This window comes from Stackebrandtia albiflava (genome assembly GCF_007994225.1).
Classification (GTDB): Bacteria; Actinomycetota; Actinomycetes; order Mycobacteriales; family Micromonosporaceae; genus Stackebrandtia; species Stackebrandtia albiflava.
On sequence record NZ_VLLL01000005.1, the window covers coordinates 57952 to 115622 of the forward strand.

Genomic DNA, 57671 nt, shown 5'->3' on the forward strand with positions numbered 1-57671 from the left:
TGGTCATGCGTGCTCTGGTCCTGAACTGCACCCTCAAACCGTCACCCGAACCGTCGAACACCCAGGCCCTCGCCGACGAGGTCATCGCGGCGCTACGCGGCCACGGCGTGGACGTCGAGGTGGTCAGGCTCGCCGACCACCACATCCCGCCCGGCATCAAGACCGACATGGGTGAGGGCGACGAGTGGCCCCGCATCCACCGCATCCTGTCCGGCTGCCGGATCCTGATCTTCGCGACCCCCACCTGGATGGGGCAACCGTCCAGTATCGCGAAGAAGGCGCTGGAACGCATGGACGCCATGATGACCGAGACCCGCGACGACGGCACCCCCGTCGCGTACTCCAAGGTCGCCGGAGTCGTCGTCACCGGCAACGAGGACGGCGCACACCACGTCATCTCCCAGATCAGCGGGCCACTGGTCGACCTCGGCTTCACCATCCCGGGACAGTCCTGGACCTACTGGAACATGGGCCCCGGTCCCGGACCGTCCTACACCGAGACCGACCACAAACACGACTGGTCGGCCCGCACCGGCCGCACCATGGCCGCCAACCTGGTCGCCGCCGCGACCGCGCTGGAGGCACACCCGCTGCCGACCCCGGGCTGACGACGCACCGGGAACCACTCGACGGGACGGGGGAACGGGTGGACACGACACCGACGCCGCGCGGGCCGCTCAGCGAACGGCTCGTGCGGGCGTTGCACCGGGAACCCGACGGCACCCTCCTCACCGGCGCTCAACTGGCCCTGGCCGGAGACCCGGTGTACGACGAGGACCTGCAACTGTCGCTGCACCTGTGCTACGAACCCCACTTCCGGGGCTGGCCCTCGGTGGACCCCGCCTGGCAGTGGTCACCGCACCTGCTCGCGATCCGGGAACGGTTGGAGGCGATCCTGGAGGTCAGCCTGCGCCGCCGCGTCACCGTCCCGGCCGTGACCGCGCCCGGCGACCTCGACACGGCGCTACGTGACGCGACCGTCTCCGACGACCTGCGCCCGTTCGCGCGCCACCTGCAACGCCGCGCCGACCGGTACCAGTTGCGGGAGTACCTCGTCCACGAATCGGTACGGGACCTGCGTCGCACCGACGCGCCGCATCTGGGCGTCGCGGCGCTCACCGGGGCGGCCCGTGACGCGCTGACCCGCCTCGCCGGGCTCACCGACCCGCCCCGGCCCGGCCGTGCCGCGGCCCGCCGCGCCGTCGGTGCCGACTCCCCACCGGGCGTCCACATCGACATGGTCCCCGCCGTAACCCTCACCGCCGCGAACGTCGCGACACTCCTCGTCACCCACCGCAGGCTCCGCGGGGCACTCGCCGGTCAGCTCGCCGCCATGACCGCCGAGGAGAACCGGTTCGACGACCGGTACCGGGAAGGGCTGCGACGACTCACCCCCGACGCCCCGGACGAACCCGCCGGGAACCCCGGCGCCGCAGTAGAGGCCGCGCACGCCCTGTGCCGCGCCGTCGCACGTGACGCACCCGCGCTCGTGCCCGACGTCCTGTTCGGCGCCGCGCTGTGGCGCTCCCTCGGTGACGAGTTCGCGCGGTACCTGTCCACCCGGTGGCGGTTCGACGGTTCCTCGCTGTACCGGGCGGGCCTGTGAGCGGGCTCCCGGGTGGACCGGAGGCCGGCATCTCATACCCGTCATACCTGAGAGCCACCCGGCGAATCCGTTCCACGGAGTGACGACGACGAGGCCACACCGTCCATAGCCTTTGCGCCGAACCCCCGGTGCGAAAGGCAGCCATGTCCACATTCCTCAGACGCGCGCGGAGAGCGGTCACCGTGCTGGCACTGGCCGCCACCGTAGCGCTCCCCGCCGCCGTCTCCAGCGGCCCCGACGCCGTCCCCAGCCCGCCACCCGCCGCCCCCGCGTCACCCTCCGCCTTCACCGCCACCGCCCTGCGAGACCACTACGACGCCACCAGGGCCGACGTCCTCGCCGCCGCCGAGACCGCGGAGCGACACGGCCACCCCCACCGGGCCGCCGCACTACGCGAACTCGCCGCGCCCGGCCGTCACCTGCTCGCCTTCGACGGCCGCGACGGCGGACGAGTCGTGGAGGTCTACGGCGACCTCGCCACCGCCAACCGGATCGCCGTGCTCGTCCCCGGCGCCGACACCGGCGTCGACCGCTACCGGCGGCTGCGACGCGACGCCGACGCCCTCCAGACCGCGATGGGCGACACCGGCGCCGTCGTCGCCTGGCTCGGATACCGGCCGCCCGCCATGGTCAGCCTCCGGATCCTCACCGCCGACACCGCCCGCCCGGCCGCCGACGACCTCACCGGATTCCTCGACCGGCTCGCCGGGCACGTCCCCGGCGCCCGCCTCAGCCTGGTCTGCCACTCCTACGGGACGGTCGTGTGCGGGCAGGCCGCCGACACCGCCGCACGACACGTCGTGCTGTTGGGCAGCCCCGGAGCGGGCGTCGACCACGTCACCGCACTGGGTGACGCCGACGTCTGGGCGGCCCGCGGCGAGCGCGACTGGGTGGGCGGCCTACCGCACCTGAGCCTGGACCTGGGGATCACCACGATCGGCCTCGGCGCCGACCCGGTGTCGGAGGAGTTCGGCGCCACCGTCTTCGACGCCGCCGACGCCGGACACGACGACTACCTCGCCCCCGGCTCGGTGTCCCTGGGCAACGTCGCCGCCATCGTCACCGGCGGTACACCGACCCTCCCGGACACCCGATGACCGCCACACCACCGGCCGGGCGAGACCCCGGCCTCGACTCGCTGCGCGCCCTCGCCGTCACCGGCGTCGTCCTCGGCCACTGGCTCGTCACCGCCGTCGTCACCGACACCGGCACCCTCCGGGCCGTCAGCCCGTTGCGGGAGATGCCGGAACTGGCGCCCGCGAGCTGGCTGTTCCAGACCCTCGCGGTGTTCTTCCTCGTCGGAGGCGCCGTCGCCACCCGGCGGCCCACGACCCCCGCGACCGGCGGACACCGCCGACGGCTCACACGGCGGCTCACCACCCTGGCCGGACCCGTCGCGCTGCTGCTGACCGTGTGGGCGATCGTGTCGGCGGCGCTGCTGGCGGTCGGCGTGGAACGGGAGACAGTGCGGGTCCTGTTCAAACTCGCGTGGTCGCCGCTGTGGTTCCTCGCGGTGTTCCTGCTCCTCGTCGCCGCCGCGCCGCTGCTGGCCCGGGTACATCCCGGATGGTGGTTCGCGGCGGTCGCCGCCGCCGACCTGGTCCGGTTCGCGGTCCCCGGCGCGGAATGGGTCGGCTGGTGCAACGTCGTCACCGGTTGGCTCGTCCCCTTCGGCATCGGAGCCCGGTGGAACCGCCGGGGGACGCCGTCCCGCCGGGAGTCGGTGACGCTGCTGGCCGGTGGTGCGGCGGCGGCCGTCGCACTGGTCACCTGGTGCGGATACCCCGTGTCGATGGTCGGCGTGCCCGGCGACGGCATGTCCAACCTGAACCCGCCCAGCCTCGCCGTGGTGTGCTTCGGCGTCGCGCAGGCGGGCGCCGCCGGGCTGCTGCTGCCCGGGTTGCGTCGCACGTCCGGCCTACCGGTGGTCCGGCACGTCGTCACGGCGCTCAACTGGCACGCGGTGCCGATCTTCCTGTGGCACCAGACCGCGATGATCTCGGTCACCGTGATCGCGACGACCGGGGCGGTGGCGCTGCCCGGCCTACACACCCCACCCGATTCACCACAGTGGATTGCCGAGCGGCTGGTGTGGTTGCCGCTGTTCGCGATCGCGTTGACCGGATATGTCCTCGCCACCCGAAGACGCCGCCGCGAGACCGTCCCACCCGCGGATCCGGCCCCGGCCGACACCGGCCGCGACCTGGCTAGCGTGTAGCCGTGACCGCCACCGACACCCTCCGGTCCGCGCGGCACGGCCTCCGCCGCCTGGGCACCGAGCTGTTCACCGCCCGGGCCGACCCGCTGCCGTGGGGATCGCTCCGGTCGTTCGGCTGGGTGGTGCACCTGCTGACCCTCGCGTTCGCCTGGTACGCCCTCAACGAGAACGTCCCGGAACTCGTCGACGTCTACCGGCTCGGAGTCACCGCCGGAACCACCCTGGCGATCCTGCAGTCGGTGGCCGTGGTGCTCGCGCTGCGGTGGCCGGTGCCCGCCTGGTGGCTGGCCACGGCGACCACGGCTGTCACCGCCCTCGCCGGTGAGGCGTACGTCGAGGTCTCCGCCGCGTACCCGTGGACCGCCTACGGGATGGTGCTGCAGGCCATCGGGTTGTTCCTGCTCGCGCTGCGCCTGCGACCCGTCGCGTCCATCACCGCCTACCTCGTCACGTCCGGTGTCGGCGCGACCTGCGCCGTCCTCCTGGCGACCAGACCACACCGGACCACCTTCGACCTGGCCGTCATCGTGCTCGCCGTGGCGACCGTACTGGGAATCGCGTTCCGCACCAGCCGGGTCGCCCGCGCCGAACTCACCCGGCAACAGATCCTCACCGCCACCGAACGCGCCAGGCGGGAACTCGCCGACGAACGCGCCCGCATCGCCCGGGAACTCCACGACGTCGTCGCCCACCACATGTCGGTCATCTCGATCCAGGCCCAGGTCGCCGTCCACCTGGTACCCGACCCGCCGCAGCAGTTGCGGGACAACCTGGCCGGCATCCGCGCCAACGCCGTCGACGCCCTCACCGAACTCAGGCGAGTGCTCGGCGTGCTGCGTTCCGAACGACCCGACGACGACCGGCACCGGCCGCAACCCACCCTCGACCGCATCCCCGAACTCGTCGACAACGTCCGGGGCACCGGCGCCGCCATCACCCTGGAGATACGGGGCGAACCACGGGTACTGTCACCCGGCGTGGAACTGTCGGCGTACCGGATCGCCCAGGAGGCGTTGAGCAACGCACTGCGCCACGCCCCCGGCACCCGGATCACCCTGCTACTCGACTACCGGCCCGACACCGTGGCCGTCGAGGTCGACAACACCGCACCCGCCGAACCCGCCGCCCCCAACCCCGGCGGGCTGGGACTCGCCGGAATGCGGGAACGCGCCGCGATGCTCGGCGGAGAGGTCACCACCCTGACCCGCCCCGACGGCGGATACCGCGTCACGGCCGTCCTACCCGCCACCGGCGGTGCCGCATGACCGTGCGCGTCCTCATCGCCGACGACCAGATGCTCGTCAGGCAGGGCTTCACCGTGCTGCTGGGCGCCGAACCCGACATGGAGGTCGTCGGGCAGGCCGTCGACGGACTCGACGCCGTCGCACAGGCCGGCACGCTGCGACCCGACGTCGTCCTCATGGACATCCGGATGCCCCGGCTCGGCGGCATCGAGGCCACCCGGCGGCTCACCCACGACGGCGCCGGCCCCAGGGTCATCGTCCTCACCACCTTCGACCTCGACGAATACGTGTACGAGGCGTTGCGCGCCGGAGCCTCCGGGTTCCTACTCAAGGACACCTCCGCCGCCGAACTCGCCCACGCCCTGCGCGTCGTCGCCGCGGGAGAGGCGCTGCTGGCACCCAACGTCACCCGACGCCTCATCGAGGAGTTCGCGCGACTGGGCGCGGCACCGCGCCGCCCGCACCGCGACCGGCTCGACGGCCTGACCGAACGGGAGACCGAGGTGCTGGCACTCATCGCCCGAGGACTGTCCAACGCCGAGATCGCCGCCGACCTCGTCGTCGCCGAACAGACCGTCAAGACCCACGTCGGCCGCATCCTCGCGAAACTCGGCCTGCGGGACCGGACCCAGGCGGCGGTGTTCGCCTACGAGACGGGCCTGGTCGCACCGGGCGGGTGAACCGGTCGCATACGGTGTCGGCCGTGTCCCCGTTCCCGCAGGCCCCCGACGACGTGCCGCGCCGCCGACTGGCGGACAGCGTGTGCCGTCACCTCCGGTCGATCGGACTGCCCGCCTGGATCCAGCCCGCCCCCGACCGGATGGGCCACACCCTCGACCTGGCCGGAGCCGCCGTCGAGATCGATCCCGGTGAACCTCCCGGCGGCGGCGTGCTGCTGGAATGGCAGCCCGATCACGCCCTGCGCAGACGCGCGATCGACCGGCTGCGAGACGGCGACCTCGACCACCCCGACATACGGCTGGGGGGCGTCGCGCGCGAGGCCCTCGTCACCGCCATCGCGACCGTGCTCACCGACGCCGGCTTCGACGTCCGCCCCTCGGACGACGACCTGCGTCCGTTCACGCTGCGGATCGACGCCGGGCCGGGGGAGGACTGACGGCGGAACGCCGACGCTTCGCCGACGGCCGAAAACCTCTGCCCACGGCAGAACCGCTTGGCGTGGCCTCGAACCGGCCGACATGTTTGGTGCATCCCCGCAGACCGGGGCACACCGAACCAGGAGATCCATAATGAACAGTACGGCCCCGCCGTCCGGCGGATACGACGACCAACTCGCCGCCCGGCTGCTACAGCAACGCATCATCGTGCTCGGCGCCGAGGTGGAGGACCAGATCGCCAACCGGCTCTGCGCCCAACTGCTCCTGCTGTCGGCGGAGGACCCCCGCAGCGACATCAGCCTCTACATCAACTCACCGGGCGGGTCGGTCAGCGCCGGACTGGCGATCTACGACACGATGCGGCTGATACCCAACGACGTCAGCACACTCGGCATGGGCCTCGCCGCGAGCATGGGACAGTTCCTGCTGTCGGCCGGTACACCCGGGAAACGGTTCGTCCTCCCGCACGCCCAGGTCCTCATGCACCAGGGTTCGGCCGGATTCGGCGGCTCGGCCGCCGACGTCGCGATCTACGCGCAACAACTGGAACGCACCAGTGCGGTCATGACGAGGCTGATCGCCGAACACACCGGGCAGACCGTCGAGACCATCGACCGCGACAGCCGCCGCGACCGGTGGTTCGACGCCGAGGAGGCCCGCGCGTACGGATTCGTCGACCACATCCTCGAACGGGTCGACGACGTCCGGCCCACCCTCACCCGGCAGACGGCGGGGTTGTGACATGGGGCAGTACACCATCCCGACGGTCGTGGAGAAGACACCGAACGGGGAACGCGCCTTCGACATCTACTCGCGCCTGCTGTCCGACCGGATCGTGTTCATCGGCACCGAGATCGACGACGGCGTCGCCAACGTGGTGATGGCCCAACTCATCCACCTCGAATCCGAGAACCCGGAACGCGAGATCGGCCTATACATCAACTCGCCCGGCGGCACGTTCAGCGCGCTCACCGCGATCTACGACACCATCCAGTTCATCAAGCCCGACGTGGCGACGATCTGCATGGGGCAGGCGTCCGCGACCGCCGCCGTCCTGTTGGCCGCCGGAGCCCCCGGCAAGCGCGCCGTCCTGCGGCACGCGAAGGTGCTGCTGCAACAGCCGTTCAGTCAGGCACGCGGCACCCTCCCCGACCTGGCAGTGCAGGCCCGCGAGGTCGCCAGGGTGCGCGACGAGATGGACCAGATCCTCAGCCGCCACACCGGCCAGTCACCGGAGAAGATCCGGCACGACACCGACCGGGACCGCACCTTCACCGCCGAGGAGGCCGTGTCGTACGGACTGGCCGACCGGGTACTGATCCACCGTTGAGGACGGCGGCGTTCCAGCGGGAACACGAGCGGCGCGGACTCCCCGTGCCGACCGTCCCCGCGCCGCGCGTCCTACCCTGGTGGCGTGGATCTGGACGAATATCAGGAGTTGGCCCTGCGCACCGCGTCGCCCCGGGAGAAGCCCAACGAGGTGTTCCACCTCCTGCTGGGGCTCGTCGGGGAGACCGGTGAGATCGCCGAGAAGGCCAAGAAGATCGTCCGCGACAGGGGAAGCGACTTCTCCGAGTGGGATCGGGAGGACCTGAAGAAGGAACTCGGCGACACGCTCTGGTACCTCGCGGTACTCGCCGACCACTTCGACCTGCCGCTCGGGGAGGTCGCCCGCGCCAACATCGCCAAACTCGCCGACCGGCAACGGCGCGACGTCCTGCAGGGAAGCGGCGACAACCGGTAGGTCCGGGCGGGCGGTGGCCGGGCTCGGCGGTGGTGCCTTGCCGCTGGATCGACTTCGGGGTGATCGGGTCTGGTTCGTGGGCCTCGTCCGTGGGCGTGGTCCGTGGGCCTGGTCGGCCGCCGTGCCGGCGGCGCCTGCGGGCTCGGGCCGTGGGCCTGTCGCCGGACTGACGGTGGGGTGGCCGGGTTCGGTCCGGTCGCCGGTTCTCCGGACGATTGCCGGTGGTCCGGTCGCCGGTTCCGCACACCCGCCACCGCCCGGCGCTGTTGTCCATAGTGGCTTATCCACAACGACGCAGTTCTCCACAGGCCGCCCCGTTTCCGCTGGACACGCCACGATTGGCGCACGATAGGCTCAAGCCAAGTGGGGCGGAGGCCGGTGGCCCTGCGAAAAGCGTGCGGGGGAGAGGGCGGCGCGGGTCGGTTGCGGTGCCGGGAGCGGCATGCTCCGTCTCAAGCCCTCAAGCCCTCAAGCCCTCAAGCCCTCAAGCCCTCAAGCCCTCAAGCCCTCAAGCCCTCAAGCCCTCAAGCCCTCAAGCCCTCAAGCCCTCAAGCCCTCTGCTCCTGCCCCGAGCCTCCAATACCCGGCCCAGCGGGCGCCGCCGACCACCGGTGCGCCCCGCTCACCGGGCCGCACCGGGCCACCGCTTCCGGGGCGGGCCGCCCGGTCGTGTGCCCGTCCCGGCGCTCGCGCTCCGGGTGTCAGGCGGCCAGGCAGAACACGTCGCCGGAGCCCCGGCGGGTCGCCGCCGACACCGAGGGTCGTGCCACCGCCGTGATCCTCGAGCGGTCCACCAGCAGCTCACGGCCGACCTCCGCCAGCAGGTCGGCGAGGTCGATCCCCAGCGCGTCGCAGATCGCGGCCAGCACCTCGGAGGAGACCTCCTTACGGCCACGTTCCACTTCAGACAGGTAAGGCATCGAGACCCGGGCGGCACCGGCCACGTCGGCCAGGGTCCGGCCCTGTAGCAGCCGGATCCTCCGCAGCACCTCACCCAGCGTGAGACGCAGCAGCGGACGGGCGCGCGGTGCGGGCGAGGTGGGGCGGGTACGCGGATCGGTCATGGGAACACCTCTCGGACGGCTCGGCGGGTGCCACCATCTTCGTCGGCCATGCCGCCGGTCGGTGCCGGTTTCGCGAGCAGCGTAAGAATTCGCCACGCTCACCGGGAATGCCGCGGATCACAGGCGTCGGCGCTGCCGCCGTGGCGGCCATCGCGACCGGGCATCGTAATCCACGCCGCGGCGCCGGACCCGCGACCACCGACACGCGGACGGGCGTGCGGTGCCCAGCGGGGGAGGATGCCATGAGACGGCGACACGGCGCGGCCGTGACCGGTGACCCGGTGCCCCGCAACCCGACCGGGGCACTCCGGACCCTGCTGGCGATCGTGCTCGCCGCCGCCGCCATGCTGGGGCCGCTCAACGTCGACATGTACCTTCCGGCGTTCCCCGAGATGACGGAGGACCTCTCCGGGACCGCCTCACAGACCCAGCTGAGCCTCACGTCATGCCTGATCGGGATGGCGATCGGACAGTTCGTCATCGGGCCGATCAGTGACGCCCGGGGACGGCGCGGGCCGTTGACCTGGTTCACGGCGCTTTTCGCGTTGTCCTCGTTGGCGTGCGCGGTGTCCCCGAGCATGGAACTGCTGATCACGGCGCGGTTCCTGCAGGGGTTCACGGCGGCGGCCGGAGTGGTGCTGTCCCGGGCGGTGGCGCGGGACGTGTTCGACGGCCGGGAACTCACCCGGTTCTTCGCACTGCTGATGGTGATCAACGCGGGCGCGCCGATGGTCGCGCCGGTGCTGGGCGGGGCGTTGCTGGCGCTGCCGTTCGGGGCGTGGCCGTTGATCTTCGTGTTTCTGGGACTCATCGGTGTCGGGCTGGTGCTGCTGGTCCGGTGGCGGCTGCCCGAGACACTGCCGCCGCAGCGGCGCATCCGGGGGTCGGCCCGCGTGGTCGCGGCGACGGCGGTCGAGGTGCTGACCGACCGCGCGTTCCTGGGATACGCGTTGACGGTGGGGGTGGTGCACGGCGGCAGCTTCGCGTACGTGGCCGGGACACCGTTCGTGTACCAGGAGATCTACGGGGTGTCGCCGCAGGTGTTCGGCGTCCTGTTCGGTGTCAACGGTCTGGCCATCATCGCGGGTAGCTGGGCGGTCGGTCGGCTGTCGGCGCGAGTCGCCGAACGGGTGCTGCTGCGGTACGCGGTGATCACGGCGGTGGCGGCGACGGCGGTGCTGTTGGTCGCGGCGGTCGTCAGGGCGCCGCTGGCGCTGGTGGTGACGGCGATCTTCGGTTACATGGTCGCGGTCGGGATGATCCTGACCGGCTCGTTCACACTGGCGATGGCGGAGCAGGCGCACCGCGCGGGCAGCGCCGGCGCCGTGCTCGGCGCGCTGCCGTTGATCATCGGGGCGATCGTGTCGCCGCTGGTGGGACTCGACGAGTCGAGCGCGCTGCCGATGGCGGCGGTCCTCTTCGGGTCCTCGGTGCTGGGCGGGGTGGCGTTCGCGGCGTTGACCGGGCCCCGGCGCCGCTGATCCGCGCGCCCGGGACCGGCCGTGATGAGGCGAAACGACGTGTTTCGGTGGTTTGGGGGGAAATGGGGGTTCCCAAACCGTGCGCGACACGTTACGATCCAATCACTGAAGGCGAGCCCGGAAGCGATCCGCGCAGGAAGACGGCTTCACGAGTAGCACCATTCGGCGCAGCGACAGCACAGTGGACAGATGAGCCGGCGGCGGCCGGTGGTCCGGCGTGCGCGCGTGCCGGCCCGGGGGAAATCGGACACATCGCGACGGGCTTCGCCGCCAGCGTCACACGCATGCCGTCCAACCAGTGGGGGTTATCGATGAGCGTGGTCTCGTTCCACATCAACGGCAAGCCGGTCAGCATCGACGACCCGGATCCGGCGCTGCTGCTGATCGACTTCCTCAGATCCGGCGACGTCGGCCTCACCGGCGCCAAGAAGGGTTGCGGTGAGGGCGGTTGCGGGTCGTGCACCGTGATCGTGTCGAGTTGGGACGGCACCCGTCCGGTCCACCGCGCGGTCAACTCCTGCCTGCGTCCGGTGTGCGCGCTCAACGGCCTGTCGGTCACCACGGTGGAGGGCGTGGGAGGTGGTCCGCCGCAGGTGGACGCCCCGCTCATGCACGCCCCCTCCGGCGGCCGGATCGTCGCACCCGCCGACAGTCCACTGCCCGACCCGTTGGCGGAGGCGGTACAGGCGGGCCAGTCCGACTACACCGCCGCCGTCTCGCAGACCTTCGGGGACATCGAGGAGGCCGCCGGGGACGACACCGCCGGAGCCGCCGACGAGTCGGTGAGCCGGGTCGCGTGGCGACTGGCCGCCAACAACGGCACGCAGTGCGGCTTCTGCAGTCCCGGGTTCGTCATGAACATGACGGAGTTCCTCACCAACCACGACAAGGCGACCAAGGCCGAGGTCGAGGCGGCCTGCGATGGGAACCTGTGCCGCTGCACCGGATACCGTCCGATCCTCACCGCGATGAAGACCATGGCGTCGGACTGGAACACCGCCGACGAGAAGGCCCGCATGACGTGCCTGCCGTCGCCCGAGATGGCGGGCCGGACGCCGGCGGATTCGGTCACCGTGCCGTTCCCGGCGGCGGCGAAGTCCCCGCGGCGGCCGGTGGAGGTCACCGGCGGCGCCCGGCAGTGGCGTTGCCCCACCGACCTGGCCGCGCTGGGGCGGCTCGTCGCCGAGTGCCGCAAGGCGAAACGACGGTTCCGGCTGGTCATGGGCAACACCTCCTTCGGCGTGTACCGCGCCGAATACGCCGACGTCACCGTGTTCATCGACCTGTCGGGCATCGACGAACTGGCCCCCTCTGTCACGGTCACGCCGCAGCGCTGCACCGCCACCGCCGGCACCGGTTACGCCGACCTCATCGAGGCGTTGCGGCCCGCCGTCACCGAGACGGCCCCCCGCACCTTCGCATATCCGGGTAGCCCGTCGGGTCTCGCCGCCATCGCCTACATGGCCCGGCGCACCGGGGGCCGCATCGTCCGCAACGCCGCCAGCCTGGGCGGCAACACGATGATGGTGCTGAGTCACCTGGCCGACTCGGCCGGGGAGGCGTTCCCCTCCGACCTGTTCACGGTCCTCGTCGCCATCGGCGCCGACATCGACTACGCCGAGATCGCCGACGACGGGACCGTCACCAGGGCCACCCGCAAGGCCGCCGACCTGGTGTCGCTGGTGCGTCACGATCCCGCCCTGGCCGAGCGGATGGTGATAGTGCGCTACGACATGCCGGCGGGCGCGGCCGACACCGTGGTACTCGCCCAGAAGGTCGCGTTGCGGGAGGTGAACGCCCACACCCTGGTCAACGCGACCACGGTGCTGCGCGGTGTGTCGGGTTCACCGGCGGCCGTGGCGTCCGCGTCGCTGGTGTTCGGCGGGGTGGCGCCGTGGCCGTGGCGGGCCGCCGAGACGGAGAAGGTGCTGCACAACACGCAGCTCTCCGTCGAATCGGCCGGCCGGGCGTGCCGGACGCTCCACAAGGAACTGACGACGGAGCTCGCCAGGTGGGCGGGCCGTCGCGCCGGGGAGCCGTCCGAGGGCGTCACCGACGAGTACCGCGCCGAGCTCGGCGTCGCCATGCTGTACAAGGCGCTGCTGAACGCGTTGGGACGCAAGGGTGTCACCCTGCCCGGGACGTTGAGGTCGGCGGGCATCGAGCACTGGGGGGCGTGGCCGGTCAGCGACGGACGACAGCGATTCACGCCGGAGCCGTACAAGGAGCCCGTCGCGGCGCCCTACGTGAAGGCCACCGCGCTCTCCCAGACCACCGGCGCGATCCACTACACCCACGACCTGGCGCCGCCGCCGCGCACCGTGCACCTCGCGGTGGTGACGTCGCGGCGGGCCCTGGCGAACTTCGACTTCCGGGTCGACGGCGCGGCGGTGACGCCGCGAAACCTGCGGGAACACCTCCGCAAGACGTTCCCCGGCTTCCACGGCCTGCTCACCAGCGCCGACCTCCCCGACGGCGGCGTCAACCACCAGGGTATGGCGATGGACCAGCCGGTGCTGGCGGCCGGTTCGGTGCACTACGTCGGGCAGGTCGTCGCGCTGGTGGCGGCCGAGACCGAGGTGCAGGCGCAACGCATCGCCGACCACGTCGGCGCGCACTGCGTCGGCTACCGGCCCATCGACTGGCCGGGCCAGTGGGCGCAGCCGGTGCTGGGCCTCACCGACGCCATCGCCCGGGGCAGCGTCTTCCCCGACGGCCCCGAACACGCCGGATTCATGTGGCACATCTGGAAGGTCACCCGGCCCGGCAGCCGACTGGACTGGGTGTCCCACACCCCCACCGGCACCCCGGCGACCCGGGATGCCAAAGTGGACGGCTACGACTGCCTCGTCATCCACAGTGATCAGGATACCGGCGGACAGGCGCACTTCTACCTGGAGACGCAGGCGTGCCTGGCGATGCCGGCCGACGAGGGACGGATCGTCGTCCACGCGGCCACCCAGAGCCCCATGGTCGCGCAGCAGGCCGTCGCGATGACCCTCGGGTTGCCGTACCACAAGGTGCAGGTCCACATCCCGCCGTTGGGCGGCGGATTCGGCGGCAAGAGCGAACCGAGCCGGTCGGTGATCGCGGCGGCGGCCCTCGCGGCGTACGTGTTCCGCCGCCCGGCGCGGCTGGTCCTGCCCCGCGACGTCGACACCGCCGTCATCGGCAAACGGCACGCCTACCGGGGAGAGTGCCAGGTGGCCGTCGACACCGGTGCCGCGAACGCCGGGGACCGGGGCCTCATCCGCGGTTTCCGGTCCCGGATGTGGGGCGACGGTGGCGCCTTCTACGACTGTTCGTTCATCGTCGCCAACTGCATCCAGACCCGCACCGACAACGCCTACCGGGTGGCCGAGTTCGAGTCCGAGGTGGACGTGTGCCGCACCAACACCGCGCCCAACACGGCGATGCGCGCCTTCGGCGACGTCCAGGCCAAGAACATCATCGAGTCGGCGATCGAGGACGCCGCCGTCGCGCTGAAGATGCCGCCCGACGAGTTGCGCGCCAAGAACCTGTACCGGCGTGGCGACGTCACGCCGTTCGGTCAGGCGTTGCCCACCTGCTACATCCGGCAGGTGTGGGACCTGCTCGCCGAGACCTGCGGCCTCGCCACCTTGAAGAAGGAGGTCGCGGAGTTCAACAAGGCCCACCGGTGGCGGAAACGCGGCCTGTCGATGATCCCGATCAAGTACGGCTCCGGGTACAACCTCGCGCAGCTGGAGCAGGCGTCGGCCACCGTGGTGATCAACCGCGCCGACGGCAGCGTCGTCATCCACCACGGCGGCGTCGAGATGGGACAGGGCCTCGCCACCCAGGTGTTGCAGGTCGCCTCGTACGTCCTCAACGTGCCGATGGCGCTCATCCACGTGGAGCAGCCACAGTCGACGGTCACGCCGAACGCGACGAGCAGCGGCGCCTCCACCGGCACCCCGTACAGCTGCGAGGCCGTCAACAACACCTGCGAGCGGGTACGTTCCCGGCTCGCCGACTTCGGCCAACGCCTGCTGCGGGAACTGGGCGACGCCCGGTGCCGCGCCCTGGGCGTCGACTACTGGAACCACGGTACGAAGGGCTGGTCGGCGCAGGTCGAGGTCAACGGCGTGAAGTCGCTCATCTGGCAGAACCTCGTCCGGCAGGCGTACGCGCACCGGATCCCGCTGACCGAGGCGTTCCACACCGCCGTCCACGGGGGTGAGACGCCGTTGCCCGCGTTGACGTACAAGCCGGCCGACCGGCAGCCGCACCTGCACGGCGTCACGCGGGCACCCGGCGCGGCCCCCTCCGAGTTCGACCAGTTCGTGGGCTTCACCTACTCGGCCGCGTGCGCGGTCGCCGAAGTGGACGTACTCACCGGCGAGGTCAAGATCATCAGCGCGGACGTCATGTACGACATGGGCCGCAGCATGAACCCCGCCATCGACGTCGGACAGGTCGAGGGCGCGTTCATGCAGGGCGTCGGCTACCTCCTGAGCGAACGACTGGTCCACCGCACCACCGGCGACGAGAAGGGCCGCCTGGAGACCGTCAACACCTGGCGTTACAAGATCCCCGCCCAGACCGGTGTGCCACTGCGGTTCGACGTCCACCTGTTCCCCAGGGACCATCCCTCGGTGGCGGCCATACCCGAGGACTCCCAGGGGATCTTCTCCGCCAAGGAGGTGGGTGAACCGCCGCTGGTGCTCGCCAACTCGGTGTTCTTCGCCGTCAAGGCGGCCATCCGGGCGTCACGCGCCGAACGGGGCCTGCCGGAGCTGTTCCGGCTCGACGCCCCCGCGACCGTGCAGGAGGTGCGCCGCGCCTGTGCCGTGCGGCCCGAGGAGCTCTGAACCGCAACCGAACCAGAAGGGGGACCGATCGATGCGAGAACTCGCAGTGGATCTGTTGGCGTGGGCCGAGACCGGACGACCGTTCGCGGTCGCCAGCCTCATCGAGGGCCGGGGCAGCACGCCCCGGCGCATCGGAGCCGCCATGGCGGTGGACGACGAGGGCAGGGTCCTCGGCAACCTGTCGGGCGGCTGCGTGGACGCCGCCGTCTACGAGCTGGCGCGCACCGCGATCGCCGAGGGGGTGTCGGTGATCGAGACGTTCAGCGCCACCTCCGACGAGTCGCTCGCGCCCGGAATCCCCTGCGGCGGCACGGTCAGGGTTCTGGTGCAGCCGATGCCGCCCGGTGGTGACGCCGGGCTCGTGGCGGCGCTGCGGGCGGTCGCGGACGACCGGTGCCCCAAGCCGGTGGCGTTGGCGCGCCGCATCGACGTACCGCGACCGGCGGGCGGCGGCCTCGCCGTGTTCACCGACGACGTGCACGGCACCGTGGGAGACCCGGAGCTCGACGCCCGGCTGATCACCGTCGCGCGCGGGATGCTGGCCGACCGCCGCACCGGTATCGTGACTCCGCCGGACGGGCCTCCGGTGTTCGTGGAGGTGTGGAGTTCCCCGCCGGCCCTGGTGATCGTGGGCGCCAACGAACCGGCCGACGCGCTCGCCCGCATCGCCGGCCAACTCGGCTACCAGACGACGGTGTGCGATCCGCGGCCGCAGTTCGCCACCCGTCGCAGGCTTCCGCACGTCGACGTGATCGCGGTGGAATGGCCGCACCGGTACCTGGCGACCGCCGCGCTCGACGACCGTTCGGCGGTGTGCGTCCTGACCCACGACCCGCGGATCGACGTGCCCGCGCTGACGGTGGCGTTGCGGCAACCGGTCGGCTACGTCGGCGCGATGGGGTCGCGGCGCACCCGAGACATGCGAACCGGGAGGTTGCGTGACGCCGGTGTCCCGGCCGGACAGTTGTCGCGGTTGCGGTCGCCCATCGGACTGGACCTGGGCGGGCACACACCCGAGGAGATGGCGGTGTCCATCGCGGCCGAGCTCGTCGCGGTGCGGCACGCCGGTTCGGGGCTTCCGCTGTCGGAGACCGGCGGACCGGTCCACGAACGGCCCGCCCCGGAGTCGGAGCCGCCGGTGCCGATCCCGACACAACCGGGCAACACCGAAGGTGACGGGACGGTGTCGCATCGTGCTATCTATTCCATGACCACTGTCGAGGACGTGGCCGGCCGCACCACCGCGAACGCCGTTCCGGACGGCCGAGACTTCACACGGGGGAATACGTGACTCGAATCAGGACGGGTGCGCGCGCCGCACTGACGACGCTGGCCGTGTTGGCGGCCACTTCGATGGCGTGGGCCGCGCCTGCGGCGGGCTCCGTCGCCACACCACCGCACACCGCGGCGGTCGTGGAGGCCGAGGCCCGCGAGACCGACGCCCGCACCGTCGAGGAGCGGTACGGCATACCGGTCGAGAACCAACGCAAGTTCCAGGCCTATGTGGACCGCAGCGGCTACGTGCTGGACATCCGGCCCACGAACCCGGAGTCGGTCCGCTGGCTGCGGCAGGGCGGGCTCCCCAAGCCGCAGTTCCTCAAGTCCAAGACCATCAATTCGGTGGACGTGCGGCTGGGCGCCGAACGCGGCATGGAGGGCACCGTCGGCTACTTCCTGCCGACGCTGCCACCCCGGGACTCGGTCCCCGAGGGCGAGTGGGAGAAGGTCCAGGCGCGGTACATGCAGCGGTGGGACGAGTACCACGAGCTGGAGTCGAAGATGCGGCACCTGGAGGAGGACGGTGTCGTGAAGGTGGCCGGGGGAGTCGTGTACGGCTACGACGACAAGGGCGACCTGAAGCCCTACACCGGTGACCACGACCTGTTCCACGTCCGGGACCGCTCGGGGGCGCCGCTTCCCGAAGCCGAGTACGACAAGGCGATCAACGAGATGATCGCCCTCGACATGGGCGTCATGCACGGCGCCCACATGTACTGGCACCCGACCACGGAGTTCGAACGGAGGATCTACCAGAAGATCGTCGACCAACACCAACCCGGCGGTGAACCACTGGTGAGGTTCGCGCCGCACTCCGCCATGTACCTGGTGGACGCGCAGACACCCGTGTCGGCCTAGGCTCCCGGACATGGAAAGGCGGGCCGACGACTCCGGCCGGCGTGGTGACGCGCGGGCGGCGGTACTGGCGGCGGGGGCGCGGGCGGCGGCCGCCGGCACCGGGATCGACCCGGTGACCGGCGAGGCCCTCGGCCGGATACACGACGAGTACCGTGCCCTGCTGCCGGAACCACCCGTGGCACGACATCCCGGTACCGGGGAGGTGGTCACCTGGCCGATCGACACGGCGGGCCTGGACGGCTGGTTCTGGGACCACCACAACCCGGTGCGGCGGCCACCCCGTGCCGTCCCGGAGGACTGGCTGATCCTGACCGGCGCGGTCGCGGTGTCGTCCCCGGTGCCGCACGCGGAGTTCGTGTGCCGGCCGGGGCCACCGCGGCCGTACGTGGTGCCGCGCCTGTTGCGGTGCCCCGGGGTGACTGCCGTCGTGTGCCCGTTGCGGATCGGCGGTGATCCGGCCTGGGCGATCTGCTATTTCGGGACGGTGCCGCCGGAGGTCCCGTTGGCGAACCAGTGGGGCGCGCCGTACTACCCGGTCTACCGGGCCGGTGGCTACGCGGGCCGGGCACAGGCCCGGTTCTGGAGTCCCGACAACGACTACCGGGTGGAGGAGTGGATCGCCCGGGGCTCGGTCCGGTGGATCGCCCCGGACGACCCGCTCATGCGGTTGCGGGACGACCCGGCCGGATACCCGTGGGGCGACCTGACAGGCAGCACCGAGAGCGCCGTCGTCTCCGACGGGCGGCTGGCGTATCCGCCCGCGCCGCCGCCGGAGGCCGCCGGCCTGCACGTCGGTTGAGGGTGCTTCGTCCGGGGCATCCTCAACCGGTGGTCGTCGCCAGTCGCCGGTAGTGGCGGTTCCGCGCGCTCAACAGGACGGTCGCCAACGCGACCGCGAGGACCGAGCCGAGCAACACCCCCGCCTTGGCGTGTTCCAGCATCCGGTCGTCCCCGGCGTACGACAGTTCACTGATCAGCAGCGACACGGTGAAACCGATACCGGCGAGCTGTGACATGCCGACGATGTCCCACCACGACAGCGACGGGTCGATGTGCCCGGTGGTGAGTTTGGTGGTGAGCCACGCGCCTCCGGCGATGCCGACGAGTTTCCCGAGTACCAGTCCGGCCATGACGCCCACGGCGATGGTGTCGGTGACGGTCGAGGCGAAGCCCTCGAACACCACGCCCGCCGACAGCAGTGCGAATATCGGCAGGGCCAGTCCCATGGTCCACGGCCGCAGCAGGTTCTCCATCCGGTGGCTGGGGTCGACGGTCTCGCCGCGGCGGCGGCTGGTTCGCATGAGGAGGCCCATCGCGACTCCGGCGATGGTGGCGTGGATGCCGCTCTCGTGGACCAGGACCCAGATGACCACCGCCATCGGGGCGAACACGCACCAGCGCGCGGCGCGCCGCCCGTCGAGGAACCGGGCGTGTTGCAGGTAGCCGAACACCGCGAGCAGTACCAGCGCCGCCAGCAGCGGGGTCACCGCGATGCTCGCGGTGTAGAAGACGGCGATGACCACGATGGCCACCAGGTCGTCCACCACGGCCAATGTGAGCAGGAAGGTGCGCAGTGCCGGGGGCAGGTGCTTGCCGACCAGTGCCAGCACGGCCACGGCGAAGGCGACGTCGGTCGCCATCGGGATGCCCCAACCGGACATGGCCTCGGGACGGCCGAGGTTGACGAGGGCGAAGATGGCCGCCGGGACGGCGGCGCCGCACACGGCCGCGATCACCGGGACCATGGCGCGGCGCGGGTCGCGGAGTTCACCGTAGATGAACTCCTGTTTGAGTTCGTTACCGACTATGTAGAAGAACAGGGCCAGCAGTCCGTCGGCGGCCCAGGTCTCCAGGGAGAGGTTCAGGTGGAGGGATTCGGGGCCGATCGTGAAGGTGCGGACCGACTCGTAGGCGGAGGCCCACGGTGAGTTGGCCCAGGCGAGGGCGACGACCGCGGCCGCGATGAGAAGCAGCCCGCCCACGGTGTCACGTCGGAGTGCGTCGGCGAACCGGTGCAGCGCGTTCACGTCGAACCTCCGGCGGAGGCGAGGGCGGTGACGTGGTGGTGTCGGTGTTCGGGGTGTGTGTCCGTCGCGGGCGTTGTCACGGGCATGGCCGACCACCTCTTCGTCAGTTGTTCACGACATCACGTACTCGCCGACCAGGCTTCCCGGCACACCGGTGACGAGCATACCGGCCGGAACGGCCGGTGGAGATCACGCTGATGCCGGGGTGTGATCGCTCACCGTCATGGCCTTCCGGATCGCGCGGTCGCGCACCGCGGACTCGGGGTGAGGACGGGCGGGTTCGGACACAGTGGCCGTTGACAGGGGAGGGCGGCGCGCATACCGTTCAGCAAACGCTTGCCTTCGTTCGGGCGCACCGCGCCCGAACCGCCCTTCCAGTGACCCTGCCCGTCCCCAGTGATGCGGAGCGCCATGAAACCCCTCTACCGCAGGCTCGCCGTCGTCGTCGCCACCGTGGCGACGCTCGCGGCGGCCGCCTCCCCGGCTCACGCCGGGCCCGCCACCGACTCCCTCGACCTCGACTTCTCAAGCCCCGAACTCGTCTCACCGGGTGTCCAATACCGATCGTTCACCGGAGACACCGAGGCCGGTCCCATCACCGGGCACCTGCTTCGGGTGGACCTGTGGCACCCGCTCGTCGACGTCGGCCTCCTGTACCCCGGGGAGGTCGCCGCGACCCGGACCGTGTCCACCATGGCCGACCAGGCCGGTGCCGTCGCGGCGGTCAACGGGGACTTCTTCAACATCGGCCAGACCGGTGCCCCGGTGGGGCCGGCGATCGCGGACGGCGAGGCGTTGAAGGGCGCCGTCCCCGACCGGCAGCGCCACGGCCCCGACATGCCGCCCGGCTACGGGAACGAGGACGGGCTCGGCATCACGACCGACGGCCGTGCCGTCCTGACCGACCTGCGGGTGGACGGCAAGGTGATCACCGAGGAAGGCGGCTTCGCACTCGACGCGCTCAACCAGTACGCCATCACCGTCGGCGGTGTCGGCGTGTTCGACTCGAACTGGGGCAGCGCGACCCGGCTGCGCGCCACCTGCGGCACCGACGACAACCGCAACGCGCCGTGCAGCGACCGGACGTTGGAGGTCACCGTCACCGACGGTGTGGTCACCGACGTGACCGAGACGCCCGGATCGGGGCCGATCCCGGAGGACACCGTCGTCCTGGTCGCCCGTGACGCCGGAGTCGACGAACTCGCCGGCCTCGCCGAAGGCGACCCGGTCACCGTCGAATACGGCCTCGCCGAGGAGCACGGCCACCGGCTCGACACCGCCCTCGGCGGCTTCCCGATCGTCGCCGACGGCCGCGTGCTGACCGGTGTGGACGAGGTCGCGATGGCACCCCGCACCTCGGTCGGCGCCGGATGGGGCGGGCGCGTCCTGTACCTGGTGGCGATCGACGGTCGGGGTGCGAGCGTGGGTGCGAGCCTCGCCACCACCGCCGACATCATGCTCGCCGTGGGCGCCCGGATCGCCGTGAACATGGACGGCGGCGGTTCCACCACACTGGTCGCCCGCGAGTGGGGCGAGGACGAGGTGTCGGTCCGCAACACCGTGTCGGGCGGTTCTGAGCGATCCGTCCCGAACGGCCTGGGGATCTTCGGTCCCGCCTGGTGACCGCCGCGCCGGGGTGGGTACGCCCACCCCGGCGCCGGGTAGGTGCCTCCGGAGTGGAGGTTCCGCCTCCGGGCTTGCCGAACCCGTCGCGACGGCGCAGGATCGACCGGTGGACTACGTACTTCGCCGCGCGACGGACGACGACGCCGACTTCCTCACCGGGATGCTCGTGGAGGCCGCCGACTGGCGACACCCGCCAGACACGCCCGGCCGCGCCGAACGCGCCCTAGCGGACGAACGGGTGCGGCGCTACGTCTCGGACTGGCGGCGACCGGGAGACCTCGGGGTGATCGCGGTCGACGCGGCCGGCACTCCGATCGGCGCGGCGTGGAGCCGGTTGTTCACCGCCGGGGTCGCCGCGTTCGGCTTCGTGGCCGCCGACGTGCCCGAGCTGGCGATCGGCGTGCGCGCCGACCGGCGGGGCCTCGGTGTCGGCCGCGCGTTGCTGGCGGCGCTGCTCGACACGGCCACGGCGGCCGGGTTCCGTCGCATCTCGTTGAGCGTCGACCACGACAACCCCGCCGCCGCGCTATACCGGGCCACCGGGTTCACGGTCGTGGAGTCACGGGCGACCGCGGCGACCATGGTCAGGGCCCTGACCCCTTGACGTCCACACGACGAACCGCCGCCGGCGACACCCACTGTCACCGGCGGCGGTTCGTGTCGAGAGAGGTCAGGGCCGTCCGGCAGGGACCTTCGGCTCGGCGGCGCGGGCCTCGGCGTGCTGGGCCTCGATCCCGCTCTCGGTGCGCAACTGCACCTCCTTGATGAACAGGATCACCACGAACGAGACCGCTGCCAGGGCCGCCGCGATCAGGAAGATCGTGGCCGTCCCGTCGCCGTAGGCGGCGCGCACCACGTCCGAGACCACGGGCGGCAGCTCGTCGAGATTGCCGATGCCGGCACCCTCGTCGCCACCCGCCGGAAGCGAGATGCCCAGCTTGGCGAGGCCGCCACGGGTCAGGTCGGCGACCTCGGTCGCCAGGACCGCGCCCAGGACCGACACGCCCACGGTGCCGCCGAGGGAACGGAAGAACGCGACCGTGGAGCTGGCGCTGCCCAGGTCGGAGGGCGAGACCGAGTTCTGGACGGCGAGCACCAGGTTCTGCATCAACATGCCGGTGCCCAGTCCCAGGATGAACAGGTACACCCCGACCAGGACCATGTCGGTGTGGCTGTCGATCGTGCCGAGCAGGCCGAAGCCCGCCATCATCATGGCGCTGCCGACGAGCAGGAAGATCTTCCAGCGCCCGAACCGGGTGATGAGGGAACCCGAGCCGGAGGCGGCGACCATCGAACCGACGACCATCGGCAGGGTGAGCAGTCCCGCCTCGGTGGGGGAGTAGCCCCTGGCGATCTGGAAGTACTGGCCGAGGAACACCGCGCCACCGAACATGGCGGTGCCGACGGCGATGCTGGCCAGGGTCGCCAACACGGTGGTGCGGTCGCGGAACAGCCGCAACGGGATGATGGGTTCCTTGGCGCGCGCCTCGGCGACCACCGCCAGGGCCAGCAGGACCACGCCCAGCGCGACCAGGCCCAGTGACGTCGTCGAGCCCCACGCGAACTGGTTGCCCGCCATGGTGACCCAGATCAGCAGGGTGCAGACGCCGCCGGCGATCAGTCCGGCGCCCAGGTAGTCGATGCTCACCGGGCGCTTCACCACCGGCAGGTCGAGGGTGCGTTGCACGACGAACAGCGCGATCACGGCGAGCGGCACACCGGCGAAGAAGCACCAGCGCCAGCCCAGCCAGCTCGTGTCGACGATGACGCCGCCCAGCAGTGGCCCGGCGACCGTCGCGACCGACATGACGGCGGCCACCGGGCCCATGTAGCGGCCGCGTTCCCGGGGGCTGACCATGGCGGCGATGACGATGACGACCAGTGCCTGGAGTCCGCCCAGGCCGAGGCCCTGGACCGCCCGCCACACGATCAGCGTCTCGGTGGTCTCGGAGAAGCCGGCGGCGACCGATCCGAGCGTGAACACCGTGATGGCGATCTGGACGAGCAGTTTCTTACTGAACAGGTCGGCGAGTTTCCCCCAGATGGGGGTCGAGGCGGTGGAGGCGAGCAGGGTCGCGGTGACCACCCAGGTGTACTGGCTCTGCGATCCGCCGAGCTTGGTGATGATGGTCGGCAGCGCGATCGACACGATCGTCGACGACAGGAACGCCGTCATCATGGCCAGCAGCATCCCGACCAGGGCGCGGATGATCTGCCGGTGCTCCATGCGGCCCGACTCCTCGGCCGAGGGCACGGGTCCGTTCAACGGATTCCCGTCCGCCGCCGGTTTGCTGATGGTTGACACAGATGTACTCCCGGAACGTTTCGCAGTCTCGGCTGTCGCGACGAACTCCCGGTCGTGTCGGCGTCCCGCGGCCGGCGGTTCCCCCGCACGGCACTCATGACCGGTGAATGACAGCACCGAACACCCACCACAAATGGTTGAGGGTTGCAACTATATCCGCGAGGCGGGTACCCGGCAACGACGAAGCCGCCCGCGATCCGTGACCCGGCTCCCCGCCGGAGCCGCGCGCGACGGCTCCGCCGCAGGTCGGCGCGGGTGCGGAACCCGCCGTGGGATCGGCCGATGTCCTTGGTCACAAGGTCCGTAACGACTTCCGCGGGCGTGAGCCGTTACACGGCCGCCCCGCCCGGTGGTGTTCCGGCACACGATCGGGGACGCTCCGTCGGCCGGATCGGCGCGGAACCCTCCGCCACGGCCCGGCCGGGAGGTGAACACGGCGGTCGTGGTGACCGACGTCGAGGCGCGGGACCGCCGCCGTTCACAGTCCCGAGTCGTAGAGCTTCCGCAGCAGCCGCACCAGTTCCTCCAACTCCTCGGAGTCCCAGTCCGAGAGGGCGTCCCGCAGCCGGCTCCGTCGCTCGGCGCGTTGCCGGCGGATGACCTCGGCGGCGTCCGGGTCGAGTTCTATGAGGCGGGCGCGGGCGTCGGTGGGGTCGGGGACCCGGCTTACCAGGCCGAGCCGGGCGGCGGCGTCGATCTGGCGGCTGACGGTCGACTTGTCCAGCAGCAGCGCCGTGGCGATGTCGGATATGCGCATCGCGGGGTGCCTCGTCAACAACGCCAGCATCGGGTACGCGGTGCGGTCGAGGCGCGGATGCACCTCACTCGCCAGGCCGCGAGCCGCCACACGGGACTTGCGGATGAGGATCTGAAGCTCCTCTTCCAGTTCGAGCAGCACGTCGTTCCGGGCCATCCCGCGTTCACCACCTTCCACTGTTCCCAGCACCTTATTGGCTTGGTTGGTCATACGACGCGCTTGGTTGGTCATACGACGGTGAAAAATCGGACATTAGGTACGATTCGAGGCGCGTCGATCGTCGTATGACCAACCAAGTCGATTCAGGGGGAGGGTTGCAGTCGCAATCGGGAGGCGGTCATCGCGAGTGCCAGGGCGGCGGGCGCCCCGAGTGGGTGGGGGACCGGCCGTGCCGCTGTGGTCGCCGGGTCGGATCGGGGTGGGTGTGCCCCGACGTCGGAACGCGGCAGGCACACGTGGACGTCGGCACCCGGTGGCGCCGACCGGCCGGTCACCAGCACGGCACTGCCCGGTGACGCCGGGAGCAGCCGCGCGATCCCGGAGTCCGCGGGGACGTCGTCGAGCACGATCAGCAATCGCCGCCCGGCGGTGTTGCTGCGCAGGTGGGCGGCGAGCTCGTCGGCGTCGGTCACCCCCGCCGGGACCCTCGCCCGCAGCGACCGCAGCAGCCGCGCGAGCACGTCCCCGACGGTCAGGGGCGGCCGGTCGGCGGCGGTGCCGCGCAGATCGACGTAGAGCTGTCCGTCCGGGAAGTGACGGGCGACCGAGTGGGCCGCACGCAGGGCGAGCGCCGACGTGTCCGCGCCCGCCGGCCCGGACACCGCCACCAGCGGCGGCCTGCCGTGGCCGGCGAGAAGGGCCGCCCCGATCGCGGCCGCCGTGTCGTCCGTGCCGGGCGCCGGGCGGGGCGCGGCGGGCAGTTCGGCGGGTGTGACGTCTCGCCCGCCGGTCCCGGGCTCCCGCCCGTCCGGCTCGCCGGAGGAGACCGCGCGCGTCAGCGACGGGTTGCGCCGCAGGATGTCCTGGTGTAGCCGCCGCAGCGCGGGCTCGGGTTCCAGTCCCTGCTCGGCGATCAGGATGGCGCGGCCGTGCCGGAACGCCTCCAGTGCCTCGGCCTGTCGGCCGTCGCGGTACAGGGCGAGCATGTACTGGCCCCGGAGTCGTTGCCGCAGTGGGTGTTCCACGATCAGGCCCGCCAGTTCGGGGATGAGGGCGGCGTGGCGGCCGAGCCGCAGCATCGCGTCGTTGCGGTCCTCCACGGCGGTCATCCGCAGTTCTTCGAGCCGTACGGCGGCGGTGCGGAACGCGGGGTGTCCGCCGAGGTCGCCGTAGGCGTGGCCGCGCCACAGTGCGAGGGCGGCGTCGAGCAGGGCCGCCTGCGTCGCGGGGTCGTCGTGGTGCCGCGCGGCTCGCCTGAGCAGTGCGGTGAACCGGTCGGCGTCGAGTTCGGCGCCCGTGACGTCGATCCGGTATCCGTGGTCGCGCCACAGGATGCGGTTGGGGTGCCCGAGGGTGTCGCGCAGCCGGGAGACCTGCCACGCCAGCGCCTTGCGCGGGTTGGCGGGTGCCCGGTCCGTCCACAGTGCGGCGAGTATCCGGGACACCGGTACGGTGCCGCCGAAGTGGGCCAGCAGCAGCGCCAGGACGGTCAGTTGCCGACCGGCGGTGACGGCGACCGGGGCCGAGTCGCGGGTCACCGCCACCGGGCCGAGGACGGAGAAGTGCATGGGTCACTCCTGTCCACCCCCTGCCGGTGGGAGCGTGCGGGATCGGGTCGATCTTGTGGGCAGTCCCATCGTGCCCGACGGAGTTTGCATCGGCAAATCGTCGGCACACCGAGGGCACACCGGGGTGGCCGAGCATCTGAGTTGCCCACTCCGCTCGAAACCCGGGAGCTCGCATGGCCGTGTCGGCAGCCCTTCGGCGTCCCCTGGCGATCGTCGCCACCGCCGCCCTGTCCGTCGTGCTGCTCACGGGAGCGGTGACGGAGGAGGAGTCCGTGCCCGCGCAGGCCGACTGCGACTCCGCGGCCGCGTCCGACGAGGCCGCCGCCGTAGACCTGGCGGCGCGCTGCGACCGGTCGGTCGAGGTCGTCTCGGCGCGCACCGCCTACTCCGAGCTCCACGCCGAACCCGACGGCCGGATGCGCCTCACCACCGGGGTCGCGCCGATGCGCGCCCGGGCCGCCGACGGCTCCTGGACCGCGATCGACACCACCCTGCGCGCCACCGGCGACCGGATCCGGCCCGGCGCGACCGTCCACCCCGTGAGCCTGTCGCCCGGTGGCGACCGGGAACTGGTGCGGACCGAGACCGGTGACGGCGGATTCACGCTGACCTGGCCGGATCCGTTGCCGCGTCCGGTGCTCGACGGCGACACCGCCCGCTACCCCGGCGTCTACCCGGGCGTGGACCTCACCGTGACGGCCACCCCGGAGGGCTTCTCGCACTCGCTGGTGATCTCCTCCGCCGAGGCCGCCGCCGATCCGCGACTCGACGCGATCCGGTTCGGACTGCACACCGACGGAGTCACCGTGGCGGTCACCGACGCCGGGGGCCTCACGGTGAGCGACACCGCCGGTGAACCGTTGTGGACCACGCCCACCCCGCAGATGTGGGACGCCTCGGGCGCGGACACCGGCGCGCACCGGGCCGTGGACGTGCCGGTCACCGTCACCGACGACTCGCTCGTGCTCCACCCCGACCGCACGGTGTTCACCTCGGCGGAGACCGTGTACCCGGTCACCGTCGACCCGCTGTGGAACGGCGGAGGACTCCGGAGTGGACAGTGGACCACCGCGTGGTCGAAGTACCCGACCAGCAGCTTCTGGAAGCGCGACGACACCGGCGGAAACGACGACCTGTTCGGTGCGGCGAAGGTCGGCCGGGTGTGCGACTTCGACTACAACGGCGACTGTCTCTCCAGCACCTACCGGGTGCGGTCGTTCTTTCGGATGGACACCGAGGGCGTACAGGGCAGGCAGATCACCGCCGCCACCTTCAAGATCCTCCAGAAGCACGCGTGGCAGTGCAGCCCCAAGTCGAAGGCGCAGGTGTGGCGTACCTCGCTCATCGACTCCACCCACACCTGGGACAACCAGCCCGACTGGACGAGCGAGACCGCCGTCAGCCACGACTACGCCAACTACCGGGCCGGTTGCGGCACCCAGGGACTCATCGAGTTCGACGTCACCGCGATGGTGCAGAAGTCCGCCGACAGCGCGTGGAAGAGCATCAGCCTGGGCATGAAGGCGATCGACGAGTCCACACTGGCGCACTGGAAGCGGTACGACCACTCCACCGCGAAGATCGACGTCTACTACAACTCGATCCCCGGCGACCCCGCCGGAATGTTCACCGGCACCGACGCCTGTGTCGCCGACTGGAACGACCCGGGGATCTGGCAGCCCTCGACGCGCCCGGAACTGCGCGGCCGGGTGACCGACGCCGACGGCAAGGTGCGGGCCAGGGTGCAGGTGTGGATCCGGGAGTCCGCCGACGTGGAGCACGAACTGATCTACGACCACACCAGCGGAGACCTGGCGTCGGGCACCGAGTACCGGTGGAGGCCGCCCGCCGACCTGGCGGAGGGCTACCACCACTGGTGGCGGATGCAGGCGACCGACGGATCGGCCTCCAGCGCATGGAGCCAGTGGTGCTACCTGCGGGTCGACGCGACCGCGCCCGAGGCGGCCACCGTCACGCCCTCGGTGGCGGCGCCGATGGCGGGCGACACCGTCGCGCTCACCTTCCACAGTGGGTCGTCCGACGTCACCGGCTTCCGGTACGGCCTCAACAGCGACGCCCCCGACCAGACCGTCGCCGCCACCGGCGGCACCGCCACCGTCACCTGGCCGGCGCTGCCCGCCGGACCCAACACCGTGTACGTGTGGGCACAGGACCGGGTCGGCAACCTCGGCCCCCGCAGCGTCCTGAACCTGTACGGGGGCCGCACCGTCGACGCCGCGCCACAGGGTGTCTGGCGGTTCGACGGAGACCCCGTGGACGACTCCGGAAACGACCACGACCTGGCCGGTGTCACCGGGTTCACCGGGGACCGCCTGGGCCGGCCCGGCGCCGCGCTGTCACTCACCGGCGACACCTGCCCCTCGACGGCGGGCCCGGCGGTGCGGACCGACGGCCCGTTCACGGTGACCGCCTGGGTCCGGATCGACGCCACGGCCACCGACCAGGTGGTGCTGTCGCAGTTCGGCGGGCAGCGGGCCGCGTTCGAGCTGCGGTACTCGGCGGCGGCGAACGCCTGGGCCGTCGCGGTTCCCGCCGTGGACGAATGGTCTCCCGAACTGGGCGAGTGGGCCGTGGCCACCGGACCGTCCGGTGTGGAGCCCGGCGTGTGGGTCCACCTGGCCGCACAGGTCGATCCGGTGGCCGACATGATCCGGCTCCACGTCGACGGCGAGCCGGTCGCCGACGCCGCCCTCCCGTTCGACCCGTGGCGGGCCACCGGGCCGCTGGCCACCGGCTGCGCGGGCGGACTCGACCACGGCCTCGCCTGGAACCACCTGCACGGCGCCGTGGACTCGGTGAGTGCCTGGAACGGGCTCATGCCACCGGCGGGGGTACGGGCGACCGCCGACGACCTCCCGGTGGGCCACCTCGGGTCCTGGTCCCTCGACGTGGTCGCCGCCGGATCCGACGCCGGACGGCACGGCAACGACTTCACCCTCCCGGCGGGCGGCGACCACGTCGAGGGCTTCACCGGCCGCGACGACGACGCCTGGCGGCCCGGCGACGGCTGCGCCACCACGGCCGGACCGGTCCTGCGCACCGACGACTCCTTCACCGTGGCGGCCTGGACCCGACTCGACGCCTCGACCGGTGACGCGGTCCTGCTCGGCCAGGACGGCCGGCAGGTGTCGCCGGTGGCGCTCGGCTACGACGCCGAGACCGGGTCCTGGGCGTTGTGGCTGCACTCGGAGGACTCCACGGCGGCCGTGACCCGGACCGTCGCCGGTGGTCCCGCCCTCACCGGGGAGTGGGTGCACCTGGCGGTCGTGTACGACGACGCCGAGGGCACCGTCACCTGGTACGTCGACGGCGTCCGCACCACCGACACCCCGGTGGACCGGCCCTTCCAGGGCACCGGGCCACTGCGGCTGGGCTGCGCCGCGTCCACTGGGGACATGGCATGGCCGGGCGCGGTCGCGTCACTGCACGCCTGGCGGGGCGCCGCCGACGACGCGCAGATCGCGGGCGTCCACGGCGGCAACCCCTCGGTGAAGGAACTGTCCATGTGGGCGCTCGAGGGCGACGGCACCGACTCGCGAGGCGGCTCGGACCTGAACCTCCACGGGGACTACGAGTGGGTCGAGGACCGGGTCGGCTGGCCGGGCTCCGCCCTGGGCCTGCGCACCGACGGCACCGGCTACGCCGCGACCGACCAGGCGGTGGCCGACCCCGCCGACTCGTTCACCGTCGCGGCCTGGGTGCGACTGGACGACGCCTCCGCCGACCGCACCGTCCTGTCGCAGGTCTCGCAGTCCGACGCCGCCTTCGTCCTGAGGTTCGACGCCGGTTCCGGCCGCTGGGTGTTCGCCATGCCGTCCGGGCCGGCGTCGGCCCCGGTGTGGCACGAGGCCGTCTCCGACGCGCCCGCCGCCGTCGGTTCCTGGGTCCACCTCACGGCGGTGTACGACCGGGCCGCCGGGACCCTGCGACTCCACGTGGACGGGGTGCCGCAGGCCGAGGCCCCCGCCCCCGCGACGACCTGGACCGGCGACGGGCCACTCCTGCTGGCCGCCCGCGGTGACGCGACCGGCGGCGTGTGGGACCTGTTCGTCGGTGCCGTAGACGACGTCAGGGTGTGGCGCGGTGTCGTCCACCCCGATCGCATCCGTGACCTCGCGGTCGCCTGACCGGTACCAACGGTGGAAACAGAGGTAGCCCCATGAGTGACGACACCCCGCCGACCGACCTGCCCGATCCGCGCCGCCCCCGCTTCCGCCGCAAGGCCGTCGCGGTCCCGTTGGCCGCCGTCGTGGCCGCCACACTGCTGACCGTCGCCCACTTCGTGACGACACCCGACGGACGCCCGTCGGTGACCGCCGAGGACCCGGTGCCGGTGGAGGACGTCCGGGTGGACGTCCCCGAGCCCCCCGAGGGCGAGGGCCTGGTATGGAACGGCGCCACCCGCACCGAGTGGCCGGCGCCCGGCCGCTCCGTGATCACGGTGGACGGTGAGCCGGTCGCCGGGGTCCCGGTGCGGGCCGCCGCGGCGGACGGTGACGCCCCCTCGGCCGTCGCCGTGGACGTCAAGACCCGCGACGACTCCGCGCGACTGGGACTGACCGGCCCGCTGTTCACCGCCGAGGCGATGGACGGGTCCGGAGACGTCACCCTGACCGTGGACTACTCGGCGTTCGCGGAACTCTACGGCGGAGGCTGGGCGGGCCGGCTGCGCCTGGTGGAGCTGCCCGAATGCGCGGTGTCCACACCGGAACTGCCCGAGTGCCGCGGCGGGGAACCGCTCCCGGGTGACAACCGGGTCGTCGAGTCCACGGTGTCGGCCACGGTCCCGTTGTCGGAGAACGGTTCGGTGTTCGGCCTGACCGCCGACGAGGAGTCCGAGTCGGGCGACTACAAGGCCACCGACCTGGAACCGACCGGCGACTGGACCGCGGGAGGCAACTCCGGCGGATTCTCGTACGACTTCGAGGTGACCCTACCGCCCGCCGAGGGACCGTTGCCGACCGTGAACCTGGCGTACTCGTCGCAGAACATCGACGGCCGCACCTCCGGCGCCAACAACCAGGCCGGCTGGGCCGGCGACGGGTGGCACGTCTCCTCCGACTACATCGAACGCGGCTACAAGACGTGCGCCGACGACCGGGCCGTCCGCGACGGCGACACGCCGAACAACGCCACGAACAAGACCTACGACCAGTGCTGGTACTCCGACAACGCCACCGTCTCCCTCAACGGCGACCACCTGCCGCTGCTGAAGGACGACGAGACCGGCGAATGGCGCACCGACAACAACTGGCGGGTCGAAAGGCTCCGCGACGACGCGCTCGACGGCCACGACGCCGACGGTGAGTACTGGCTGATCACCACGACCGACGGCACCCGGTACTACTTCGGCGCCGAACCCGAACGCGCCCGCTCCACCTGGACCGTGCCGGTGTTCGGCAACCACCCGGGCGAACCCTGCCACTCCCGGGCCTTCAAGGACTCCTCGTGCACCCAGGCGTGGCGGTGGATGCTCGACAAGGTGGTCGACACCTCCGGCAACACCGTCCACTACCGGTATGAGACCGAGACCGGTCACTACGGAGCCGCAGGTGACGCCGACAGGCGGGTCGCCTACACCCGGGGCGGCCACCTCGACCACATCGACTACGGCCTGCACTCCTCGGCGCCCGGTACGGCCGCGACCGCCCGAGTCGACTTCACCGCAGCCGACCGGTGCTTCGAGGACCCCTGCTGGGAGGACGACGCGAAGACGAAGCCCAAGGCCGAGAACTGGCCCGACGTGCCGTGGGACGGGGTGTGCGTCAAGGCGCCCTGCACGTGGACGAAGACGCCGATGTTCTTCACCCAGAAGCGCCTGGCCGAGATCGCGACCTACGTCCGCGAGGGCGAGGAGTTCACCAAGGTGGACTCCTGGCGGCTCACACACGAGTCCCGGAAACCGGGCGACGGCACCACTCCCGTGCTGTGGCTGAAGTCGGTGGTGCGTTCCGGTCACGTGGGCGGCGACGAGTCGATGCCGCCGATCGTGTTCACACCGGTCGGCATGGACAACCGCGTGGACGGGCTCGACGGCATCGACCCGTTGCACCGGTTCCGGATCGGCAACATACGCACCGAGTCGGGGGCCGACGTCCACATCACCTACTCGGCGCCCGAGTGCCGTTCCGGTGCCACACCGGACAAGCCGGAGGACAACGCGACGCGCTGCCACCCCGTCTGGTGGACGCCCGACAACCACGAGACCGAGTCGATGGGCTGGTTCCACAAGTACGTGGTCACCTCGGTCACCGAGATCGACAACACCGGTGGATCGCCGCCGGTCACCACCCGGTACCGCTACCACCTCGACGGCGGGGGCACCACGCAGTTGTGGGCGTACGACGACGGCGAGTTCACCGAACGGAAGCACCGCACCTACGGGATCTGGCGGGGCTATCCACGGGTCACCACCGAGGTCGGCGACCCCGACCAGGGCACCCCGTTGATCACCGAGGAGCGATACCACCGCGGCATGCACGGACAGCACCTCCCCGGCGGCGGCACCAGGTCCGTGGAGGTGACCGACTCCCGGGGGGACACCGCCGTGGACCACGAGGCACTGGCGGGCCGGGTGCTGGAGACGCTCGTCCTCGACGGCGACGAGGTGTTCACCTCCGAGGTCACCCGGTACTGGTACCGCCAGACGGCGTCACGCGACGTCGACGGGCAGACCCACCGGGCGTGGCTGGCCGCCGAATCCGCGTCGGTGTCGTCGTCGCGGCTGGCGGCGGACTCCTGGCGCCGGACGGCCGAGTACACCGAGTACGACGAGGAGGGCAACCCGGTCTCCGTCGAGAACCTGGGCGATTTGGCGGTGACGGGCGACGAGACCTGCACCCGCGTCTGGTACACCGGCAGCGAGTCGCACTGGCTGCGGGGCATGGCCGCGCGGCAGCAGACCGTGTCGGTGGACTGCGCCACGACGCCGGTGCTGCCCGAGGATCTGGTCTCCGGTTCACGTCTCTTCTACGACGGCGCGACCGATCCGGGGACACCTCCGACCCGTGGCATGGTGACCAGGAAGGACGAGATCACTGACTGGTCCGGCGGAGTACCCGTGTACGTCACGGTGTCGGAGACCGGCTACGACGCCCTGGGGCGGGTCACCACCGAGACCGACGCGCTCGGCGAGGTCACCACGACCACGTACGTGCCGGCGGGCCCGGGTCCGGTGGACCACTCGGTGGTCACCGACCCACTCGGGCACACCACGACCACCTACCGGCACGCCCAGTGGGACCACACCCGCAAGGAGGTCGACGCCAACGGCGTCGCGGTCCAGTTGACCTACGACCCGTTCGGCCGGCTCACCGGGGTGTGGAAGGAGAACCGGGACCCGGCCACCGACGCGCCCCACATGAGGTTCGCGTACCTGCTCCGCGACGACGGGCCCATCGCCGTCACCTCGGAGGTGCTGGCGCCGAACGGCGGCTACACCACCACGGTGGAGTTGATGGACGGCCTGTACCGGCCCCGGCAGACCCAGAAGGACAGCGCCACCGGAGGCCGGCTCCTGGAGGAGACCGGCTACGACGACCGGGGCCAGGAGGCGTACCGGTCGGGTCCGAACCACCACACGGCGGTCCCGGACACCTCCCTGGTCACGGTTCCCATCGGCGAGGACCACTCCCGCACCGTCAACACCTACGACGCGCTGGGACGCATCACGGTGGAGGCGTGGTGGTCCGGCGGCACCGAGCGGTGGCGCACCACCATGGAGTACGGCGGCCACGACGACCTGTGGCGGGTCGCCGTCACGCCGAGGGAGGGCGAGACCGCCGTCACCCGCCTCACCGACGCCCGCGACCAACTCGTCGAGCTGCGTCAGCATCACGGCCCGACACCCGACGGCGACTACGACGCCACCACCTACACGTGGCACCCCAACGGCGAACGGGCGAGCGTGACCGGACCGACCGGCGAGACCTGGCGGTTCTCGTACGACCTGCGCGGCCGGATGGTCACCACCGTCGACCCCGACGGCGGGACGACCACGACCGAGTACGACCACGAGGGCAACGAGATCGCGGTCACCGACGCCCGAGGCGTCACCGTCAGGACCGAGTACGACCCGCTCGGCCGCGAGACCGCGCGCCGTCACGGCGACACCCTGCTGGCCACCATGGAGTACGACACCGCGAAGCTGCCAGACGGGAGTCCGGCACTGGGGCAGCTCGCCACGTCCACGTCCTGGGTCGAGGGGATGCCGATCGTCCAGCGATACGACCGGTACGACCACGGCTATCGCGCGACACGGACCAGCGCCTCGGTGCCCGCGCTACCGGGACTGGAGGAACTCGCCGGAACCTACCCGGCGACCACCACCTACCACCCCGACGGGAGCGTGCACCGTCAGGGACTGCCCGCGCTCGGCGGACTGGAACGCGAGGTCATCGGCTACGAGTACGACGCCGTCGGCAATCCGACCCGGGTGGTCGGCACCATGTCGCCCTCCGGGAAGACGACCGCCTATGTGGACGGATCGACGTACGGTCCGTACGGGGAACTGCTGCAACGCGCGCTCGGCACCGGCACCGGTCCGCAGGCGTACCACACCTACCGCTACCAGGAGGGCACCCGGCGCGTCGAGGCCGCCGCCTTCGACCGCGACGCGTCGGTGACGAACGTGTCCACCGTGACGTACGGCTACGACCCCGCCGGCAACATCACCTCCATCGCCGACATCCCGGCCGACCAGCCGGGCGCCGCCGACATCCAGTGCTTCCGGTACGACCACCTGCGGAGACTCACCGAGGCGTGGACGCAGCAGCGGACCGGCTGCGCCACGGACCCGGTGGCCTCCGACGTCGGCGGCGTGAACGCCTACTGGAACACCTACACCCTCGACGCCGCCGGGAACCGCACCGGCTACGCCTTCGGCACCGGGACCGACCGGACCGAGATCGCATACCGGTACGGCGAGGGGCACCGGCTCGACGCGGTGGACCACCCCGACCGCACCGACCGCTTCGAGTACGACGCCTCCGGCAACACGACGGTGCGCGAGGTCGGCGGCGCCCGGCAGGAACTGGTGTGGGACGTCCGCGGCGACCTGGAACGGATCGAGGACGCCGGGGGCACCACCCGGATGTACTACAGCGCCGGCGGCGACCGACTGGCCAGAGTGGACGCCGACGGCTCCGCGACCCTGTTCCTCAACGGACACGAACTCACCTACCACGCGCCCGAGGACCGGGTCGGCGCGGTGCGCTACTACGACCACGGCGAGACGACCGTGGCGTCCCGCACCGCCGGTGAACTCGTCTGGCTGGGAGCCGACCACCAGGGCACCACGCAGTGGGAGGTGAACGCCGAGACGATGGTCTCCACCGTCCGGCGACAGGATCCCTACGGCCTGGTGCGCGGCGAGGCGCAGCGGTTCCTCGGTCAGCGGGGCTTCGTCGGCAGCGTCACCGATCCCACCGGACTGTCACAGATGGGCGCCCGGCAGTACGACGCGATGCTCGGCCGGTTCGTCTCGGTCGACCCGAAGGTCGACTACGAGGACCCGCAACGCATGCACGCCTACGCCTACGCCAACAACAGCCCCGTCACGTTCTCCGACCCCGACGGCGAGTTCTTCTCCCGGCGGACCTGGGGGAACATCGCCTCCTACGCCGACACGACCGGCGCGGTGCTCGGCGGTATCGCGCTCGGCCTGGCGTTCATCCCCGGAGCCCAGCCGCTGGCGGCCGTGGTGGGTGGTGCGGCGGTGGCCGCCTCGGCGGTGTCGGTCATCGGCCACTACTCCAGCGGCAACGGCAGGAACGCGGCGTGGTCGGCGCTCGGGTTGATCCCGGGTGCGGCGGCGTTGCGGACCGGCGTCAACGGCGTCCGTGCCGCGACCGCGGCGGTACGCCCGGTCATCACGAACGGGCGGTTGTCCAACGGAGTCCGGACCGCCCTGCATCAGAACGCGGGCCTGGTCCAGCGGTTGAGCACCCGGATGGACAACCTCGTCAGGGCCGCGCGACCCAACCTGCCCGACATCGAGGGCATGTCGATGTGGCGCAAGATCTGGACGATGTGGCGGGACCCGCAGGGGTACGGCCAGGCCCGCGCGATCCTGCGGTTGCAGAAGCAGCTGTTGGAGGCGCAGGGCGCGTTGACGGCGGCGCAGCGACGGGCGTTCGAGATGCTGATGCGCCCGAGACTGGCACCGGCCAGCGCCGCCGACATGGCCGGTCACGCCCACTGGATCGCGTCGCTGTGGGGCAATCCGTTGCCCCATCCCGGCAAGCAGCTCGGCGGGAAGGGCAAGAAGCCCGGCAAGCAGCTCGGTGGGAAGGGAAAGAAGAAGAAACGCAACCGCGGCGGTGGTTCGAACTTCTACTACTGATCCGTCGCACGGCGGCGGCCCGGGAGGTAACCTCCCGGGCCGCCGCCGTGTCGGGGTCAGGCGCGGTGCCACTTCTGGTTGGCGCCGCCGTTGCAGGTCCACAACTGGACGGGGGTGCCGTCGCCGCCCCAACCGGTGACGTCGAGGCACTTGTCCGCCTGCGGGTTCACGAGGTCGCCCGCACCGGTGTGGACCCACTGTTGCGCGCCGGTGCCGTTGCAGGTCCACAACTGCACCCGGGCGCCGTCGGCCGTGGAGCCGCCGGACACGTCGAGGCACTTGCCGAGGGCGCGCAGGGTGCCGTCACCCGGGGCGGTCCACTGCTGAGCCGGGTTCGAGGAACAGTGGGCCACCTGCACGGTGGTGCCGTCGGCGGTTCCGGCGCCCGCCACGTCCAGGCACAGTCCGTGGAGTCCGGCGAACCTGCCGGTCTCACCGCCGCCGCCTCCGTCGTGGGCGTTGACCCGGACGTAGTCGACGACGAGGGTCTGCGGGAACTGCGTGGACCCGTCGGGTGATCCGGGCCAGTTGCCGCCGACCGCCACGTTCATGATCATGAAGAACGGGTGGTCGAACACCCATTCGCCGGTCACGTCGGCGGGCGTCTTCTGCGAGTACTGGATCCCGTCGACGTACCAGCGGATCAGGTTGGGGGACCAGTCGACGGTGAAGGTGTGGAACCCGTCCGCGAACTGCCGGCCGTCCGGCAGGGTGTAGCTGCCGCCGCTGGCGTTCCCGCCCGAGTAGCCGGGGCCGTGCAGGGTGCCGTGGACGGTGCTCGGTTCCCGGCCGATGTTCTCCATGATGTCGATCTCGCCGCTCTGCGGCCAGCCGACGTCGCCGATGTCGTTGCCGAGCATCCAGAACGCGGGCCAGATCCCCTGGCCGCGCGGCAGTTTCATGCGTGCCTCGAACCGGCCGTACGCCTGGGTGAAGGTCTGCGAGGTCAACAGGCGCGCGGAGGTGTACTCGCAGGTGCCGTACCAGCAACCGAAGTCGGACGGGTTGTTCCTGCGGGCGGTGATGACGAGGTTGCCGGTGCCGTCGAGGGAGGCGTTGTCGGCGCGGTCGGTGTAGTACTGCAGTTCGTTGTTGCCCCAGCCGCCTCCGCCGATGTCGTAGCGCCACTTGGCCGGGTCGGGTCGGGTTCCGGCGGGGCCGTCGAAGTCGTCGGAGAAGGTCACGGGTCCGAGCATGGTGGAGGCGTCGTGTGTGGTGGGCGGGTCGCCGTGGGCGGTGGCGGGTGGGATGAAGGCCAGTCCGGTGGCGGCGAGCAGGCCGGCCACCAGCCGGGCGAAGGCACGTCGAGGTCGGGTGAACATGTCGTTTCCTCTGCCGGTAGCGGATCGACTTACCTTCTGGTCAGTAAGTCTCCGTTTCCGGCACTGTATCGAGTGCATCCATGTCTGTCAATGTCTATGGTCTCGGTGACGGCTCACTCCACTCAGCTGTGTGGATCATGGCCGGAGGACCATAAGATGGACGAATGGACGACCCGTCGATCACCGGCGCCGATCCGGTGTCGCCCGATCCGGTGCATCGGCTCGCCGACCCGGGCCCGCCGTCGCCCACGTTCCCCGGCCCGCCCTCGCCGGACCGTACGTATCCTCCCGGCTCGCTGCCCACCGGGGCGTTCGAGTTCATCGCCGCCGCCGCGGTCACCGGCGTCATCGGCCAGGTCTCCTTCGAACTGCTCAAGGCGGCCGTGCGCCGCAGGCCGTGGCGGCTTCGCCGGATCGCGGCACCCCGTAACGCGGAGGACCACATCATGACCGCCAAGTACGCGGTCATCGCGCGGTGCGCCGAACTGGCGCGGCCACTGCCGAAGTACCACCGCATCGAGGTGGTCCGGATCGGCCACGACCACACCGACCGGGTCGTCGAACTGGCCGCCCCCGGACTGACCGCCACGGTGCGCGTGCCCATCCCGCCCCACCACCGCGACGGCACCGTCCAGGTCACGCTCTACACGCACCACGGATGAGCCGTCGTGCCGCCTTCAGAGTTCCCCGGCGATGACCGGGGTCCGGTGCCGGCCGACCCGGCGTCCTCCGGGTGGTCCCGTCGCCCTGCGGCGCACCGACTTGAGAAATCCCAGGGATGTGTGTCGTCCCGGGCGGTCCGTCACGCCGGGCCGTTGACGTACTCGGCGATGACGGCCTCCACGTCGGCGGCGTCGACGGACGCGTCCTCGCGGTCGCCGTCCGACACCCCGTACGCCACGGTGGGGCAGTCGTACTCCCTGCCGACGACCTCCGCGTCGGCGACCTCCCGTGCGGTCCGGGCGACGTGGATCGAGACGCCGACCTCCACCGCCACGTAGTCGACGGTGATGTCACCACTGTATTCGCACTGGCCGACGACCTCGTCGAGCGAACGATCGGTGATGCACACGACCAGTTGCAACTCCGCGACGCTCGTCGCCAGGCCGGGAACGCCCGAGTACGACGGGCCGCCGAGGTCACCGACCACGTACGGGTGTGGCGCGTCCCCCTCGTAGGGTGCCGCCTGGCTCTGTGCCACCGGGGTGGGGCAGTCGGCGGCGATGGACTCCAGGGTCACCGGGGCCGGCGGCGACGAGGACACCGCATCGGCCGGAGTGGACGCGGCGTCGTCCGAGGCGGAGCCGTCCGTCCCGCCGGTGGCGCACCCGGACACCGATATCAGCGCCGCAACCGCGATCCACGACCGTCCCGGCATCCGCCACGTCATCGCCGACCTCCTTCGTCCGGTACCAGTGTCCCGAATGGCCGCTGTGCCGGCAACCGCCATAACCGGTGTAGCGCAAGGGGATCGACGACGAAGCGGTGCCGTCAGGTGGCGGGGGCGGTGTAGGCGTCGGCGTATTCGCCGGTGGGCGGGATCTCGGTGATGACGTCGACGAGGACGCCGTTGGGGTCGGCGACGATGAAGTGCCGTTGGCCGAACGCCTCGCTGCGGATGTCCAGTACCGGTGTGAGTCCCGCCCCGGTCACCAGTCGCCGGTACTCCGCGTCCACGTCGGACACCTCGAAGTTCAGCAGCAGTCCGCGCACCGGCTCGCGGTGCCCGGCGGGGATGGTGGGGTGCGTCGGGTCGAGCAGTGCCAGTTCGTAGTGGGGTGGTGCGGGATGCCGCAGGCTGACGTACCAGTCGGCCTGGAACGTGATCTCGAAGCCGAAGTGGGTGGTGTAGAACGCCACGGCCTCGCCGATCCGTTCGGCGGCGATGACGGGGTAGAAGCTGCCGAGCTGCATGAGTCCTCCAGAAACATACGTACCGTCGGTATGTGAAGTGGAAACATACCATGGGTACGCGTCATCGACCAGCGAAGGAGTGCCATGCCCGTCCGCACCAAGGCCGAACAGCGTGCCGCCACCGTGCGGGCACTGCTCGCCCACGCCACCGAACTGTTCGGCCGCCATGGTTACGCCGCCGTCGGACTGGCCGACATCGCCGCCGCCGCGGGAGTCACCAAGGGCGCCGTCTACCACCACTTCGGCAGCAAGACCGGCCTTTTCACCGCCGTCGTGGAGTCCGTGCAGCAGCAGGTCGGTGACCGGGTGGCCGCCGCGGCCGACGCGGAGCCCGACCCGTGGCGGCGGCTGCTCACGGGGTGCCGGGAGTTCCTGGCGGCGGGCGACGACCCGCGAGTGCGGCGGATCATGCTGGTGGACGGTCCCTCGGTCCTGGGGTGGCGGGAGTGGCGCCGGTTGGACGAGGCGGCCTCGGCGCGGCACCTCGCCGAGGCGCTGGAGGAGCTGATGGCCGCCGGGGTCGTCACCCGGCGGCCGGTGGAACCGTTGACGCGCCTGCTTTCCGGTGCCATGAACGAGGCCGCGCTGTGGCTGGCCGAACCGGAGGGGTCCGGAGACCCGGACGAGGTGGTGGCCGCGTTGGAGACCCTGCTCGGTTCGCTCCGCCGCTGATCCGCCGCCCGCCCGGATGCCTACTGCGTCACCGTGATGTTGGTGAGCCCCTGCGTGGCGCCGGAGACGGTGTTGGAGGCGTACACGACGTTGAGGTTGCCGGAGCACTTCGACGTCGAGGTCACGTTGATCGCCCAGCCACCGACACCGCCGAGGTCGGACACGTTGTCCCGCCACACGTTGCCGCAGCCGTTCTGGAACGACGGGCTGGTGCTGGGGTTGTGCGTCTCGTAGCCGTGCGCGAAGACCCCGGGCGACTCGAAGTCGCCCGTGTTGCCCTCGATCAGGTAGTCGATCCCCTTCACGTCCACCCAGGAGTCGGCGGAGTTCTGTCCGGCGATGCCCTGACCGTGGAAGGTGTTGTCCCGGATGACACCGTCGAAGGTGCCCTCCTTGACGTCGATGAGCTCGGCGGTCACCCACGGCCCGATCACGTTGCCGACGACCTGTACCCGGTCGGAACGGTCGGCGCCTCCGGTGTTGCCGTAGCAGTCCCAGTTCGAGTTCGCGGATCCGATGTAGACGCCCTCGCCGTACTGCGGCTTCACCAGCCCGGTGTGGGTGATGCGGGAATCGCGGATCACGCCGTCGGGGGAGGTGTTGCGGAAGTGGACGGCCTCCTCCTCGACGTGGTGGACGTACACGCCGTCGACGGTGACGTGGTGGGAGGCGTCGATGACGATCCCCTTCTTGGAGTCGGCGACGGTGAAGCCGGTGAGGTTCCAGTGGGGGGAGTCGTACAGCCAGAGTCCGTACCCGGGGTCCCAGCCGGCGGTCGGTTCCGGACAGGACGGTGCCGACCCGGACGGGCCGTCGTTGACCAGGACGGCGTCGGCCGGTCCGGTGAGCGTGATCGGCTGGGACGCGGTCCCGGCGACGTTCGCGGCGAAGTCGCCGTGGTACTCACCGGCGGCGAGCCGGATGGTGTCACCGGGGCCGACCGCCGTCAGGGCGGCGGTCAGTTCGGCGGCGGTGTCCACGTCGATCACCTCACCGTCGCCGCTGTCGGGCAGCGTCGTGGCCGTGACCGGCGCACTGGGCGAGGACACGTTCCCGGCCGCGTCGAAGGCGGCGACGGTGAACGTGTAGGCAGTCTCCGGCGACAGGCCGGTGACGGTGGCCGAGGTCGCGGGGGTGGTCTCGGCGACGGTCCCGTCGCGCGACACCCGGTATCCGGTGACGCCGGTGTCGTCGGTCGCGGTGTCCCATCCCAGTGTGACGCTGTTGCCGGTCACCGACACCACCTTCAGGCCACCGGGGACTCCGGGCGCCTGGGTGTCGGGTTCGCCGCCGCCGCCGCAGTCGGCGCCGTCGATCGTGCAGTCGGCCGGGAGTGCCAGGCCGCGGACGCTGAACCCGAAGTCCTCGGACTCACCCGGGGCGATGTCGCCGTTGTAGGAGACGTTGCCGAAGACGTGGTGGTTGCCGGAGGCGGTGTGTACGGCACTCCAGGAGTTGGTGAGCTCCGTTCCGGTGGGGAGGTCGAACTCGACGGTCCAGTCGGTGCTCTCGGTGTCGCCGGTGTTGGTGATGACGACGTCGGCGCTGTAGCCGGTGCTCCACGTCGAGGTCTGCACGATCTCGGCGGTCAGTACCGGTCCGGCGGCGTGGGCGGTGCCCGGTGCGAGGACGGTCGAGACGGCCGCCAGGACCAGCCCGGCGGCGACCGCCCGCCGGGCGCCGCGCCGCCTTCCGCGCGGTGCCGGTGACGGGACGCGGCCCGGTCGCGGTATCGGGTTCGGGGGTGGTGGGTGAGGTGACATGGTGACTCCTTCACGGGGTTCCGGTGCCCCGCCGTGCCGCTGCTCGCCGCCGCGTGCCCGACCGGCCGGCGGGTGAGGAGGGGATGACGGGGCGGGGTCTGATCGTCAAGTTAAGAGACAGTTCCGCATATGTCAATACGTAACGGAATATGGATTGCCGTCCACATGCGTGGATATCTCGATCACGCATGTGGACGGTGTCCCGCACCTCGGTTCGAGTCCATCACCGGGGCGATGCGATAGGGTGGCGCCGACCGGAGGCCGCCGCGCCCACGCACCCCGACCGCTCGGGCGAGACCGGCGCCCACACCATCATCACGTCAGGAGTCCCACATGCAGCGCATTCTCATCACCGGTGCGGCGGGCGGCGTCGGCACCCTGTTGCGTCCCCGGCTCGCCCGGCCCGGCCGCGTCCTACGGCTGCTCGACGTCGTGGAGACGACCCCCGGCCCCGGCGAGGAGGGGGTCACCGGTTCGGTCAACGACCTCGACGCGATGACCGCCGCCTGCCACGACGTGGACGCGATCATCCACCTCGGCGGTCAGAGCCGTGAGAACACCATCGACGACGTCCTGGAACTCAACGTCGCGGGCACCTACACGGTGTTGGAGGCCGCCCGGCGCGCCGGGGTCGGGAAGGTCGTCCTGGCCTCCTCCAACCACGCGGTGGGCTTCCACTCCCGTGACGAGGTGCCGGAGGGCGGTCTCCCCGCCGACGCGTCGCCGCGCCCCGACACCCTCTACGGACTGTCCAAGGTCGGCATCGAGGCCGCCGGACGGTTGTTCGCCGACCGCTACGGTCTCGCGGTGATCGCGGTCAGGATCGGATCGTGGTTCGAGACGCCGCCGGGCGTGCGGGGCCTCGCCACGTGGCTGTCGCCCGACGACGGCGCCCGGCTGATGGAGGCGTGCATCGCCACCGACGCACCGGGATTCCGCCTGATATGGGGGATCAGCCGCAACACCCGGCGCTGGTTCTCCCTCGCGGAGGGCGAGGCCATCGGTTACGACCCGAAGGACGACGCCGAGGCGTTCGCCGGTGAACTGATCACCGGCGGGGAACCCGACTTCCTCGCCGACCCGGAGCTGAACCGGGCCGGCGGCGGCTGGTGCGAGGTGGAACTCGGACTGCCCATGACCTGACCCGTCACGGGCGGCCGGTCAGCGGATGCCGTGGCGGCGCAGCGTCGCGGCCAAACGGTGGGTGTGGGTCGTCAGGACCCGCCCCACCCGGTCGAGTTCGTCGGGTGCGGCGAGCTGGATCGGCATCGAGCAGCTGATGGCGTCGGTCGCGGGTATCCGGTAGTCGACGGTCGCCGCGACACAGGCCACCCCCGCCGTGCCCTGTTCCCGTTCGGCCGCCCAGCCGCGGACGCGCACCTGTTCCAGCTCGGCGTGCAGCGCGTCGTGGTCGGTGATGGTGGCGGCCGTGTAGGACTCGAGTTCGCCGGGAAGGATCTGCGCGACCTCGGACTCGGTGAGCTGGGCCAACAACGCCTGCCCGAGGGCGGTGAGGTGGGCGGGCAACCGCCGCCCGACCCGGGACACGATCCGCACGCTGTCCCGTGACTCCCGGCTGGCGAGGTACAGGACGTGCGCGTCGTCGCGCCGCGCGTAGTGGATGGTGTAACCGAGCTCGGCGCGCAGGTCCTCCAGGGTCTCGTGCGCGAAGGGTAGGGCGGGGTCACGGTCGAGGTACGAGGTGCCCGACAGCAGCGCGTGGGGGCCGACCCCGAACGCCGATCCCGAGTCGTCGGCCTCGATCCACTTCAGATCGCGCAGCGTCCGCACCAGCGCGTGGAGGCTGGAACGCGGGTAGCCGGTGAGTTCCTGGAGCCGCGACAGGGTCAGGCGGTCGGTGGAGGCGGCCAGGGTCTCCAGGATCCGCACGGTGCGTTCGGCCGACTTCACCGGTGAGCCCTCGGTCTCGCCGCGCCGGGAGACGGACCTCTTGTCGGTCGCCATGTCGATCGTTTCCTTCGTTGAGTCGGGAGTCGTTGTGCGGACGGTGTTCTCGTCCGGCTCGCATCTCGGAAGATCCTCGCACAGATGTATTGACCGCCATCAACCTGAATGTTAACCTCCCGTTGCATACGAGTCACATGGTAAGACATCGTCTTCATATGTAGACAGGAGTTACGATATGTTCCGTGGTCGCCCCCGGACCCGGTTCGTGACGACGGCGTTGGCGGCGGTTCTCATCGGTGCGACCGCGGCATGCGGCGGCGGACCCGTGGAAGCCGAACAGGACCCCAACGCCGCGCTCGACATCTGGATCCGCAAACCCCCGGACTCGCCCACCGCCCAGACCGCCCGAGACCTCGCCGCCGCCTTCACCGAGGAGACCGGCATCCCCACCGAGGTCACCGCCATCTTCGAGGACTTCGAGACCAAACTCCAGCAGGCCGCCTCCCAACAGGACCTGCCCGACATCGTCATCAACGACACCGCCCAGCTCAGCACGATGGCCGGACAGGGCATCGTCCGCGAGATCGACCCCGCCGACATCGAGGGCGGCGACACCCTGACCCCCCGCTCCTGGGACGCCACCCGCACCTACGACGGCAAGACCTACGCCGTCCCGTTCTCGGCGCAGTCGTTCGCGCTGTTCGTCCGCAAGGACTGGCGTGAGGCCGTGGGAGCCGAGATCCCCACCGACTGGGACGAACTCCAGGCGCTCGCCGAGGACTTCACCACCGAGGACCCCGACGGCAACGGCGAGGACGACACCTACGGATACGTGGTGCCCGGTTCGACCAAACGCGGCTACACCGCCTGGTACTACTCCAGCTTCCTGTGGTCGGCCGGCGGCGACTTCGTCACCGCCTCCGGCGACGGACTGGCGCCCGCGATCGACTCCGAGGCGTCGGTGTCGGCGCTGCGGTGGTTCCAGGACTCGATGTGCGACGGCACGGTCGTACCCGACGCGGTCACCCTGGAGACCAGCCAGGCGCACCCGCTGTTCGAGTCCGGTGTCGCCGGCATCTACTTCACCGGCCCCTACATGATGTCCCGGTTCGACGAGAACCTGGGCGCCGACAAGTACGAGATCGTCGCGCTGCCCGCCGGCCCCGGCGGAACGTCCAGTGTGCTCGCCGAGGGTGAGAACGTGTACCTGATGGCGGGTTCCGCCAACGAGGCCGGGCAGGAGCGGTTCGCCGAGTTCGCGGTGTCGGTGACGGGACAGACCATCGGCATGGCGGGTGACACCGCGGGCAACATCGTCCGGTTGCCGGTCAACACCGAGGTGGCGATCGGTGACGTCCGCACCGACGAACGCTGGCGGATCTTCGACGAGGTGTACCGGGAGTCCGGCCGCTACGTCCCGACCGTTCCGGAGTGGACACCGCTGCTCCAGGCGTCGGCCGAGAGTTTCAACACCATCCTCGCCGACTGCGGCGTCGACGTCGCCACCGAACTCGGCGCCCTCGCCACCACGATGGCCGAGGAACTGGAGAAGCAGGGGGCGACCGGCTGATGACGACGACCGGTCACCCGGTGACGGCCCGCCCGGTGGACGCCGAGCCCGTGCCGTCACCGGGTCCGGCGCGGCGCCGGCGCCGGTTCGGTCCCCACGCGCTGCGCAACCTGCTGGTGGCCGCCGTGTTCCTGGCGCCCGCGCTGCTGATCTTCCTGGCGTTCAAGTTCATCCCGATGGTGCGCGCCGTCGAGATGAGCTTCCACGAGGTGCGGCCGTACCTCGGCAACCTCTGGGTCGGCCTGGAGAACTACCGGACACTGCTCGACAGCGACGACTTCCTGCCCGCCGTGTGGCACACCGTAGTCCTCGCCGTGGGACAGACCGGCGGCTCCATGGTGGTCGGTATGGTGCTCGCGCTGCTCCTGGAGGGCGGCGCACGTCACCTGTGGTTCATCCGCACCGCCGTGTTCCTGCCGACGGTCGTGGCGCTCGCCGTGATCGCCGAGGTCTGGCGGGTCCTGTACTACCCGGGCGAGGCGGGGGTGGTCAACTCCCTCATCGGATGGGTGGGACTCGGCCCGTCGCAGTTCTTCAACTCGGCCGACACGTCACTGTGGTCGGTGATGTCGGTGGGGATCTGGCGCGGCGCGCCCTACGACATGATGATCATCCTCGCCGGTCTGGCCGGAGTCGACCGGACCCTGTACGAGGCCGCCGCCGTCGACGGCGCCACGATCCGGCAACGACTGTGGCACGTGACCTTCCCGGCGCTGCGACCGGTGTTCGCGATCCTGTTCACTCTCGCCGCGATCCGGGGCCTGCGCGTGTTCACCGAGATCTACCTGCTCACCGACGGCGGACCCAACGGCTCCACCGAGGTGATCATGACCCTGATGTTCAAGCTCGGGCTCGACCGGTCCGAACTGGGTGTGGCGTCCGCCGGATCCATCATGCTGCTGCTGGCGACGGTCGTCCTGACCCTCGCGGTGCAACTGGCGCGCCGCCGCCGCGCCGACCGTCCCCGGAAGGAGGCGCCGTCCCGATGAGCCGTACCGAACGCTTCGACACCGCCCTGGGTTTCACCACCGCGAAGGGGCCGGTGATGCGGGTCGTCCGCTGGCTGGTGTACGCGGTGTGCGTGGTGGTGTTCGCCGGGCCGCTGCTGTCCCTGCTGGTCAACGCTTTCACCCCCGTCGCCAAGCCGACCGAGCTGACCCTGATCCCCGACGAGATCACATTGGACAACTTCGCCCGGGCGTTCGACCGCGGCGTACTGGGGTACCTGTTGAACTCGTTCTTCGTGGTCGGGTTCGGGCTGCTGTTGCAGATCCTGGTGAGCCTGTCGGCGGCGTACGCGCTGGCGCGCAAGCGGTTCCCGGGGATGCGGCTGGTGTTCCTGCTGATCCTGTCGACGATGATGCTGCCCGAGGAGATCCTCGCCATCCCGTTGTCACTGGTGCTCGCGGACGTCCCGCTCGTCGGCGTGGACCTGACCGGGACGCTGCTCGGCATGATCATCCCCGTCGCCGCCTGGGGCTTCTCGATCCTGGTGATGACCGAGTTCATGAAGGAGATCCCGGTCGAGTTGGAGGAGGCGGCCCGGATCGACGGCGCCGGGGAGTTCCGCATCTTCTTCTCGGTCGTGCTGCCGCTGTGCCGCCCCGCGCTGGGCGTCATCGGCATCTTCGGCTTCGTGATGATCTGGGACCAGTACATGCTCCCGCTGCTGGTCGCCGACGACGCCGGCCAGTACACCCTGCCGCTGGCACTCCGCACCCTGCGCACCGACCCGGAGGTGGGCCTCGGAGTGCTGCTGGCGGCGTCCCTGCTCGCGCTGTTGCCCTCGGTCATCGCGTTCCTGGCGATGCAGCGCCAGTTCATGAAGGGCCTCACCTCGGGCGCGATCAAAGGCTGACGCGCCCACGACAACGGAGAATCCAAATGAGACAAAACGGTTTGATGTCCTTCCCGCTGACGCCGTTCGGCGCCGACGACACCGTGGACCTGGAGGTCTACCGGGAGCACCTGGCGGCGCAACTGGCGGCGGGACCCGACAGCCTGTTCGTCGCCTGCGGCACCGGCGAGTTCACGGCGTTGTCCGTCGACGAGTACCGCGACGTCGTCACCACCGCCGTCCGGGTCGCGGAGGGCCGGGTACCGGTGGTCGCCGGCGCGGGGGGCGGACCCCGGTTGGCGCGGCGCTTCACCGAACTGGCCGCCGAATGCGGCGCCGACGGCGTCCTGCTGCTGCCGCCCTACCTGGTGGAGACCACACCGTCCGGTGTGGTCGATCACGTGCGGTACGTCGCCGAGACGAGCCCGCTGCCGATCACCGTCTACCAGCGCGCGAACGCGGTCCTCGACCCGCCGAGCGCGGTGAGTCTGCTCGACCTCGACAACGTCGTCGCCGTCAAGGACGGTCGCGGCGACGTGGACGCCATGCTGCGCATCGTCACCGCCGTCAGGCACAGTGGACACCGCCGCGCCGCCGAGTTCGGCTTCCTCAACGGCCTGCCCACGGCGGAACTGTCCGCCCAGGCGTACCGGGCGATCGGTGTTCCCAGCTACTCATCGGCGGTGCTGTGCTTCGCGCCCGACATCGCCACCGCGTTCCACCGCGCGCTCGACACCGGTGACGACCGGGTGGTGTCGACCCTGCTGACGTCGTTCTACCTGCCGTTCGCGGCGTTGCGCGCCCAGGTCCCCGGATACGCCGTCGCCCTCGTCAAGGCGGGCGCCCGGCTCGGCGGGTGGCCGGTGGGACCGGTCCGGCCCCCGTTGGTGGAGGCGCGCGAGGAACACGTGGCCGGGCTGGCGGCGATCCTGGCCGACGCCCGCGCGGCACTGGCCGCGGTGTCGGGAACGGCGGTGACCGCATGAGCCTCCCGATCCGTGAGGTCCGGGTGACACCGATCGCGTTCCCCGACCCGCCGCTGCTCAACGTCGCGGGCGTCCACCAGCCGTGGGCGCTGCGCACCGTCGTGGAGGTGGACGCCGGTGACGGTCTCGTCGGACTCGGCGAGACCTACGGCGACGCGCCGCACCTGGACCTGGTCCGGCGGGCGGCGACCGCGTTGACCGGCCTGGACGTCTGGGACCTCAACGGCCTGCGCGCCAGGGTCGCGGCGGCGCTCGGCGTCGTCGACGAACCCGACCGGCACGGCCTCACCGGACCCTCCAGCGCCGAGAAGACCCTGGCGCGCGTCGTCTCGCCGTTCGAGTCCGGATGCCTCGACGTGGCGGGACAGGCGACCGGACGGCCCGTCAGCGACCTGCTCGGCGGCAGGGTGCGCGACCGGGTCCCGTTCTCGGCCTACCTGTTCTACAAGTGGGCGGCCCACCCCGGCGCCGAACCCGACGAGTGGGGAGAGGCCCTGGACCCGGACGGTGTCGTCGCGCAGGCGCGCAGGATGATCGACCGTTACGGATTCACGTCGATCAAACTCAAGGGCGGCGTGTTCGCGCCCGATGCGGAGGTCGAGGCGATCAAGGCGCTGCGCGCCGCCTTCCCGGACCACCCGCTGCGGCTGGACCCCAACTGCGGCTGGACCCCCGCCACCGCGATCCGGGTCGCGAAGGCCACCGAAGGACTGCTGGAGTACCTGGAGGACCCGACACCCGGAATCGACGGGATGGCCGAGGTGGCGGCGGCCACCGGGATGCCGTTGGCCACCAACATGTGTGTCATCGGCTTCGCCGACATCGCCGAGGCGTTCACCAAACGCGCGGTCGGTGTCGTGCTGTCCGACCACCACTACTGGGGCGGCCTGCGCGCCTCCGCCGCGCTGGCGGAGATCTGCCGCACCTTCGGGGTGGGCGTGTCGATGCACTCCAACAGCCACCTCGGTGTGAGCCTGGCCGCGATGGTGCAGCTGGCCGCCGCCACGCCGAACCTCGGCTACGCCCTGGACACCCACACGCCCTGGCAGTCCGGAGTGGACGTCGTCGCCGAGCCGTTGCGGTTCCACGAGGGCGCGGTGACCGTGCCCGACACCCCGGGCCTCGGCGTCACGCTCGACCCCGACGCCCTGGAACGCATGCACCGCGACTACCTCGACTGCGGGATCCGGGAACGCGACGACACCGGCTACATGCGAGGCTTCGTGCCGGACTTCACCAGGAGGACCGCCGCATGGTGACCCTCGCCGGACACGCCTACCCGTGGGACGTCGTGGGCGACCCCGGATTCACCGACCGGGTGCGGGCTGCCGGAGTCGACTCGGTGACCCTGGCGGCCTCGTACCACTCGGCGCGGGCCGCCACGCCGCTGCACCCGGCACACCAGCTGGTGGACGCGCGCGACGCCGCGCTGTACCGGCCGATCCGGGAGTCGGTCTGGAGTGGCCGGCGCCTCCGCCCGATCGCACCACAATGGATGGAGACGGCCGACGGGTTCGGTGAGGCCGCCGACGTTCTCACCGGCGCCGGGATCCCCGTCGCCGCGTGGATCGTCCTCACCCACAACACCCGGCTCGGCCTGGCCCACCCCGACGTCGCCGTCGTCAACTGTTTCGGCGAGCCCTACCCGTACGCGCTGTGCCCCGCCCACGCCGAGGTCCGGGACTACGCGGCACTGCTGGCGGCCGAAGCCGTCCGGGACGGTCCCGTGACGGCCGTGTCGGTGGAGGCGTGCGGGCAACTCGGCATCGGTCACCTCGGGCACCACGAGAAGACCGACGGGGCGTGGACACCGGCGGCGCAACGCTGGTTGTCGGTGTGCTGCTGCGCCGCGTGCCGCGCCGGCTGGCGTACGCACGGCCACGACCCCGAGCGGGTGGTTGCCGCGCTGCGCGACGCGGTACGGGGCGAGGCCCACGGCACACCGGCACCACCCCACGACGACCTCGCCGAGGCGGTGCTCGCCACCCGGCACGGCAACGTCGACCTGCTGCGCGGCGACGTACTCACCGCACTGCGGGAGGCCGCACCCGGGGCCGAGATCACCCTCCACGGCAACCCCGACCCGTGGGCGACCGGGCCGTCCGTCGGCATCACCGACACCACCGCCGCCGACGTGGACGCCCTGCTGGTCCCGGCGTGGCCGACCACCGAGGCCGCCGCGGCTATCGTGGCCGGAGCCGCCGCGCACGGCAGACCGGTGGACGCCTACGTCACCGTGCTGCCGCCGACCGACCGGAGCGCACTGCCCGGCCACGTCCGGCGGCTCGCCGCCGCCGGCGCCACCCGGTTCAGCCTCTACCACCTGGGGTTGGCCCCGGCCTGGCGGCAGGACTGGTTCACCGACATCAGGGAGGCACTGGCATGACGGAGACGATCACCGGCCGCGCGGCGGCCGCCGCACCGGGATTCGCGGCGACACCCGCCGCCCGGCGACGCGACCTGCTGCACGCCTGCGCCGCCGCCCTGGCCGCCGCCGGGGACGAGGTCGTCGCCACGGCGGAAGCCGAATCCGGACTCACCGAGACCCGGTTGCGCGGCGAACTCGACCGCACCGTCAACCAGTTGCGGCTGCTCGGCGACTTCGTCGCGGACGGCCGCCACCTGCCCGGCATCGAATCGCCCGGCGCGGCACCCGGCGGCGGAGACGTCATGATGGCATCCGTACCGGTGGGACCGGTCGCGGTGTTCGCCGCGTCCAACTTCCCACTCGCCTTCGGGGTGGCCGGAGGCGACACCGCCGCCGCACTCGCCGCCGGATGCCCCGTCGTCGCCAAGGCACACCCGGCGCAACCGGCGACGTCACGGCTCATCGCCGGAATCATGACCGCCCACCTCCCCGACGGCTGCTTCGGTCTCGTCGAAGGCGGGGCGGAGGCGTCCATCGCGCTGGTCACCGATCCGGCGATCAAGGCGGTCGGGTTCACCGGTTCGCTCGCCGGCGGACGGGCACTCATGGACGCCGCCGCCACCCGGCCCGATCCCATCCCGGTGTACGCGGAGATGGGTTCGCTGAACCCGGTGTTCGTACTGCCCGACGCCGCCTCCGACACCGGATGGGCCGGCACCCTGGCGGCGGCCGTCACCGGTTCCGCCGGGCAGTTGTGCACCAAGCCCGGACTGATAGTGCTGCCGGACACCGACGCGGGCGCGGCGCTGGCCGCCGAACTGTCCCACGCCGTCGCGGCGGTGCCCGCCGGGCACGCGATGCTGACCGAGGCGATGGCCGACGCCCACCGGGCATGGCTCACCGAGGTCGAGGGCCGCGACGGCACGGTCGTCACGGCCGCCGAACCGGGCGACGGCGCGCGGCCGTTCGCCGTCGAGGTGCCGCCGGAGTCGTTGACCGGGGACCTGCTGGTCGAGCACTTCGGCCCGGCCGTGGTGTTCAGCCGGGTGCCGGTGGCCGAGTACGCCGACGTCGTCGACCGGTTGGAGGGCAGCCTCACCGCCACGCTGATCGGCACCGACGCCGACCACGACGTCGCCGCCGGTCTGCTGCCGGGCTTGACCGGCAAGGCGGGCCGGGTGATCTGGAACGGTGTCCCGACCGGCGTCGCGGTGTGCGACGCGATGCTCCACGGTGGACCGTGGCCGGCCACCTCCGCGCCCTGGTCCACATCGGTCGGTACGTACGCGATCGCCCGGTTCCGCCGGCCCGTGGCACTCCAGGGACTCCCCGCCGCCCTCCGGGCCACCGCCGCCCCCGCCTGACCACGATGGGCCGCCCGGCTCTTGCGCCGGGCGGCCCACGAACCGCCCGCCCCGGATTCCCCGCTCGGCCCGGATTTGCAGCCCGGCCCGGACTTGCGGCTCGGGTCGGACGTATGGCTTGAGGCGTGCTCACGGCCCGGGTCCGACTTATGGCCGGGGCTGAACTTACGGCTTGGTCCCCGCCCGGTGGCTCTTCCTTCCGCTTGGTCCCCGCCCGGTTGGCCTGGCGTCGCAAAGTGCGTACGTTTTGCTCATTTATGCGTCGTTTGCCTGAATCTGGCGGGGACCAAGCGGGGCGGGGTGGGGGGCGGTGGCTCGGTCTGGCGGGGGCGGTGGCGGATTCGAGGGGGTGACCGTTTCCGCCATGGGGACGTCGGTGCTGGTCGGGGCGTGGTCCCGGCCGGACCTCGACGGGGCATCCGCATCGGCGGGCATCCGTTTCCGGTGAGCCGGGATGTCTTGCGTGCGGAACCGGTTCCCGGCGCCGGAGACGGCTCCGGTCCGATCGCGGGCCGGGCGCGAACCGGCCGGGCACGGCCCGACCGGCACGACCCGACCGGCACGACCGACAGGACCGGCGGAACCGGCCGCACCCCATACCCCGTCGACGTGGTCGACACCCGCGCGGTGACCACAGTAGAGGTGAACATGACATCCAGACACAGGACCGGCGTCCACCGCCACGGGTGGCGGAGCCGATCGCGATGGGCGGCGGTCACCGCCGCCGCCCTCCTGGCGACCGTCGTCCCGGTGGTGACGCCGCCGGCGGCGGTCGCAGAACCCGTCGCCCCGATCGAATGGCCGCACGGCGACGACGCCGTCACCCTCATCACCGGTGACCGGGTGACGGTCCGGAACGTCGACGGGACGCCGCAGCGCACCGTGACCCCGGCCGAGGGCCGTGAGCACATCCGGTTCGTGACCCGGCAGATCGGCGGCGACCTGCACGTCATCCCGGAGGACGCCGGGCGGCTCATCGCCGACGGCGTGCTCGACCGCCGGTTCTTCGACATCACCACCCTCGTCGCCTGGGACTACCAGGACGGCGCCCGCGACGACATCCCACTGCTGGTCCGTTCCGCCGAATCCCTCGGACTCGCCTCCACCGGCCGGCTGTCCTCACTCGGCCTGGCCACCGCCCGGCAACCGAAGGAGTCGGCCGCCGCGGCGTGGCGGGAGTTGGTCGCGGCCGACGGCGTGTCCACACTGGCCGCCGGGGACACCCGGATCTGGCTGGACGGCAGGCGGAGCATCGCCCTGGACACCAGCGTCGGGCGGATCGGGGCGCCCGAGGCGTGGGAGGCCGGTTACACCGGCGAGGGTGTCACCGTCGCCGTGCTCGACACCGGCGTGGACGCGAACCACCCGGACCTGGCGGGGCGGTTGACGGAGGTCCGCAACTTCACCGAGATGCCCGACGCCACCGACCCGGTCGGGCACGGTACCCACGTCGCCTCCACTATCGCCGGGACCGGCGCCGCCTCCGACGGCCGGTACACCGGTGTCGCGCCGGGCGCGAACCTGCTGGTCGGCAAGGTCTGCGAGTACGACTGGTGCATGGACTCGGCGATCCTGGCGGGCATGGAGTGGGCCGCGCGGAGTGGCGCGGACGTGGTCAACATGAGCCTCGGTGGCCCGGACGGTCCCGAGGTGGATCCGTTGGAGCAGGCGGTAACCGAGCTGACCGCCGAATACGGGACACTGTTCGTCGTCTCCGCCGGGAACGAGGGGACCGACCTGTCCGTCGAGTCGCCCGGCAGCGCCGCCGTGGCCCTGTCGGTGGGCGCGGTGGACGACGCGGACTCGCTCGCGGACTTCTCGTCACGCGGGCCGCGCGTCGGTGACCACGCCCTCAAACCCGATCTCACCGCGCCGGGTGTGGGGATCGTGGCCGCGCGGGCGGCGGGAACCGAGATGGGCGAGCCGGTCGGCGACGGTTACGTGGCCGCCTCGGGTACCTCGATGGCGACGCCGCACGTCGCCGGTGCCGTGGCGCTGCTGGCGCAGCGGCACCCCGACTGGACTCCGGAGCGGTTGAAGGCGCACCTGATGGGTTCCGCGCGGCCGAACCCGGATCTCGCGCCGTACCAGCAGGGCGCCGGCCGGGTCGATGTGGCCGCCGCGGTCACCGGGCGGGTCCACGCCACTCCGCCGAGCGTGTCGGCGGGTCTGGCGGCGTGGCCCAGGCAGCCGGGCTCATCGGTCGTGACGCCGGTGACCTACCACAATACGTCCGATGTGGACGTGACATTGGACGTGCGGGCGACCGGCGCACCGGCGGGGATGGTCACGCTGTCGGCCGGCTCCGTGACGGTTCCCGCCGGCGGTGACGCGACGGTCGAGGTGACCGTCGAACCGACCGCCGGTGACGTCGGGTTCCACGGCGCGGTGATCACCGCGACCGGCGGTGACACCACGGTGGTGACGCCGCTGCACCTGACGAACGAGGGGGAGACCTACACGGTCACCTCCCGAGTGGTGGACCGCAACGGCGATCCGGCGGCGGGAGCCGCCGCGATGACGATGAACCCGGCGACCGGTGAATACCACACCTACACGGCCGACGCCGACGGTGTGGTGGCCGCCCGGTTGCCGGTCGGCTCCTACCACTTCGACGTCGGGGTGTACACCCCGCTTCCCGACGGCGAGGCGTCCTTCAGCCTGTTGCTGCGGCCGCTGGTGGAGGTGACCGGGGACGTCGAGTTGACCTTCGACACCCGGGAGGCCGCCGCCGTCACCGCCGAGGTGACCGATGTGGAGCCGGCGCCGCTGCCGACCCGGTTCGAGTTCTCGTACCAGCGTGAGGGCGACGTCATGCCGATGGGCGCGACGGTGTCGAACGTGCTCGATCGGGTCTACATCGGCGCGGTGGGTGAGCCGGTTCCCGGCGACGAGTTCTGGAGTCTGTTCTCCGGCCACTTCATCGGCGCCGACGACGCGGGCGAGGTGGACCCGGCGGGGCCGATGTTCCTGGTGGGGTTGGAGGTGGATGGCGTGCCGGTCGGCTACGACCTGCGGCTCGGCACCGAGGACTTCGCGAAGGTGTCCCACCGGTACCGCGCGCAGGGCGCCCACACCCTGGGTATGCAGAGTTGGACGCTCGTCGTACCGCAGCGCTTCGGTTTCGGCTACTTCGCCGACATCACCACACCCGGTGAACGTGTCGACTACGTGACGCCCACCGACCGCGCGGAGTGGTCGTCGGGCTTCACGCAGTTGGACGAGGTCTCGGGCGAGGCCGTATTCGACGAGGAACGCCCCTCGACGGACTACCGTGCCGGTGGTACGTACCGGAGTGAGTGGAACACCGCGGTGTTCGGTCCGGCGGTCGCCTCGGTCTCCCGGGACGGGGACGCGTTGTCGGTGTACGTGCCGATGTTCGGTGGTCTGTGCACGACCGGAGGCTCCATGGTGGACTCCGGTTTCACCCGGCTGTACCGGGGCGACACCCTGCTCGGTGAATCCGACCGGCACGGTTCGGGCGACTTCACCGGGCTGTCCGACGGCACCGGATACCGGTTGGTGACCGAGGCGCGTCGCGGTGCGGACGTGTCACCCTTCTCCACGGTGGTGGGAGTGGAGTGGGCGTTCACCGCACGGGACGGCCTCGCGCCGACCCTGCTGTCGGTGGCCTTCGCTCCCCGCGGCCTCGATGAGGCGAACCACGTCGCCGCCGGGGAACGGGTGTCTGTCCCGGTGGCGGTGACGAACACCACCGGTGACCGCGTCCGCCCGGCCGCGCTGGCCGTCGAGGTGTCGTTCGACGACGGTGAGACCTGGCGCGAGGTGACCCTCCGGTACGGCGGCGTGTCGTTCCGGACCCCCGAGGGAACCGGGACGGTGTCGTTGCGGGCCACCGCATTCGACGCCGACGGCGGCTCGGTCACCCAGACGGTCATCGACGCCTTCGGGTACCGCTGACGAGGTCCTCGCGACTCCGACGACCCGGCCGGTGGGCACGGCGGAACGGGCCGTGCCCACCGGCCTGTCCGATCCGGTCAGCGTGACAGGACACTCAACGCGCCACGGATCGATGTCTATACGGGTGGTGCCCGCCCGGGCGCCACCCGACCGCCGAAGCGGGACGTCCCACGGCGTTCCGGCACAGGAGGAGAGATGACATCGAGACGTGGAACCGGAGGGCTCGTCCGCCGAGTCCTCCGGAACCCGACCGGACCGGCCGCCGTGGCGGTGGCCGGACTGGTGACCGGACTGCTCACGGCAGCCGTGGCGTCCCCCGCGCACGCCGACCCCGGCGCGTCCGGCCACGACCACGGCGACGCCGTGACGATCACGCTCATCACCGGCGACAGGGTGACGGTCCGCGCCGACGCCGACGACGCCACACCTCACATCCGGCCGGGTGAGGGCCGCGAACACATCATGTTCAGCGTCGGCCGCAAGGGTGACGGCTTCTACATCGTGCCCTCGGACGCGGCACCGCTGATCGCCGACGGCATCCTCGACCGGCGGTTGTTCGATGTCACCGCACTGACCGGGTTCGGCTACCACGACGCCGCGCGGGACGACATCCCGCTGATCCTGGGCACAGTGGACACGAACGTGACGGCGACCGCCGGAACCCACGTCCGGCAACGGCTCGACGCCCTGGACATGATCGCCACCGAGCAACCCAAGGACTCGGCCGCCGACTTCTGGGAGACCGTCACCGGTGACCGCCCCGGGACCCTCGCGACCGGCGTCACCGAGATCCGGCTCGACGGGAAACGGCGGCTGCTGACCGACACCAGCGTCGACCAGATCGGGGCACCCGAGGCGTGGGCCGCCGGATACACCGGTGAGGGCGTCACCGTCGGTGTCCTCGACAGCGGCGTCGACACCTCACACCCCGACCTGGTGGACCGGATCGCCGAGGCCCGCGACTTCACCGGCGGCGACGACCCGGTGGACCGCCACGGGCACGGTACGCACGTGGCCTCGATCATCGCCGGGACCGGCGCCGCGTCCGACGGCCGGTACACCGGTGTCGCGCCCGGCGCGGAACTGTTGACCGGCAAGGTCTGCGACGCCGACGGCTACTGCCGCGACTCCGACATCATCGCCGGAATGGAGTGGGCCGCACAGCAGGGCGCCGCCGCCGTCAACCTCAGCCTCGGCTGGGACGATTTCCCCGAGATCGACCCGGTCGAACAGGCCGTCGCCGACCTCACCGCCCGATACGGGACCCTGTTCGTCATCGCGGCGGGCAACTCCGGAGCCGACCGGTCGGTGACCTCGCCGGGCAGCGCCACGGCGGCGTTGACGGTGGGCGCGGTGGACGCCGAGGAGGCGTTGGCGGAGTTCTCGTCGCGCGGTCCGCGCGTCGGCGACCACGCCGCGAAACCGGACGTCACGGCACCCGGAGTGGACATCACCGCGGCGCGTGCCGCCGGTACGGCCATGGGCACCCCGGTCGACGACCACTACACGACGGACTCCGGTACCTCCATGGCGACGCCGCACGTCGCCGGAGCCGTGGCGTTGCTGGCCCAACAACACCCCGAATGGACACCCGCGCAACTCAAGGGTGTCCTGATGGGCACGGCGAGCCCGAACCCCGAACTCGGGGCCCACGAGCAGGGCGCGGGGCGCGTCGACTCCGCCGCCGCCCTCTCCGGACGACTCCACGCAGACCCGGCGGGCGTCTCCGCCGGAATGGTGCAGTGGCCGCACGAGACCGGCGAGACGATCCCGGTACCGGTCACGTACCACAACCCGA

The 57671-nt window shown here is 71.4% G+C and carries 41 protein-coding genes (1 of these 41 running past the window's edge); 31 read left to right on the plus strand and 10 right to left on the minus strand.

Annotated elements, in window-relative coordinates:
• Positions 1 to 5: 5 nt before the first annotated feature.
• The 10 genes from LX16_RS01155 (at position 6) to LX16_RS01200 (ending at position 7930) form a co-directional block, all read left to right on the plus strand.
• Positions 6 to 608: a flavodoxin family protein gene (locus tag LX16_RS01155; RefSeq protein ID WP_147131753.1), complete on the plus strand. Its 603-nt coding sequence runs from the start codon at positions 6 to 8 to the stop codon at positions 606 to 608.
• A gap of 38 nt (positions 609 to 646) precedes the next feature.
• Positions 647 to 1606 (plus strand): heme oxygenase-like domain-containing protein, encoded by a 960-nt coding sequence (locus LX16_RS01160; RefSeq protein WP_147131756.1) that lies wholly within the window; start codon positions 647 to 649, stop codon positions 1604 to 1606.
• A 143-nt stretch (positions 1607 to 1749) separates the two neighbouring features.
• Complete coding sequence (locus LX16_RS01165; RefSeq protein ID WP_147131759.1) at positions 1750 to 2703, plus strand: alpha/beta hydrolase; 954 nt, start codon at positions 1750 to 1752, stop codon at positions 2701 to 2703.
• A complete protein-coding gene (locus LX16_RS01170) occupies positions 2700 to 3824 on the plus strand; it encodes an acyltransferase family protein (RefSeq protein ID WP_147131763.1) in 1125 nt (374 codons plus the stop codon). Before LX16_RS01165 ends, LX16_RS01170 begins: the two co-directional genes overlap by 4 nt.
• A gap of 2 nt (positions 3825 to 3826) precedes the next feature.
• Positions 3827 to 5089: a sensor histidine kinase gene (locus tag LX16_RS01175; protein WP_147131766.1), complete on the plus strand. Its 1263-nt coding sequence runs from the start codon at positions 3827 to 3829 to the stop codon at positions 5087 to 5089.
• Positions 5086 to 5748: a response regulator gene (locus LX16_RS01180; RefSeq protein WP_147131769.1), complete on the plus strand. Its 663-nt coding sequence runs from the start codon at positions 5086 to 5088 to the stop codon at positions 5746 to 5748. The genes LX16_RS01175 and LX16_RS01180 overlap by 4 nt, the downstream gene beginning before the upstream one ends.
• Positions 5749 to 5771: 23 nt before the next feature.
• Positions 5772 to 6185, plus strand: a complete 414-nt coding sequence (locus LX16_RS01185; protein WP_147131772.1) for a hypothetical protein — start codon at positions 5772 to 5774, stop codon at positions 6183 to 6185.
• 133 nt (positions 6186 to 6318) lie between these two features.
• On the plus strand, positions 6319 to 6927 hold the full coding sequence (locus LX16_RS01190; protein ID WP_170283837.1) for a ClpP family protease: 609 nt from the start codon (positions 6319 to 6321) through the stop codon (positions 6925 to 6927).
• Between the two features lies 1 nt (position 6928).
• Positions 6929 to 7516, plus strand: coding sequence for a ClpP family protease (locus LX16_RS01195; RefSeq protein WP_147131778.1), 588 nt, complete (start codon positions 6929 to 6931; stop codon positions 7514 to 7516).
• Between the two features lie 84 nt (positions 7517 to 7600).
• Positions 7601 to 7930 carry a nucleoside triphosphate pyrophosphohydrolase family protein gene (locus LX16_RS01200; RefSeq protein ID WP_147131781.1) on the plus strand — a complete coding sequence of 110 codons (330 nt, stop codon included), beginning with the start codon at positions 7601 to 7603 and terminating at the stop codon, positions 7928 to 7930.
• A 701-nt stretch (positions 7931 to 8631) separates the two neighbouring features.
• Here the strand turns inward: LX16_RS01200 and LX16_RS01205 are convergent.
• Positions 8632 to 8994: a helix-turn-helix domain-containing protein gene (locus tag LX16_RS01205; RefSeq protein WP_147131784.1), complete on the minus strand. Its 363-nt coding sequence runs from the start codon at positions 8992 to 8994 to the stop codon at positions 8632 to 8634.
• A gap of 281 nt (positions 8995 to 9275) precedes the next feature.
• Here LX16_RS01205 and LX16_RS01210 point away from each other — a divergent pair, with 281 nt between their 5' ends.
• The 5 genes from LX16_RS01210 (at position 9276) to LX16_RS01230 (ending at position 18242) form a co-directional block, all read left to right on the plus strand.
• Complete coding sequence (locus tag LX16_RS01210) at positions 9276 to 10475, plus strand: Bcr/CflA family efflux MFS transporter (RefSeq protein WP_147136808.1); 1200 nt, start codon at positions 9276 to 9278, stop codon at positions 10473 to 10475.
• 284 nt (positions 10476 to 10759) lie between these two features.
• Positions 10760 to 15307 carry a molybdopterin cofactor-binding domain-containing protein gene (locus LX16_RS01215; RefSeq protein WP_147131787.1) on the plus strand — a complete coding sequence of 1516 codons (4548 nt, stop codon included), beginning with the start codon at positions 10760 to 10762 and terminating at the stop codon, positions 15305 to 15307.
• A 31-nt stretch (positions 15308 to 15338) separates the two neighbouring features.
• Complete coding sequence (locus LX16_RS01220) at positions 15339 to 16598, plus strand: XdhC family protein (protein WP_147131790.1); 1260 nt, start codon at positions 15339 to 15341, stop codon at positions 16596 to 16598.
• The gene (locus LX16_RS01225; RefSeq protein ID WP_147131793.1) at positions 16595 to 17443 is read left to right on the plus strand and encodes a hypothetical protein; all 849 of its coding nucleotides are present in this window, start codon (positions 16595 to 16597) and stop codon (positions 17441 to 17443) included. The genes LX16_RS01220 and LX16_RS01225 overlap by 4 nt, the downstream gene beginning before the upstream one ends.
• A 10-nt stretch (positions 17444 to 17453) precedes the next feature.
• Positions 17454 to 18242 (plus strand): hypothetical protein, encoded by a 789-nt coding sequence (locus LX16_RS01230; protein ID WP_147131796.1) that lies wholly within the window; start codon positions 17454 to 17456, stop codon positions 18240 to 18242.
• Positions 18243 to 18264: 22 nt separating this feature from the next.
• Here the strand turns inward: LX16_RS01230 and nhaA are convergent, their stop codons facing one another.
• Positions 18265 to 19470 carry a Na+/H+ antiporter NhaA gene (gene nhaA, locus LX16_RS01235; RefSeq protein WP_211354221.1) on the minus strand — a complete coding sequence of 402 codons (1206 nt, stop codon included), beginning with the start codon at positions 19468 to 19470 and terminating at the stop codon, positions 18265 to 18267.
• Positions 19471 to 19881: 411 nt separating this feature from the next.
• Here nhaA and LX16_RS01240 point away from each other — a divergent pair, with 411 nt between their 5' ends.
• Positions 19882 to 21093, plus strand: a complete 1212-nt coding sequence (locus tag LX16_RS01240; protein ID WP_147131802.1) for a phosphodiester glycosidase family protein — start codon at positions 19882 to 19884, stop codon at positions 21091 to 21093.
• A 109-nt stretch (positions 21094 to 21202) separates the two neighbouring features.
• Positions 21203 to 21700, plus strand: coding sequence for a GNAT family N-acetyltransferase (locus LX16_RS01245; RefSeq protein WP_211354222.1), 498 nt, complete (start codon positions 21203 to 21205; stop codon positions 21698 to 21700).
• A gap of 66 nt (positions 21701 to 21766) precedes the next feature.
• Here the strand turns inward: LX16_RS01245 and LX16_RS01250 are convergent, their stop codons facing one another.
• The 3 genes from LX16_RS01250 to LX16_RS01260 form a co-directional block, all read right to left on the minus strand.
• On the minus strand, positions 21767 to 23323 hold the full coding sequence (locus LX16_RS01250) for an MFS transporter (protein ID WP_147136815.1): 1557 nt from the start codon (positions 23321 to 23323) through the stop codon (positions 21767 to 21769).
• Positions 23324 to 23879: 556 nt separating this feature from the next.
• Positions 23880 to 24314, minus strand: coding sequence for a MarR family winged helix-turn-helix transcriptional regulator (locus LX16_RS01255; RefSeq protein ID WP_158645446.1), 435 nt, complete (start codon positions 24312 to 24314; stop codon positions 23880 to 23882).
• 146 nt (positions 24315 to 24460) lie between these two features.
• On the minus strand, positions 24461 to 25885 hold the full coding sequence (locus LX16_RS01260) for an AfsR/SARP family transcriptional regulator (RefSeq protein ID WP_147131809.1): 1425 nt from the start codon (positions 25883 to 25885) through the stop codon (positions 24461 to 24463).
• A gap of 173 nt (positions 25886 to 26058) precedes the next feature.
• Here LX16_RS01260 and LX16_RS01265 point away from each other — a divergent pair, with 173 nt between their 5' ends.
• Together LX16_RS01265 and LX16_RS01270 are read left to right on the plus strand one after the other, a co-directional pair.
• Positions 26059 to 30033, plus strand: a complete 3975-nt coding sequence (locus tag LX16_RS01265) for a LamG-like jellyroll fold domain-containing protein (RefSeq protein ID WP_147131812.1) — start codon at positions 26059 to 26061, stop codon at positions 30031 to 30033.
• Positions 30034 to 30065: 32 nt separating this feature from the next.
• Positions 30066 to 36248, plus strand: coding sequence for an RHS repeat-associated core domain-containing protein (locus LX16_RS01270; protein WP_147131816.1), 6183 nt, complete (start codon positions 30066 to 30068; stop codon positions 36246 to 36248).
• Between the two features lie 56 nt (positions 36249 to 36304).
• Here LX16_RS01270 and LX16_RS01275 read toward each other — a convergent pair whose 3' ends face one another.
• Positions 36305 to 37570 carry a glycoside hydrolase family 16 protein gene (locus LX16_RS01275; protein ID WP_147131819.1) on the minus strand — a complete coding sequence of 422 codons (1266 nt, stop codon included), beginning with the start codon at positions 37568 to 37570 and terminating at the stop codon, positions 36305 to 36307.
• A 164-nt stretch (positions 37571 to 37734) separates the two neighbouring features.
• Between LX16_RS01275 and LX16_RS01280 the strand changes: the two genes are divergently transcribed.
• On the plus strand, positions 37735 to 38232 hold the full coding sequence (locus LX16_RS01280) for a hypothetical protein (RefSeq protein WP_147131822.1): 498 nt from the start codon (positions 37735 to 37737) through the stop codon (positions 38230 to 38232).
• A gap of 140 nt (positions 38233 to 38372) precedes the next feature.
• On the opposite strand, the gene LX16_RS01285 is transcribed toward LX16_RS01280, so the two are convergent.
• Together LX16_RS01285 and LX16_RS01290 are read right to left on the minus strand one after the other, a co-directional pair.
• A complete protein-coding gene (locus LX16_RS01285) occupies positions 38373 to 38960 on the minus strand; it encodes a hypothetical protein (protein WP_147131825.1) in 588 nt (195 codons plus the stop codon).
• 101 nt (positions 38961 to 39061) lie between these two features.
• The gene (locus LX16_RS01290; protein WP_147131828.1) at positions 39062 to 39484 is read right to left on the minus strand and encodes a VOC family protein; all 423 of its coding nucleotides are present in this window, start codon (positions 39482 to 39484) and stop codon (positions 39062 to 39064) included.
• An 84-nt stretch (positions 39485 to 39568) separates the two neighbouring features.
• Here LX16_RS01290 and LX16_RS01295 point away from each other — a divergent pair, with 84 nt between their 5' ends.
• On the plus strand, positions 39569 to 40156 hold the full coding sequence (locus tag LX16_RS01295) for a TetR/AcrR family transcriptional regulator (RefSeq protein ID WP_147131831.1): 588 nt from the start codon (positions 39569 to 39571) through the stop codon (positions 40154 to 40156).
• Positions 40157 to 40176: 20 nt separating this feature from the next.
• Here the strand turns inward: LX16_RS01295 and LX16_RS01300 are convergent, their stop codons facing one another.
• A complete protein-coding gene (locus tag LX16_RS01300; RefSeq protein WP_147131834.1) occupies positions 40177 to 41919 on the minus strand; it encodes a cellulose binding domain-containing protein in 1743 nt (580 codons plus the stop codon).
• 333 nt (positions 41920 to 42252) lie between these two features.
• Between LX16_RS01300 and LX16_RS01305 the strand changes: the two genes are divergently transcribed.
• Positions 42253 to 43062, plus strand: a complete 810-nt coding sequence (locus LX16_RS01305) for an NAD-dependent epimerase/dehydratase family protein (protein WP_147131837.1) — start codon at positions 42253 to 42255, stop codon at positions 43060 to 43062.
• A gap of 18 nt (positions 43063 to 43080) precedes the next feature.
• Here LX16_RS01305 and LX16_RS01310 read toward each other — a convergent pair whose 3' ends face one another.
• Positions 43081 to 43884 carry an IclR family transcriptional regulator gene (locus tag LX16_RS01310; protein WP_147131840.1) on the minus strand — a complete coding sequence of 268 codons (804 nt, stop codon included), beginning with the start codon at positions 43882 to 43884 and terminating at the stop codon, positions 43081 to 43083.
• 178 nt (positions 43885 to 44062) lie between these two features.
• Between LX16_RS01310 and LX16_RS01315 the strand changes: the two genes are divergently transcribed.
• The 9 genes from LX16_RS01315 to LX16_RS01355 form a co-directional block, all read left to right on the plus strand.
• On the plus strand, positions 44063 to 45397 hold the full coding sequence (locus LX16_RS01315) for a sugar ABC transporter substrate-binding protein (protein WP_147131843.1): 1335 nt from the start codon (positions 44063 to 44065) through the stop codon (positions 45395 to 45397).
• The gene (locus LX16_RS01320; RefSeq protein ID WP_147131846.1) at positions 45397 to 46386 is read left to right on the plus strand and encodes a carbohydrate ABC transporter permease; all 990 of its coding nucleotides are present in this window, start codon (positions 45397 to 45399) and stop codon (positions 46384 to 46386) included. The genes LX16_RS01315 and LX16_RS01320 overlap by 1 nt, the downstream gene beginning before the upstream one ends.
• A complete protein-coding gene (locus LX16_RS01325) occupies positions 46383 to 47255 on the plus strand; it encodes a carbohydrate ABC transporter permease (RefSeq protein ID WP_147131849.1) in 873 nt (290 codons plus the stop codon). The genes LX16_RS01320 and LX16_RS01325 overlap by 4 nt, the downstream gene beginning before the upstream one ends.
• Positions 47256 to 47281: 26 nt before the next feature.
• Positions 47282 to 48220 carry a 5-dehydro-4-deoxyglucarate dehydratase gene (locus LX16_RS01330; protein ID WP_147131852.1) on the plus strand — a complete coding sequence of 313 codons (939 nt, stop codon included), beginning with the start codon at positions 47282 to 47284 and terminating at the stop codon, positions 48218 to 48220.
• Complete coding sequence (locus tag LX16_RS01335) at positions 48217 to 49479, plus strand: glucarate dehydratase family protein (protein ID WP_147131855.1); 1263 nt, start codon at positions 48217 to 48219, stop codon at positions 49477 to 49479. Before LX16_RS01330 ends, LX16_RS01335 begins: the two co-directional genes overlap by 4 nt.
• Entirely contained in the window at positions 49473 to 50606 is a 1134-nt protein-coding gene (locus LX16_RS01340) for a hypothetical protein (protein ID WP_147131858.1), read from the plus strand. Before LX16_RS01335 ends, LX16_RS01340 begins: the two co-directional genes overlap by 7 nt.
• Positions 50603 to 51952 (plus strand): aldehyde dehydrogenase family protein, encoded by a 1350-nt coding sequence (locus LX16_RS01345; protein WP_147131861.1) that lies wholly within the window; start codon positions 50603 to 50605, stop codon positions 51950 to 51952. Before LX16_RS01340 ends, LX16_RS01345 begins: the two co-directional genes overlap by 4 nt.
• Positions 51953 to 52600: 648 nt before the next feature.
• Complete coding sequence (locus LX16_RS01350) at positions 52601 to 55873, plus strand: S8 family serine peptidase (RefSeq protein ID WP_147131864.1); 3273 nt, start codon at positions 52601 to 52603, stop codon at positions 55871 to 55873.
• A 195-nt stretch (positions 55874 to 56068) separates the two neighbouring features.
• On the plus strand, positions 56069 to 57671 hold the start of the coding sequence (locus LX16_RS01355) for a S8 family serine peptidase (protein ID WP_147131867.1). It continues 1682 nt past the right edge of the window; the window shows 1603 of its 3285 coding nt (coding positions 1–1603); its start codon is at positions 56069 to 56071; its stop codon lies beyond the right edge, outside the window.

Coding starts and splice junctions, on each gene's coding strand:
- LX16_RS01155 (WP_147131753.1), top strand. CDS start 6: ATGCGTGCTCTGGTCCTGAACTGCACCCTCAAACCGTCACCCGAACCG.
- LX16_RS01165 (WP_147131759.1), top strand. CDS start 1,750: ATGTCCACATTCCTCAGACGCGCGCGGAGAGCGGTCACCGTGCTGGCA.
- LX16_RS01170 (WP_147131763.1), top strand. CDS start 2,700: ATGACCGCCACACCACCGGCCGGGCGAGACCCCGGCCTCGACTCGCTG.
- LX16_RS01180 (WP_147131769.1), top strand. CDS start 5,086: ATGACCGTGCGCGTCCTCATCGCCGACGACCAGATGCTCGTCAGGCAG.
- LX16_RS01190 (WP_170283837.1), top strand. CDS start 6,319: ATGAACAGTACGGCCCCGCCGTCCGGCGGATACGACGACCAACTCGCC.
- LX16_RS01195 (WP_147131778.1), top strand. CDS start 6,929: ATGGGGCAGTACACCATCCCGACGGTCGTGGAGAAGACACCGAACGGG.
- LX16_RS01205 (WP_147131784.1), bottom strand. CDS start 8,994: ATGACCGATCCGCGTACCCGCCCCACCTCGCCCGCACCGCGCGCCCGT.
- LX16_RS01215 (WP_147131787.1), top strand. CDS start 10,760: ATGCCGTCCAACCAGTGGGGGTTATCGATGAGCGTGGTCTCGTTCCAC.
- LX16_RS01220 (WP_147131790.1), top strand. CDS start 15,339: ATGCGAGAACTCGCAGTGGATCTGTTGGCGTGGGCCGAGACCGGACGA.
- LX16_RS01230 (WP_147131796.1), top strand. CDS start 17,454: ATGGAAAGGCGGGCCGACGACTCCGGCCGGCGTGGTGACGCGCGGGCG.
- LX16_RS01240 (WP_147131802.1), top strand. CDS start 19,882: ATGAAACCCCTCTACCGCAGGCTCGCCGTCGTCGTCGCCACCGTGGCG.
- LX16_RS01250 (WP_147136815.1), bottom strand. CDS start 23,323: ATGGAGCACCGGCAGATCATCCGCGCCCTGGTCGGGATGCTGCTGGCC.
- LX16_RS01255 (WP_158645446.1), bottom strand. CDS start 24,314: ATGGCCCGGAACGACGTGCTGCTCGAACTGGAAGAGGAGCTTCAGATC.
- LX16_RS01260 (WP_147131809.1), bottom strand. CDS start 25,885: ATGCACTTCTCCGTCCTCGGCCCGGTGGCGGTGACCCGCGACTCGGCC.
- LX16_RS01265 (WP_147131812.1), top strand. CDS start 26,059: ATGGCCGTGTCGGCAGCCCTTCGGCGTCCCCTGGCGATCGTCGCCACC.
- LX16_RS01270 (WP_147131816.1), top strand. CDS start 30,066: ATGAGTGACGACACCCCGCCGACCGACCTGCCCGATCCGCGCCGCCCC.
- LX16_RS01275 (WP_147131819.1), bottom strand. CDS start 37,570: ATGTTCACCCGACCTCGACGTGCCTTCGCCCGGCTGGTGGCCGGCCTG.
- LX16_RS01280 (WP_147131822.1), top strand. CDS start 37,735: ATGGACGACCCGTCGATCACCGGCGCCGATCCGGTGTCGCCCGATCCG.
- LX16_RS01285 (WP_147131825.1), bottom strand. CDS start 38,960: ATGACGTGGCGGATGCCGGGACGGTCGTGGATCGCGGTTGCGGCGCTG.
- LX16_RS01290 (WP_147131828.1), bottom strand. CDS start 39,484: ATGCAGCTCGGCAGCTTCTACCCCGTCATCGCCGCCGAACGGATCGGC.
- LX16_RS01295 (WP_147131831.1), top strand. CDS start 39,569: ATGCCCGTCCGCACCAAGGCCGAACAGCGTGCCGCCACCGTGCGGGCA.
- LX16_RS01300 (WP_147131834.1), bottom strand. CDS start 41,919: ATGTCACCTCACCCACCACCCCCGAACCCGATACCGCGACCGGGCCGC.
- LX16_RS01305 (WP_147131837.1), top strand. CDS start 42,253: ATGCAGCGCATTCTCATCACCGGTGCGGCGGGCGGCGTCGGCACCCTG.
- LX16_RS01310 (WP_147131840.1), bottom strand. CDS start 43,884: ATGGCGACCGACAAGAGGTCCGTCTCCCGGCGCGGCGAGACCGAGGGC.
- LX16_RS01315 (WP_147131843.1), top strand. CDS start 44,063: ATGTTCCGTGGTCGCCCCCGGACCCGGTTCGTGACGACGGCGTTGGCG.
- LX16_RS01320 (WP_147131846.1), top strand. CDS start 45,397: ATGACGACGACCGGTCACCCGGTGACGGCCCGCCCGGTGGACGCCGAG.
- LX16_RS01325 (WP_147131849.1), top strand. CDS start 46,383: ATGAGCCGTACCGAACGCTTCGACACCGCCCTGGGTTTCACCACCGCG.
- LX16_RS01330 (WP_147131852.1), top strand. CDS start 47,282: ATGAGACAAAACGGTTTGATGTCCTTCCCGCTGACGCCGTTCGGCGCC.
- LX16_RS01335 (WP_147131855.1), top strand. CDS start 48,217: ATGAGCCTCCCGATCCGTGAGGTCCGGGTGACACCGATCGCGTTCCCC.
- LX16_RS01340 (WP_147131858.1), top strand. CDS start 49,473: ATGGTGACCCTCGCCGGACACGCCTACCCGTGGGACGTCGTGGGCGAC.
- LX16_RS01345 (WP_147131861.1), top strand. CDS start 50,603: ATGACGGAGACGATCACCGGCCGCGCGGCGGCCGCCGCACCGGGATTC.
- LX16_RS01350 (WP_147131864.1), top strand. CDS start 52,601: ATGACATCCAGACACAGGACCGGCGTCCACCGCCACGGGTGGCGGAGC.